Raw genomic sequence first — 56,300 nt, forward strand, 5'->3', positions numbered from 1 at the left:
TATGAGCGAATCCATGGCAGAAAACCGTATGGCTGCGGGCGGATTTGCACCGGTGAATACGCATCGCAACTACCTGTACTGCTGCATCATCGCCAGCATGGGCACCGGCTACCCGGTGGACTTCTTTGCTGGTCTGCCGCTGTGCGAGGCGGTTAAGCTGCGTGATGCTGTAAACTCTGATTTTTTCGAGTAAAAGGCGGGGCAAAAGGACTTCGGAAAGCGGCTATCCAGCTATCCATTGCCACGCATTCCAACATGACGGATCTGCTGCACCTGCCCCGGCGGGAGCTGGTGGATCTGTGTAACGAGGTGGCAGACGTATGGCGGGAAATGGAGCACTAGACCTCAGCATCCGCATCATGGGCAAGGTGGACCCGTCCCTTGTAACTGCAATAAAGCAGACGAAGGGGCTGACCGGTGATCTGGCAAACGCATTGACGGGAACCAAGTCACTGGGCAGCACGGTAGCAAACACTCTGGGCGTAATCGGGAAAACCGGACTGGGAATCATGGCGACGCTGACAACTGCGTCCGCTGTCATGATTAAAAAGACAACCTCCATGGCAGAGGAATACCAAGCCCAGGCGGCAGATGCAGTCAAGTATGTTGGCGGCATCATGAACGATGACGGCAGCATTGACCCGGAAAAGCGTGCCACCATGGAGGACGCGATCCTCAAGATGACCACGCAGGTCCCAATCAAACGGGACGAGATGGCGCAGATCGCCGCATCGCTGGGACAGTCCGGCAAGAGCTATGAGCAAATCTTTCTGGATAACCAGCAAACCGGAGAAAAAAGCTACCTGTACGATACGGCCCGGCTAGCTGCCGCGTGGGATATTGATGCAAAGTCTGCGGCCGATTATATGGCAAAGTGGGAAACCGCTTTTGGTAAGACCCACAACCAGATTATCGACATTGCAGATTCCATCAACTATCTGGGCGGCCACATGGCTACCACGGCGGCGGAAATCGCCAGCGTGGTGAATACGTCCGGCGGTGTCGGCCAGACAGCCGGCGTTGACCTGCACACGACCTCTGCGCTGGCAGCCACCATGCTGGCTATGGGCGTTAATGAGGGAAAGGCTGGAACAAGCCTGAACCGTGTGTTTACAAACATCACCCTTGGCAACAGTGCAACGGATGCGCAGGTGGGCGCATGGAACAAACTCGGTTTTGATCCTGTGCAGATTGCAAAGGATATGCAGTCCACCGGGCCGAACGGAGAAGATGGTGCAGCAAGCACTCTGTACAAAGTCTTTGAGGCGATCTCGAAACAGGACAAGTACCAGCAGACTGCGACCATCAAGACACTGTTTGGACAGTGGGCCATTGAGGGCGTTTCAAAAATTGTGGGCAACTTGCCTGCGTTCCAGAATGCCTTGCTTATGGCTGGTGATACCAGCGCATACAGCGGCAGCATGGAGAAAGAATTGCTTGTTCGTCTGGACACCAGCGAAGCGGTAAGCCAGATGGCAAGTAATGCGACAGACCGCCTGCTTATCAAGATGGGCAATCAGTTCCTTCCGGCAAAGAAAGAACTGACATCCATGTGGATCGACATAGCAAACGGTATCACCGAGAGCTTGCCAGATCTGTCCAACATCGTCAATGGCATTCTGCCGATGTTGCACTCCGCGCTGCTTGGAATTGGCAATGCGGCGCAGGCGGCATTGCCGTGGATCCAGAAGGGCATCGACTACACTGCAGAGCATGGGCCGGAAGTGGCAGGGGCCATTGCTGCCATAGTCGCGGCGTTCGGAGCTATGAGCTTTGCACCGACGGCTTATAGCACAGGATCCTCGCTGCTGAACACCATCGGGAACATTGCAATCGGCGGAAAACCGAGCGGTGCCCCAGGCGGAACATTCGGAGGCATCACTGTCCGAAATCTGATGGGCGCACTGACACCCACAAGCCTGATCCAACGGGCAGTTGGTGGCGCATCCTTTGTAAAATCGAATGCCGGAATGTTTGCTGAAAATGCAAAGTACGGCGTTCAGATGGCCGGTGCCGGAGCGCAGCAGCCCACAACGCGCCTTGGAAAAATTGGGCAGACGTTGGACGGCGCTGGTGTCGGCATCTGGGCAACACTGAAAAATTTCAAGGGCCTGCGAAGCGGAACCAAGAAAGGAAACACCGGTTTTGTAAATGATGTGCTGGAAGCTAGCACGAACGGTGGCCTGCTGGGCGTGCTGAAAAACTCCGGCTCCGGTAGGTATGTTTCCAATGTCGGGCAATCGCTGGGCGGCCTGAAAAATGCTCTGGTGGGGTTCGGAAGCGGCAATCCGGTTGGACGATTTATCGCCAAGACCGGCGGTGTTGCGGGACAGATTCTTTCCGGCATTGCAGGACCGAACGGTCTTGACCTTGGAGGTATGGCCGGTGGAGTGAAAAATTTCCTCGGTGCAGGAAAGACGGTCATTGGAAATGGGCTGTCCAATGCATGGCAGACCGTCAGCCAGTCCAAAGTGGGTTCTACCGTCCTCGGTGTCGGCAGCAAGGTGGCGGGTGCAGCATCCAAAATCGGCGGCGGCGCTTTGAGCACGGTGAAGGGAGCTTTGAATGTCGGCGGCGCAGGGCTGAACGTACTGGGTACGACGGTAGGCCCAGTGGCCGCAAAACTGGGCGGCGGTTTTATGTCGCTGCTTGGCACATTCGGCCCCGTTATTACCGGTATCGGTACGATCGTTGCGGCGGTTTCACTGCTGGGAGATCACTTCGAGGACATCCGCAACATCGTCGGAACAGTATTTGGCGAAGGCGGGCTTGCCATCTTTGACAAATTCACCGGAAAGATAGTGGGTATCGGCGACACCGTGAAGCAGGTGTTCGGGCAACTCACCACCCCGGAGGGCTTGCAGAGCATCCAGGAAAAGCTATCCGGCTTCAGTATCGGAGGGCTAAATCTGGGTGACGTGTTCGGAGCTATGACCCCTGCCATCCAGACGGTTATGCCGTTGATTGAATCGTTCGCCGGTGTGTTCTCTCAGATTGTAGATCTGGGAGTAAACCACATCAAGCCGGTGCTGACTGAGATCTTCGGCTTTATCGTGAATGAAGGCATTCCGGCGGTCATGCCGCTGCTGTCTACGGTGGTAAGCCTGGTAGGCACCACACTGGTCAACGCCATCAAGGTGGCGGTGGATTTGGTGGGTAAGGTGCTTCCTGTGGTAGAGCCTGTGATTCTGGGCATCATCGGCTTCCTGAAGCAGGTTGCAACCATCGGCGTGAAAGCGGTCAACTTCATCATTGGGGCGCTGAACAAAATTCAGCTCACAATACCGGAAACGCTGTTCGGCATTCCGGTTCCGGTGATCGGCGGTAAGTCGTTCGGATTCAACCTGTCACCCGTGTCTGTCCCGGCATTTGCCAACGGCGGCATGACGCAGGGACCGTCTATTGCTGGTGAGGCTGGCCCGGAAGCCGTTATCAGCTTCCGGCGCGGCGTTCGTGAAAAGAACATTGATACCTGGCTGACCGCTGGTAAGCTGCTGGGCGTTGGTCTGGGTGATCTGCTGGGGTTGCCCGGCAGAAAGCCGAAGATGTTCGCGGACGGTGGTTTTACAGAAGAAGATTCTAACCTGATCGACTTCAACAGAGCACGTCGCCAGCAGTATTACAACCAGGTGGCTCAAAGTTTTGACACTATGGTTCAGCCTGTTGCAGCGGCATTGGTACTGGGGTCCGACGCTGGTGTGGCGTTCAGCCGTATCACGGAGATCGCCAACTATGCAGTAGATGGGCTGGAAACTCTGGCGGCAATGCCGACACCTACCGTGTCGGATGACCAGGGCAAAGCCCAACAGCTGCTGAACACCGGAATCGGGAAAGTGATTGCTGGTGCCAAGTCTGTTCTTGCAAACGAAAATACTCAGAAGGCAATCCGGTTTATCCGGGGAGCAGATGCGGAAAAGGCAAAGCTGGAATACGCTGCAAACCCGGACAACTACGACCTGAGCAATGTAAACTTCTTCCCGACGGCTGGAAACAGCGAACTGACAAGGCAAAATCTGTCGATGCTGGCAGACCTTCAGAACTACCAGCAGGAAGTAGAGCTGAAGCCCATCGGCGGGAGCGAAGATGCTTCTGGTGGCAGCACCGGGAACCAGCGCGGTGGATCGAGCAACAGCTACCAGCGTACCTATACGAGTTCCAGCGGAAACACATATGTTTATGCACCAAACTTCACCATCTACGGCAGCATGAATGCCGAAGATCTACGTTCCATTATGGACGAAGGTTACGAGAAGTTCTGCGAGTATGTGGAACGGTACGAACGCGAAAAGAGGCGCACGCAGTATGGCACTTGATTACACCACAAAGTCCGGTGACACCTGGGATCTGATTGCCCTGAACGTGTACGGAAGCGAGCTGAAAGCCGATTGGCTGATGCAGAACAACCCCAGATATATCCATATCGTCCGGTTCGATTCCGGCACGGTGCTGTCAACACCAGCTCTGCCGGCTGAAAAGAGCGGAGACCTTCCGCCTTGGAAGGCAGGTGCATGATGGTACTGACAGCAGCGAGACCCAAAGGAAGGCAGGCTGCGGTTCTTCTGACCTACGAGAAAACCGATATTTCGGAAGAAATCGCACCTGATCTGGAAAGTTTCAAGTACACGGATGTGGCTGAATCCCAAAGCGACAGTGTGAGCATTACAGTCAATGCCAAAGCTGCCAAATGGAAAAATGACTGGATGCCGGAAAAGGGCGTGAAGCTCTACCCGGCTATTGTTGTAAAGGACTGGAATATCGGGGGCATTGAGAGCGGCTACAGAGATTACAGCGCCGAGTGCGGGGCATTCGTGCTGGATGATCTTAGTTTTGCCGGTGCACCTGATTCGCTGACGATGGGCGGCGTGGCAAAGCCGAACGACACCAGCTTCAGCGAGAGAAACCGGACCTTTACATGGAAGAACACCAGCGTAAAGAAAATCGCTGAAACCATTGCAGGCCGTTACAAATTGGAGCTGAAGTTTGAGGGAGACGACCACGGCATTGATGCAAAGGAACAGGACGGAACAGATAGTGCCTTTCTGCAAGATCTGTGCAGCACCTATGCACTGGTTATCAAAGTCTACACTTCAAAGCTCTGGGTGTACGACCGGGAAAAGTACAAGGCGAAAGATCCTGTATGGACGGTATATGAGAGCCGGCCCGTTGGAAATCCGACGGCCCTGTGCGTAGAGCCGGGAAGTTTCAAGTGGAACACAAAGCTGACGGGAACATACACGGGCGGCCTTTATACCTACACCAACAAACAGAAAAAAATCAATATCAACGTCAAGGTGGGCACGGACGAACGCCAGCTTAAACTTACTGGAAAGGTAAGCAGCGAGGCAGACGCAAAAGCCCGCCTGATAGCGGCCATCAAGAATGCCAATCACGGCGCGACTAAGATCAGTTTTACGATGCTGGGCTATCCGGCCGGCGCTTCGGCGCAGTGCTTCAACCTGGTTGGCTATGGCAAGATGGACGGGAAATATTTCGTCGATCAGATGGAGCACACCATATCTCCATCTAACGGGTACAAAACACAAGTCAAGGCCAGCAAAGTGGAAAAGGAGGATTTCGCATGAGCAGTGAAGTGAGATTCGGCAATGTGAGTTCTATCGACTATGAGGCTGGAAAGTGCGAAGTTACTTACCCAGACAGGGACGACACCGTTACGGAAATGGTGCCGTTTCTGTCCAATGGCGAGTACCAGACACCGGAAGTTGATGATCTTGTGCTTGTCCTGCATCCAGGAGAAAGCCCGGAGGATGCTGTTGTGGTGGGCACCGTCTGGAATGAAAAGAACAAACCGCCTGAAGGAAAAGAAAAAGTCTACCGAAAGGATTATGCCAACTCACGAGGAAAGGCATATCGGAAGTTTGATGCAAATGCCAAAGAACTGACCGACTATGTGGACGGAAAGAAAATCCTGAAGGCAAAAAGTCTTGAGATCCAGGTAGGCGGTGCAACCGTGACCATCAGCGAGGGCGGAGAAATCAAGGTGACATCCCCGGCGGGGATCACGCTTGCAGCATCCGGCGAATTGAAAATGACGGCATCGACCATCAATGCGACCGCTGGAACAGTGAACATCCAGGGCGGAGGTGGCGATGTTGTTGTGTCCGGCAAATCGCTGGTATCGCATACGCACACCGGAAACCTTGGCAAGAAAACATCCGCACCCCTGTAAGGAGGTTTTGGAATGTATGTTGGAATTTTCGGCGATGTGATTTTCTCCGTGGGACACCTGCGTGTGCTCACCCCGTCAAACTTCAAGGGAACGACCGGCGCAAACTGGGCGGAACATGAAGTTCTGGGAGGAAAAGCACGAGCAGAGTATTTATCACCGAAACTGAGAGAGTACACCTTTGATATTCTTCTGGATGCAGCACTCGGCGTGAATCCTCGCAAGATGCTGAACCGTCTGACAGAAATGTCAGAGAACGGAGAGATTCATTACCTGATTATCGGGTTTGCACCGGTATCGCAAAACAAGTTTCGGGTCACTGAAATAAGCGACAGCTGGGATTCGGTGATAAAACACGGGCTTTTGATGCAGTGCAAGGTGAGCCTGACCATAAAGGAGTACATATGATCGACTTCAGCAGCACGGTGGTTGAGCTGTCCGGTGACAGCGAAAAACAAAAAGAAGTGCAGGACATTGCAAAGTGCCTTCGCACACTGTATTCCACACCAATCGGGAGCCAAGAGGGCGACAGAGAACTCGGAATCAATCCAAACATATTTGTCGATAAGCCACTTCCGGTAGCAAAGGGATTATATGTGGCTGAGGTAACAGAGAAAACCGCATCGTTTGAGCCGCGGGCAAGAGTGGTGCGGGTGGACTGGCTGGACAGTGATGTGCTGCATGGCGTTGTAATTCCAAAGGTGGTGTACGAGCTTGTCTAAAATAAAAGAGTTTGAGAACATCCCGGACATCGACATTGAAGGCGAAGAAACGCTGGAAGAAGCTGTGGCCGATTGCAAGGCACTGTTTGGCAAGTACAACAAAGAACTTTTCAACGGTGAGGTATCGTTGGAACGGTGTTCTGAAGCACGGCTTGTCCTTTTGACACTGGCACATCGTTCGCATCACAACATGGAGTACAGCACGGCGTGTCTGAAAGCGGAACTGCTGCCTACGAGCACGGGGCCGAATTTGGACAACCTTGCTCCGCTTGTTGGAGTGGAACGCCTGGAAGCCGGAAAAGCCACGGCGGTTATTCGATTCACACTGTCTGCGCCGAGAACGAGTGCAACCGGAATCCCGGAAGGAACACAGGTGAGAACGGCAGACAAACGGTATTTCAAAACCGAAAAGTATGCGGAGATCTTACCCGGCGAACTGACCGTGGACGTAGTTGCCGTGGCGGATGAGGCAGGAAGCAACAGCGATGGGATTGCCGAAGGCGAAATCAATGTGCTGGTGGATCCTATCCCGTATGTGTCCGGGGCAAAAAGTGTTTCGGCAAGCACGGGCGGTACGGATACGGAAGGTGACGATTCATTTACCAGACGTATCAACTATGCACCTTCGATTTTCTCCGTGGCCGGTCCGGTGGATGCCTATGAATACTTTGCATCGAGCTGGCGGTCCGATGTGGCAGATACGAAGATCGTTTGCAAGGAAGGATACACGATACACGTTTACTTTCTGATGGCCGGAGGCAGAGTTCCGACAAGGGAAGAATGTACCGGAATGCAGGAATATTTCGACACGGTAAAGCGCCCGATGGGTGATCTGGTTCTTTGCCATGCGCCGGAAGAAATCCCGTATGACATCGAGCTTACTTACCATATTGCCTTGAGCAATGTCAAGAATGCATCGACGATTCAGGAAAATGTGGAAGCAGCTGTGAAGGAGTATGAAACCTGGCAGAGAAAAATCGGCCGGGACATCGAACCGGCGGAGCTGATTATGCGTGTACGGGAAGCTGGTGCGAAACGCCCACGTCTGTTGACACCGGTCGAAACAACTGTCTCCGAAATTCAGGTGGCAAAGCTCCGAAGCTGCAAGGTGACATACGGAGGAATCGAAGATGATTGAACTCCACGAAGTTGGCCTAGTCGAAGGGCTACCGCCTGATGTTGCCAAAGAGCCATGGGTACAGATCCTTGATGCAGTTTTCAGGGAGCGGCGCAAGAAGGAACTGGAAGCTGCCGAACGCTTGAAAATCTACACGGATATTGACCGTGCAGATGAGGCAGTTCTGGATATTCTTGCGGTTCAGTTCCGCGTTGACTGGTACGACACCAGCTATCCGATTGAAACAAAGCGCAGGATCATCAAAACTGCGCTGGAAGTCCGTCGGTACTGCGGAACGGAGTGGGCAGTCCAAAAGGCGCTGTCCTCGATTTATCCGAATGTGAAGATAAGTGAATGGTATGACTACGGAGGAAGGCCGGGCTACTGGCGAATGAACGTAGACATTACCGATGATGGTGTCATTTACTACACACCGGAAGAAATTGAAAAGCGCCTTGGTTATGCCCGGCGCTGTACCGCTCACCTTGAGCACATCATCTACATCGTCGAACCGCATGAACGGTCGCCCGCTTATATCGCCGCCGCACCCTGCGGCATGGCGACATCCTGCACCGTAAAGGTCCCCGGTAGGATCAAGCCGCGGGAAATCGGCGCAAAGGCGTATGTTGCCGGTGCGGTCGGAAGATCGAAAATGCAGGTTGCCGTGGCGCTGCCCGGTGCCGTTGAAGCAAAGGCAGTGAAAGCACGAGCCTTTACGGCGGGCACCGTTGAACGGTCGCACACGGCGATAAACATTGTTATTGGAGGACAGACAACGTGAGTTGGGAAAAATCTAGCTACACCGCCGCCGGTGCCGCCCTGCTGTCGGAATCTCTCTCCGGTGGTGCGCTGGTAATCACCCGCGCTGTGAGCGGCACCGGTACGGCTGACGCAGACCTTTCGGGGGAAACCGGGGTAAGCGGCGAAACACATGACCTGAAATTGCTGGACATCGAAACCGTTGAAAGCGGCGGTGAGACGGCTCGGCGGGTAAAAATCCAGATCACCGGTGCGGATGAAACGTACATCATGCATCAGGTGGGCGTTTACGGCAGGCTGAACGACGATGCCGAAACACTCCTGTTTATTATGCAGGATGCACGCGGAGTGGAAGTCCCGTCCACGAAAGTGAACGGCGATTTTGAGATTGAGCTGTCGGCGCTGCTTGCTGTGTCGAACAAGGCCAATATCAGCATTACCGTTGACCCTCAGGTGCAGGCGTTGATGAAGCTGGTCAAGGCCGAGATCGAGAAGCACAATGCCAATGCCGACGCCCATGCGGCGACTATCACGGCAGCGGTCAGTGCAGCCGTGAAGAACCTGTCTGAATCCGGGGAAATCCTGAACGAAGAACAGGTAAAGGCTCTTATCAAGGAGCAGGTGGACGGCGGAACAGGCGGCGGCTACTATGGCTCCTACAAACTCACCCTTGCAGCTGACGGGTGGAAGCCCGCCCGCAGCGAGGATGATTACGAAAACGCTGGCGGTATGGATTACTACCAGTGCATTTATGATGCAGAACTGTCGGACAGCACCAGCGAGCTTGTACCCGTTGGCGTTGTATCTCCCGGCAGCTTCTATACTACGACCAAAGCGGGCGTCCTGAACGGGTGCGAAACGCATGATGGTTTCATCAGATTTTTCGCTCAGCGCATCCCGGAAGCAGATATTCAGGCGACCGTAACCCTGTTCGGGAAAGGAGGTGGTTCGGGTGAAACCGGTAGCGTAAGCATCGGTCAGGGCTTGAAGCGTGACGCGAGCGGCGCTATTGCCGTCCGCATTGGCGAAGGTCTTGACTTCGACAGCGCAAACGCGCTGACCGTCCGCAAAGAAACCGTTATGACGAGTGAAGACCTGCTCGACGAGGAAGAAACGCAGCAGGAAATCGTTGATATGCTGAAATAATTTTTAGGAGGACACTATTATGTCTAAGCAGATTTCTACCAAGACCACCATCCGCAACCTGACCGCTGAGATCAAGAAGACTTTCGTCAAGAAGGACGCCTTTACCCCTGTGCAGGCCGCAGCCAACGCTGCTATCAAGTCTCTTGGCGTTGACGGCAACACCGTGAACTTCTACACCTCTACCGACAAGAGCGGCACTGCTGCTTTCTCCGTTGACTTCCCCTCTGAGCTGTTCCTCGACCAGACCAAGACCACCTTCGTGGCCAAGTTCAAGTTCGATGCTGCGACCTACCCCGGCGCTACCGACCCCAAGCTGGACGGCAAGCCCGTCATGGTGCTGGCCGTCAAGGGCGAGAATCCTGACTCCTGCACCTACTCTTTCCTGAGCATGGCTGCGCTGGTGGATACCTACAAGGCTAAGGCCGTCGGCAAGGATGCTTCCACCACCGTTACCATCGCTGGCTATGAGGTGGATGTCAAGGTCAATGTTTCCGCTGCTGCGGGCAACGCTCTGACCCTGAAGGACGACGGTCTGTATGTTCCCACCCCTGAGGAAGTGGACATTTCCGGCAAGGCCGATAAGGTCACTGGTGCTACCACCGGCAACCTCGCTGCGCTGGACGGCGAGGGCAATCTGACCGACAGCGGCAAGAAGCCTGCAGACTTCGTGGGCGCCGAGGCTGGCAAGCGCCTGATGAGCGATGCCGAGGGCGAAAAGCTGGCCGGTGTCTCTGAGGGCGCAACCAAGACTGCCGCCAGCTCCACCAACGGCAATGTGAACATCGACGGCAAGGAAGTCGTCGTGTACACCGAGCCGGAGAATGTTCTGCACGACGAGGATGTGGAGGACTTCTCCGCAGAGGAGATCGCCGCTCTGCTGGCTGACTAAGACATGAGGAGGTAAGCTCTATGGCAAAAGCGAAGATCAAAACGCTTTTGGGCACAGGGCTTGCCGCGCTTTGCAGCCACATCAAGCAGTGCAACACCGCACTCGGAGACCTTTCCGAAGCAACGGCAAACGGATTCGAGGAAACCGATGACATCCTGCACGAAAAGCAGGATGTCACGGCTGCGGTGTCTTTTACGATTCCGGTCGATGGCTGGGGCGAGGATGATTCCTCCCCCGGCTATTTTTATTGTGACATCCCCATTGCGGGCCTGTTGGCTACCGACATTGTGGATGTTACGGTACTGCCGGAATTTTACGATGTGGCGGGTGCGGTGGGCTTTATTGCGACCGAAAGCCTCGAAGGAAAGCTGCGGCTGAGGGCCGCCAAAGCTCCGACCGAGAAAATTTCTGCACAGTATCACATTACAAGCACCGTGAAATACACGGCTGCACAGGAAGGGGGAACCTAAATGGCATACGGTTCTTTTAACGCAGGCCCCGGCAAGGCGCCGGATGAAGATGTTGTCCGCACTAACCAGATCGGCGTACCGGGCGGCGTGGCAACGCTGGATGCGGATGGTAAGCTGTCTGAATCGCAGCGTCCGGCGGTGGACGCATACACCAAGGCTGAGACCGACCAGCGCATCAGCGCAGCCATGGACGCTCACAACGGTGCGGAGAATGCCCACAGCGACATCCGTGCCAGTGTGGCAGCTATGAACGCCAGCATCAAGGCCATTGAGCTGAAGTTCGGCACGAACGTCACGAAAAACCCGTTTTCTGCCACGTTCGGCAGCCTTGACGGTCTGGCCGTCGCCGGCGTGTGGAACGCAGAACAGGCGAGGGTGGAGTTCTGATGGCTGAAACATTCAAGGTCGGCGCGAATGCGCGGGAGCTGCTGCGGTACACCCAGAGGGCAACCCGCATTGTCACCGACGACATCAGCCGGAGCGATGCCCGGAAGATCATCCAGAAAGTCGCGGCGCTCGAAGATGTGCGCGACATCCAGAAGGTGTGCGGCACTGCCGTCCATGCACTCGACACACGGGACAGGGAGGGCTTTTCCAAAAGCACTTTCCGTCTGTACGGTGAGGGCATCCGGCTGACTGCCCGGCAAATCCTGCTGGATGCACACGCGGCGAACAACGTCAATTTCCAGACCGACTACGACAAGCGCGTTGAGAAGATCGGCGCAGTTGTGGACGGCTGCTCTCTGCTGCTGGAATACCTGACCATCTGCACGGAGGAAGGTATCATCAGTGCGAAGAAAGCCGGTATCTGGACAAAGAAGGTCACGGACGTAAAATACCCGGCGATGAAGTGGCTCACGTCGGAACGCGGACGTGCCGAAAAACTCCGGGCAGAAGCGGAACGGAAACGGCTGACCGAACAGGCTGCCGCCCTGAAAGCCGTCCTTTACCCGGAACCGTAAACGCACAGCGGGCAACCGCTTTGCATAAAGGGTGCGGTTTGTTTGTCTGACGCTGCCATTTGGTGGCTGCGCTCTCCGAACACCAACAATAACAACAACGTCTGGAACGTCAACACCGATGGCTCCAACAACAACAACTGGTACAACAACTCCTATGGTGTTCGCCCCGCTCTGATGGAACCGTGTGACGAGTAGGCATAAGCTGAAAGCAGTGCGCCCATCAAAGGAAACCGCATCCTGTCGCTTGCCGATGCAGGCAAGTGATAAATACATCCCGCTGAGGTGGGCCATCCCTGCCGGATGCAGCCCACTACCGTAACGCGAACCAGCGGAGGGTCATTTTGACATACGAAGAACTGTGCAGCTTTGAGGTACTTTACAAAGCCTACCTTGAAGCCCGGAAGGGAAAGCGAAGTAAAAGCAAAACAATCGAGTACGAGGCGCAGGCGCTGGCCTGCACGGAAAAGCTGTCCCGCAAGCTGGCTGTGCGTGATGTACGCCAGCCGGGCGGCGACATCCGGCAGCAGATACGCTATGTGCCAAGTAAGTTTGAGGTCTTTGCCGTCTACGAGCCGAAGCGCCGCATGGTACACGCCCCCGCATTTGTGGACAAGGTGGTGCTGCACGCTCTGGTCGATAACATCCTGTATGATGCCCTGACAAAGAGCTTTATCCGGGACAGCCACGCCAGCCAGACCGGAAAAGGCACAGACGACGGCCTGATGCGCCTGAAAACACACATGGTGGACTATTACCGCCGTGAGGGCCACGGCGCGGACGGCTGGGTGCTGAAAGGCGACGTGCGGCATTTCTTCGCCAGCATCGACCACCGGAAGCTAAAACGCAAGCTCAAAGCCGTGCTGGACAAGCGCGGCGTTGACCCGCGTGTCTATGAGCTGCTTTGCATCTACATCGACGTGATGGAGGACGGCTTGCCGCTGGGCTACCAGACGAGCCAGCTTTTCGCCCTCATGTTTTTGGACGAGTTCGACCACATCATCAAAGAAAAGTACCGCATCAAATACTATGGCCGATACATGGATGATTTCTATATCATCTGTTCGGACAAGAAGAAATTGCAGTGCATTCTCTGGGATGTTCGGGCGCTCATGGACAGTTACGGCCTTGAGCTGAACCAGAAAACCGCCATCTTCCCGCTGCGGAACGGTATTGATTTTCTGGGATTCCATAGCTACCTGACCGACACCGGCGCGGTCATCCAAAAGCTGCGCCGGGATAGCTCCAAGCGGATGAAGAACAAGATCAAGTATTGGGAGACGGCATACCCCGCAGGCGAAGCGACCAAGCAGGAAATCCTGTTGAGCTTTGATGCGTGGGATGCCCATGCCGCCCATGGTGATACTTACTCTTTACGCCGCAAGTACGCTGACCGGCTCGAAAAATTGCTTGAGTGCAAAATCCCTATCCATCGAAAAATCAACTCGAACAAACTTGCGCGTGACAGACGGCGGGCGAGGCAATGCCGCTGCATCTACAAGAAGCAGCACAAAGCCCTGTCCCTCTCTGTATCTCAGAACACGCGGCCTGCGGAGATCATGCCGTGGGCCTGAACGAAAACAAGGAGGTAACAATGGCAAACGTAAAACTGGGCACAAAAGCCGTTGGCAGCATTGTCAAAATCAAGGTCAACGGCGCGTCCAAAGATTTTATTGTCGTGCAGCAGGGCAATCCGAATACCAGCACCTATGATTCGAGTTGCGCCGGAACGTGGCTGCTGATGAAGGACATCTACACAACGTCCACGTTCGGCAACAATAACTCCTACAAGGATTCCAGCATCCACACATACCTGAACGGAACGTTCTACAACCTCATCGACAGTAACATCCGGGCAGCTATTAAGCAGGTGAAAATCCCGTACCAGAACGGCACTGGTTCCGGCGGCAGCCTTGCCACCGGCTCCAACGGCCTGAGCACCAAAGTGTTCCTGCTGTCTGGTTATGAGGTTGGTTGGACGACCAGCGACAACGGCTATTTCCCGAAGGACGGTGTGAGGCTGGCATACTTTGGCAACAGCTCCAGCGGTAACAGCAAGCGTATTGCATACAATGGCAGCTCCGCTGCCGTTTGGTGGCTGCGCTCTCCGGGCACCGGCAATGACTACTACGTCTGGTTCGTCAACACCGATGGCTCCTACGGCAACCTCTGGTACAACTACTCCTATGGTGTTCGCCCCGCTTTCATTCTTCCCTCTACACTCGTGGTCTCTGACGATGGCACGGTCAGTGTCAACACTGCACCTACCGTCAGCACGGACAGCGCAGCTCTGGGGCGGAAGAACGCGGCCTTTGCGTGGAAGTACACCGTCAGGGATACCGACGGCGACACCTTGACCGTCACCGAAAAGCTGGACGGCAAGACCACCAAGACCCGCACCGGCGTTGCCAGCGGCACGGCCCTGACCTTTGAGCAGACGGCCAGCGCTGCCGGATTCCAGAAAATCCTGAACGGCAACCACACCATCACCGTTGAGGTGAGCGACGGCAAGGAAACCGTCAGCACGTCCGCGACCTTTACCAAGGCCGTCCACGCCGCAAGCGTGACGCTGGCTGAACCGTTGGCCGTTGAGGGCGACATTACCGTTGCCGTGCTTCAGGTGACCGGCTCCATCCCCGATGATGCGAAGTTCAAAGCCGAAGTGACCAACAACGCACTCGACAGCTCCCCGGTCTGGCAGGATGCCACGACCGAGGTAAAAAAAGGCGTGAACATCGTCTTTGAGAATAAGACCGCCACCAACGGCGCGGCGTTTAACTTCCGCGTCAGCGTGGAGCGCGGCGAATCCGGCGAGGGCGGCTACATCGAAGCCGTCTCCGGCGCTTTCCAGTAAGGAGGACAGTCACCATGATTCAGTGGAAAAAGGACGATCTGCCCACCCGGCAGGAGAAGGAAGCCGCAGCCAAGAAGCAGCAGGAGCACGAACAGTTGCCCGACCGTGTGGCTGAAATGGAAGATGCCCTGTGCGAACAGGACGCGGCCAACGAGAAGCGCTTGACCGACATCGAAACCGCGCTGTGTGAGCTGGACGCAGCGCTGAACAAGGAGTAAGGAGGTATCACCATGAACATTATCTGGGCAAACCGCCTGATTGCAGGCACTAAGACTTGGGCAGAGATGCCCGCATCCCGCCGCGTTGGCGTGAAGAAAGTTCTGGCAGAGCGCGTAAACAAGGGCGAGATCACCGCCGAGGATTACAAGCGCATCACCGGTGACGACTATGACGTGGCCTGAGCTGTGTGAGAAGCTGTTGACCCGGCTTGAAGCGCAGGGCGAGAACATGAGCACCGAGCGTGCAGAGTTCGGGGTGCTCATGGTGGACTGTGCCATGCGCGGGTGCGGGGCTGATCCGGGCATGAAGGGAGATGGTAGCAATGGCGATTAAAGCCTATTCGTATGCGAAGGACGGGAACAGAAAGCTCTCCGCAAATTTTGCGGTGAAGGAGTTCCGCTGCAAGGATGGGAGTGACCCGATCTTTATTGACGATGAGCTTGTGACCCTGCTGCAGAAAATCCGGGATCATTTCGGGAAGTCTGTGACGATCACGAGTGCATACCGTACCGCCGCCCACAACAAGGCGGTGAAGGGGGCGACCTACAGCCAGCATTGTTACGGCAAGGCTGCGGACATCCGGGTGCAGGGCGTGGGTGTTGAAGCTGTGGCTGCCTATGCCGAGACCCTACTGCCGAATCGTGGCGGCATCGGGCGCTATCCTGTAAAGGCGGGACGCCCTGCTGGTTGGGTACATATCGACACCCGCGCGGCAAAGAGCCGGTGGGTAAGCTGAAAGTAGGAGGAAAACAGTATGGAGAACATTCTGAAAGTTTTTCTGATGGCATTCCCTGAATGGCTGGCCTGCATCTTCATGGTGGTCGGCCTTGTGGTCACGGCGCTGGCGGCGGTACGTCTGGGTTACGGCCTTGTGGTCGCAAAGACCGTGTACAAGTGGATCGTCAACGCGGAAGAAAAGTTCGGCGCGGGTGCAGGCGCAGAGAAGAAAGCGCACGTTATCGCGGTGCTGCGCGGCTACACCCCGGACTGGCTGGACTGGGCAATCAATGAGCGGACGCTGGATTGGATCGTACAGCTTGTGTTCGACTTTACCAAGAAGAAGCTCGAAGATTACATGGCAAAGAAATCCGTGGAAACCACCACTGTGGCCCGTTTCGGTAAGGCGGGGGAGGACAAGCGTAATGACTGACGAGGAACTGGAACATCGCCTGACAGCGGTCGAAAACCGTGCACAGAGCAACACCCACCGGCTGGACGAGCTGGGGAAGCTGACCGATGCAGTAAACGGCATGAACACCAATATCAAGTTGACCATCCAGCAACTCGAAAACACAAACAAGAGCCTTGAAATTGTAACGGCTCAAAACAAAAAGCAGGAGGACCGCCTCACCGCGCTGGAAAAAGCCCCCGGAACATTTGGGAACAAACTTTGGTGGGCTGTGATTGCGGCGTTGGTTTCCGGCCTTGTGGCCTATGAACTGACGATGCTTCTGCACTGAAATGAAAATCCCCCGCTGGCATCCTGATGGATTGCTGGCGGGGGATTTTTTGTTTGTCTGGAAGTTTTGCACAAAGGAAATGTGCAAAGTGTGGAAAAATTGCGAATTGACAACGGTATACCGTATAATTTACGCTTAAAACGAAAATAAACGCCATAGTCGAAAGGAGGAAAACGGCGTGCGAGTGTTCAAACAGCTTACGCTTACAGACCGAATCCGTATTGAAAAGTGGCTGAAAGATGGGCTGAGAGTAAAGGAAATCGCAGACAGGTTGCGGGTTGACCCGTCCACGGTGTACCGGGAACTGAAACGCGGTAGCTACGACAAGTTGGACGGTAAAACGTGGAAGCTGATTCCTACATATAGCCCGGATATTGCAGAACAAAGGTATCAGGCACATCTTCGGGAGAAGGGACCAAACCTTAAGATTGGCAAGGATCATGAGCTTGCAAGCTATATCGAGCAGACCATTATAGATAAGGATTGTTCACCGGCTGCTGTGTACGGTTATGCCCTGGAAGAAGGACGGACATTCAAAACGCATATATCGGTGCCTACCATATACAGCTACATCAAAAAGGGCGTGTTCCTGAACTTGACGCAAAAGGCCCTGCCCAGACATGGAGTGCATAAGGGCGACTATAAAAAGGTGAAAACAAAGGATCCTGCTCGTGCGCCTGCCGGTGAGAGCATCGAAAAACGCCCGGCGGAAGTAAAAGACCGTGAAGAATTTGGACACTGGGAAATGGACACGGTGTATTCTGGCAAGAAGAAAAGCACGGTTGCGCTGCTGGTGCTGACTGAGCGCAAGACCCGGAACGAAAATATTATAGTGGTGCCAGATCGCCGCGCAGAGACGACCGTGCGGGCAATCAATGCACTGGAACGGAAGTTAGGTGCAGAGAAGTTTGGCATTATCTATAAGAGCATCACAGTGGACAACGGCAGTGAGTTTGCATTGGCCGACCAGCTGGAACAGTCCTGCATCACCGGAGATAAGCGGACGAAGGTGTACTATTGTCATCCGTATTCTTCTTGGGAACGCGGGAGCAATGAGAATGTGAACGGCATGATTCGCCGCAGGCACCCGAAAGGCACAGACTTCTCAAAGGTCACGGCAGAGGAAATCGCGGCTACGGAGAACTGGATCAACAGCTATCCCAGAAAAATTTTCGGCTATAAGAGCGCCGGCACAATGTTCCGCGAATGCCTACGGGAGCTTGGTCTGACAGCATAAGCAACACGAAAGCAGAAAACCGTTGGTAAAATCGAACAATAGAGGGCGGCTGCAAGCGAAGAAAACTTGACGGCCTGTTTGCTTTACGCTAAAATCCACAAAAATAAGGCCGAAAATTTGTTGCATTTAATGCTTTACTTTTCAAATTTTGAAAAATTTGAAATTTCTTGTTGACAAAGTCGGACTCCTATGCTAAAATAATCGAGTCGGGAGCGAAACCCCCGATGCAAAATGGACGTATGGCCCGTTGGTCAAGCGGTTAAGACAGAGGCCTCTCACGCCTTTAACATCGGTTCGATTCCGGTACGGGTCACCATTTTATAGTAGTAAAACGGCTGTACGCCGTTTTATATAGATGCCTCTTTAGCTCAGTCGGTTAGAGCACCTGACTGTTAATCAGGGTGTCGCCTGTTCGAGTCAGGCAAGAGGCGCCAGCAAAGCGATGGAAATTTTTCCATCGCTTTTTCTTTTGTTTGGCCTCAGTTTGGTTGACAGCGAAATGGACAGGGGATATACTTATATCAAAAGATCTCTTGTTAAGGAGAATATGGAGAATACTATGAAACAGATCATTTTGACGGGCGACCGCCCGACCGGCCGCCTGCATGTGGGCCACTATGTCGGCTCCCTGAAAGAGCGTGTCCGTCTGCAAAATTCCGGCAAGTTCGACGAGATCTATATTATGATCGCGGACGCACAGGCCCTGACCGATAACGCCGATAACCCGGAGAAAGTGCGCCAGAACATCCTGCAGGTGGCACTGGATTATCTGGCTGTGGGCATCGACCCTGCCAAGGCGCACATCTTTATCCAGTCCATGGTGCCGGAACTCACCGAGCTGAGCTTCTACTACATGAACCTGGTCACGGTGTCCCGCCTGCAGCGCAACCCCACCGTCAAGGCGGAGATCCAGCAGAAGAATTTTGAAACCAGCATCCCCGTTGGTTTCTTTACCTATCCCATCAGCCAGGCCGCTGATATCACGGCATTCCGCGCGACGACAGTCCCCGCCGGGGAAGATCAGATGCCGATGCTGGAGCAGTGCCGCGAGATCGTGCACAAGTTCAACGCCGTCTACGGCGAGACCCTGACCATGCCCGAGATCCTGCTGCCCCAGAACGCTGCCTGCCTCCGCCTGCCCGGCATTGACGGCAAGGCCAAGATGAGCAAGAGCCTGGGCAACTGCATCTACCTCTCCGATGAGCCCGAGGACATCAAGAAGAAGATCATGTCCATGTATACCGACCCCGGCCACCTGCGGGTGCAGGACCCCGGCAAGGTGGAGGGCAACCCGGTGTTCACCTATCTGGACGCGTTCAGCCGCCCGGAGCACTTTGCAGAGTTCCTGCCGGAGTACCAGAACCTGGACGAGCTCAAGGCTCACTACCAGCGCGGCGGCCTGGGCGACGTCAAGATCAAGAAGTTCCTCAACAGCGTCATGCAGGCCGAGCTGGAGCCCATCCGCAACCGTCGCAAAGAGTGGGAGCAGCGCCTGCCCGAGGTGGTCGAGATCCTGAAAGCCGGCAGCGCCGTGGCCGAAAAGACCGCCGCCGCCACCCTCGCCGATGTGCGCAAATCCATGAAGATCGATTACTTCGAGGATGATAACCTGCTGAAGTGATTTTTTAAGCGGAAACACAAAAAACTCCTCTCTGCCACGGGCAGAGAGGAGTTTTTGTATTTCCAGGAAATCTTTTAGAGATTACAGGCTGCGGTTCTTGATCTCAGCGGTGACTTTTGCGATGAACTCGTCGACGCCCATCGTGGTGGTCTCACCCTTGCGGTCACGGACGGAGAGGTTGCCGGCCTCGGCTTCCTTGGCGCCCAGAACCAGCATATAGGGCACGCGGTCCACCTGCTGGGCAGCGCGGATCTTGTAGCCGATCTTCTGGTTGTCGTCGTCCAGAGCCACACGGACACCGGCCTCCACCAGCTTCTCGGTGATGGCCTCGGAGTACTCCAAGGTCTTCTCGGAAACAGGCAGGACCTTGACCTGCACGGGTGCCAGCCAGGTGGGGAACTTGCCCTTGGTCTCCTCGATCAGGTAAGCCATAAAGCGGTCCAGAGAGCCCAGGATAGCGCGGTGCAGCACCACGGGGGTCTTCTCGGTGCCGTCCTTGTCCACATAGGTCAGGTGGAACTTTGCGGGCAGGCAGAAGTCCAGCTGGCAGGTGGACAGGGTGTACTCAGCACCCACGGCGGGCTTGACGTTGACGTCCAGCTTCGGGCCATAGAAAGCAGCCTCGCCGATCTCCTCGGTGAACTGGATGCCCAGCTCGGTCAGAACCTCGCGCAGCGCGCTCTCGGCATGGTTCCACATGGCGTCGTCGTCATGGTACTTCTTCTTGTCGGCAGGGTCACGCAGGCTCAGCACGCAGCGGTAATCGGTGATGTTGAAGTCCTTGTAGACCTCGAAGATCAGGTTGCAGACATCCGCCACCTCGCTCTTGATCTGCTCCGGGGTGCAGAACAGGTGAGCGTCGTTCTGGCAGAAGTGACGGCCACGCTCGATGCCTTTCAGGGTGCCGGAGGACTCATAGCGGAAATCGTGTGCGATCTCGCCGATCCGCATGGGCAGGTCACGGTAGGAGTGCGGGCGGTTTGCGTAGATCATCATGTGGTGGGGGCAGTTCATCGGGCGCAGAACATAGCTCTCACCCTCCATCTCCATGGCAGGGAACATGTTCTCACGGTAGTGGTCCCAGTGGCCGGAGGTCTTGTAGAGGTTCACGGTGCCGATGCAGGGAGTCATGACGTGCAGGTAGCCGCGTGCACGCTCTTTCTCCTTGATATAGTTCTCCAGCTCCTGCCAGACGGTGTAGCCTGCGGGCAGGAACATGGGCAGGCCGCGGCCCACCAGGTCATCGGTCATGAACAGGCCCATCTCCTTGCCGATCTTGCGGTGATCGCGCTCACGGGCCTCCTGCTGCTCTTTCTCCCAGGCGTCCAGCTCTTCCTGGTTGTGGAATGCCACGCCGTTGATGCGGGTCAGCATCTTGTTCTCTTTGTCGTTCTTCCAGTACGCGCCGGACTGCTGGGTGATCTTAAAGGCTTTCAGGGCCTTGGTGTAGGTCAGGTGGGGTCCGATGCACATGTCCACGTATTCGCCCTGCTGGAAGAAGCTGAACTCGGTCTCATCGGCCAGGTCTGCCATGTGCTCGATCTTGTAGTGCTCCTGACGCTCCTCCATCAGCTTGACCGCCTCGGCGCGGGGCAGGATAAAGGGCTTGATGGGCAGGTTCTCTTTGGTGATCTTGTGCATCTCTTTCTCGATGCTGGCCAGATCCTCGTCGGTGAGCTTGGTGTCGCCCAGGTCCACGTCGTAGTAGAAGCCGTTTTCGGTGGCAGGGCCAAAGGCGAAATCAGCCTCCGGGTACAGGCGTTTGATGGCCTGCGCCATCACATGAGCAGCGGTATGGCGGATGACATGCAGCTCCTGGTCCTGCGGGCACTCGTCCACATGGCCGTCCTTATAAATGATCTTCATGATAATACTCCTTTTTCAACCTGAAACTTGAAAAGTGTGGAAAACAAAAAGCGCTTCACCCCGTCTGTCATTACGGGATGAAGCGCCTGAACATACAAATTCAACAGCGTTCCACGGTTCCACCCGAATTGTGCAGCCTTAAAAAGCCGCGCCACTCGCTATGCTGTAACGGGCATACCCGGCAGAGGTTCGCCTCTGCACTCTGCGGTGGTAGGGTCTCCGGGCACGGTAAGCCGCTTGCAGCACCCGGGGCTCCGGGGCGGCTCTCTCTGCATCGTGTGGGGGAAGATCCGGTTTGTCCGCATCGACGATTTACACAGGATGAAACTATTGTGATTGTAGCACGCCCGGTGGGAAAAATCAAGGGCAAAACGATGGAAAAATCAATGGTGCAGCCTTGCTTCCCATCGGGCCGTGTACTCCGAGTGGAATTTATCGCTGAGGAATGTCTGGCTGCTGTACAGGCCATGATAGCCCGAGAGCATATAACTCAGCCCGCAGCCCAGCGCGATCAGCTCCAGCCCGGCCCCGCCAAACAGCTCATAGGCCAGCAGCAGGGAGGGGACGAGGGTGTTGGCGGCACCGCAGAAGACAGCCACCATGGCCACAGCAGCCGAAAACCCGGCGGGCAGGCCCAGCAGAGGGCCGAACACGCAGCCAAAGGTGGCACCGATATAAAAGCTGGGGACGACTTCGCCGCCTTTAAAGCCGGAAGCCAGGGTGATCGCCGTCAGGAGGATTTTGCAGATAAAATCCCAGGGCAGGGCCTGGCCCTGCTCCACGGCGGCGGTGATGACCCCCATGCCCGCGCCGTTGTAGCGGCCCACCCCCATCAGGTAGGAGAGGGCGACCACCACCACGCCGCCAAGGACTACCCGCACCCAGGGGTTTGGCAGGCGCTTGGGGAGCTGGTGTTCTGCTACATGGAGCAGCAGACAGAACAGCCGGGTGACGGCCGCACAGGCCATGCCCAGCAGAGCGACCTGCAAAACGGGCAGGATGCCCAGCGCCGGGACGGCGGAAAGGGCAAAGCGGGTGGGGGCAATGCCGCAGGCCAGCGAGATGCCGTAGGCCAGCAGGGCCGCACAGAACCCGGGCACGAACGCCACCGAGAAGCTCAGGCCCACATCCTCCACCATCATGGCGAAGAGGGTAGCCGCCAGCGGGGTGCCGAACAGGGCGGAGAAGAACGCGGCCATGCCGCAGACCGTGGCCGTGCGGCGGTCATGGTCCGGGAAATGGAACAGCTTTGCAATATTGTAGCCGATGCTGCCGCCCATCTGCAGGGCCGCGCCCTCCCGGCCGGCGGAGCCGCCGCACAGGTGGGTGAGCACCGTGCCAAAGAAGATGGCGGGCACCAGCAGCGGGCTGACGGCCTCGCCGCTCTGCACGGCCCGGATGACATTGTTGGTGCCAACGCCCTCGCACTTGGTTCCTTTATAAAGGGCTACGATGGCAAGGCCCGCCGCGGGCAGCAGCCAGAGCAGCCAGCCGTGGGCACCCCGCAGCTCGGTGACGGCCTCTACCGCCAGATGGAACGCGGTGCCGATGCCGCCGCACAGCAGGCCGATGGGCAGGGCCAGCACCAGCCAGCGCAGCAGCATCCGGGCCATCTCCCTGGCGGAGCGGGCAGCGCGGGAGAACGATTCGCTCATAAAATACACATCCTCACTGGTAAGATCTTTACCGTTCCACTGTAGCATACCCCAAACCCGATGTCAAGAAACGACAAGGCCCCCGCTCCCTTTGTGCGGAAAGGAGCGGGGGCTGCCATTGTGGATTCAGAAAAAGGAAAAAGGAGAAAAAAGGAGAACATTTATGTCACGCCCAAAGGGCGGGACAGCGGTTGAATGGGGACAGGGCGGTCATTCCACGTCCTGCAGGGCGGCAAAGTCCTCTTCGCCCGTGCGGATCTTCACGACCCGCGTCACGTTGTAGACAAAGATCTTGCCATCGCCGATGTGGCCGGTGTAAAGGGCTTTCTTGGCGGCCTCCACCACGGAGTCCACCGAGATCTTGGAGACGATGACCTCCACCTTGATCTTGGGCAGCAGGGTGCTGTCCACAGGCACGCCGCGGTATTTCTCGCTGGTGCCTTTCTGGATGCCGCAGCCCATCACCTGGGTCACGGTCATGCCGGTGACGCCCAGATCGTTCAGAGCGGTCTTGAGCGGATCGAACTTGCTCAGCTTTGCGATGATGGACACCTTGTGCATTCCGGTGTCGTACACGCCGTCATGGATGACCGGAGCAGCCTCCCGCACCACGGGGACGGCGGCGTCCACCATCCGGGCCGAAGCCTTGTTGACGTCGTCCTCACCCAGGTCGGTGTTCTCATTGGGAACCATGGCCGCCGCGTTGGCGTCGGAGATGGAGAAGCCAGCGTAAGCGGAAGCCAGGCCGTGCTCGTGGATGTCCAGGCCGTCGATCTCCACCTCTGCGGGGACGCGCAGGCCGATGGTCTTGTCGATGACCTTGAAGACGAGGAACATCACGATGAGGACATAAGCATCCACCGTGATGAGGCCCAGCAGCTGGATGCCCAGCTGGGAGAGACCGCCGCCGTAGAACAGGCCCTTGCCCACGCCGTCGCCGCCGTTGGAGAACAGGCCGACTGCAATGGTGCCCCAGACACCATTTACAAAGTGGACGGAGACAGCGCCAACGGGGTCATCAATCTTGGCGATGTGATCAAAGAACTCCACGCTCAGCACCACCAGGATGCCGGCAACAAAGCCGATGATGAACGCGCCGAACGGAGAAACGGCATCGCAGCCTGCCGTGATGGCGACCAGACCGGCCAGAGAGCCGTTCAGGGTCATGGAGACATCGGGCTTGCCGTATCGCTTCCAGGTAAAGATCATGGTCACGCAGGTGGCCACGGCAGCGGCCAGGTTGGTGTTGAAGCAGACAAGGCCCGTCAGGGTCATGGTCTCGTCGGTGGACAGGCTCAGGGAAGAGCCGCCGTTGAAACCGAACCAGCAGAACCAGAGGATGAACACGCCCAGGGCACCGGCCGTCAGGTTGTGGCCGGGGATGGCGTGAGGCTTGCCGTCTTTGTCGTACTTGCCAATCCGGGGGCCAAGCAGGGCCGCGCCCAGCATGGCGATGATGCCGCCCACATTGTGGACGGCTGCCGAGCCTGCAAAATCATGGAAGCCCATGCTCTGCAGCCAGCCGCCGCCCCACATCCAATGGCCGCAGATGGGGTAGACCACCAGCGAGATCATAGCGGAGTAAACGCAGTAAGCTTTGAAGTTGGTGCGCTCGGCCATGGAGCCGGAGACGATGGTGGCGGCCGTTGCGCAGAAAACGGTCTGGAACACGATGTAGACCCACAGCGGGAGATCGAGCCCCAGGTGCGAGTAATCTCCCTGAATGAACGGGTCGAACCCGCCAATCAGAGCGCCCGTGCCGCCGAACATGATGCCGAAGCCGATGAGCCAGTAGCACGGGGTGCCAATGCAGAAATCCATCATATTCTTCATCAGAATATTGCCAGTGTTCTTGGCACGGGTAAAGCCTGCTTCACACAGCGCGAAACCAGCCTGCATGAAGTAGACCAGGAACGCTGCAACCAGCGTCCAACAGGTGTTGACAGAGTTGAACATGATAGTACCCTCCCACAGTTTTTCCCGCCGGAGTGCCAGCCCCGGCGGAGGCGTACACTTGCGCCGCGCGTCCCTCTATCAAACGTGACAGCGCGCAAAACACGGTTCTGAGGGCCCTCTATCTCCCCCAGAGCGCACGGGGCCCGCGGCCCCGCGAAACACAAAAGGCGCTTGTGGAATTTTGCTTCCACAAGCGCCTTTGCTTTCGATGGCACGAGTATAGAACGCCCTGGTCAAACTGTCAATACCCGGAGCTTGATTTTGTCATTTTTCACAACACATCCGAAGGATGGAATGAAAAAGTTTGGCACGGTTATTTTGGAAATTACAGCAGGGTCTTGACGTATGCAGCCAGCTCCGCGTCCTTGCAGGAGGCAAAGAACAGCTCGCTGAACTTCTCGCCGGCCACAGCGCCCTTGAGCAGGTCCGGATCGATGCTCTTCAGGCAATCGATGAGGGGCTTGAAGGTGACAGCGCGGACGCCGTCCAGGATCTTCTTGTTCCGCTGCTCGGGCTCCACGCGCTCCTTGGGGTAGCCCTGGCCGTGGCCGAAGCCGAACAGCTTCTCAAAGCAGTACTCCAGGTTGAGCTCGCCGCCCCAGCCAAAGCCCTTGGCAAACGGCATGGCCACGGCGTTGCCGTCGTTGACATGGGCAAAGGTGTAGGCGTCCACGGGGTCTTCCACATGGCCGCAGATGACACCGGGGAAGCTGTTCAAAGCCAGCATGGCACCCTCGCCGGTGCCGCAGCCGGTGATGACATAATCGGCCGCGCCGCTGTTGAGCAGGATGGCGGCCAGAATGCCGCACTGGACATAGGTCAACTGGGCCTTGTCATCGGCTGCGTACATGCCGTAGTTGACGACCTCGTGGCCCATGGGCTCCACCACTTTTTTCAGGGCGGCTTCAATGATGCCGTTCTTGGCAGCCTGGCTGTTCTCGTTGATGAGTGCGATCTTCATTCCAATATCCCTCCGTCTGGTCTGTTTGCGCAATCAAATGCGGTTCTCCTGTGCTTTATGGTAACATGGTTTCCCGGCGGTGTCAATGTTCCTGTGTGGGGGTGCTGCCGCCCAGTTTCTTTTTCTGCTGTCGGGCCATAATGGGCATGAGCAGCGGCGTGGGCACAAAGTGCTGGGCGGTGGTGGCAGCCCGCATCAGGGCCGAGGGCACGATGATGGTCTTGCCCCGCAGCATCCCGCGCATGGCTTCCTCCACACAGAGGGCGGGGGAAATGCCCTTGAGGGCGAACACCACACCCGCCCGGTCGTTGAACTCGGTGTCCACCGGGCCGGGGCAGAGGGCGCAGACGTAGACAGGGCTGTGCTGCTCCCGGAGCTCTTCGGCAATGCCCCGGGTCAGGCTGACCACATAGGCCTTGGTGGCGTAGTAGCCCGCCATATAGGGACCACCCGGCAGCAGGCCTGCCGAGGAGGCCACGTTCAGCACCGTGCCAAAGCCCTGGGCCTGCATTTTCTGCACCGCAAACTTGCACAGCTGGTGCATGGCCAGCACGTTGACTTTGGCCATGGAGAGCTCGGCCTCGGTGCTGGTCTCCAGAAAACTGCCGCAGACGCCAAAGCCCGCGTTGTTGATAAAAATGTCGATCCGCTCCTCGGCCAGCTCTTCACACAGGCGGGTACACTCGCTCTCCCGGGCAAGGTCGGCGGGGAGGACGCGGCAGAACGTGTTGTACTTTGCCAGCAGCTCGGCGGCCAGCTGATCCAGCCGCTCCCGGCGGCGGGCGGTGAGGATGAGGCGGAAGCCGAGCTTGGCATACCGGCAGGCAAACTCCCGGCCGATGCCGGAAGAGGCTCCGGTGATCCAGACGGTCTTGTGAGACATGGGGATACTCCCTTTCTGCGTTTTTTCTTATTGTACCACAGGGCCGGGCAAAACAAAAGCGATGCCGAGGCATCGCTTTTGCAGGGGGGTCATGCTTTTACGGTTTTGGCGGCCAAGGCTTTCGCAGGCTTCATCAGAAGGATGCAGACCCCGTTAAAGACGAGGGAGCCGACGATGTACACGAAGAAGAACCGGGGCAGGTTGGCCGCAAAGGTCTCCGCGTCGATGCAGGCCACCGTGAGGTAGGCAAAGCCGACGTTGTTGAGCACCTTGGGGGCATAGGGGTGCAGGATGATGAGGATGAACAGCACCACCGCCAGCGGCAGCAGCAGGCCCGGCAGGCCGCCCAGCACCGGGGTCAGGGCTGCAATGGCCAGCATGGCCAGCACGGTGAGCACCATGCCTACAAGGCCGCCCAGCTCCACGGAAAGGAAGCGGTCCTTGATGTCGCCCTCCATGGTGAACAGCATGATGTTGCTCAAAAACACCAGCCAGCTGTAATCAAATTCAATGACGTGGAAGAACGCGTTGGCGATCAGGATCCACACCAGCATCATCAGGCGGAAATAGAGCAGAAAACGCTTGGTAACGGCTTCGTTCATAAAAGGGAACCTCCATTTTTGGTTTTGGAAAGGAAAAAGTGTGCGGCTCCAGTATACCGTGTTTTACACAGATTGGCAAGCTTTAATTTACAAAATAAGCAATTAAATCTTGCTTTAAAGCCTACCTTGTTGTCCAGGGGCTTTTCGAGTATAATGGAGCTATAAAAAATCAAGCTTTGGCACAAACAGGAGGCTTTTATTATGAATAAACCCGTTTTGGTGGTCATGGCGGCTGGCATGGGCAGCCGTTACGGCGGCATGAAGCAGATCGACCCGGTGGGCCGCAATGGGCAGGTCATTGTGGATTACTCTCTCTACGATGCCCGCCGCGCAGGCTTTGAGACGGTCATTTTTGTCATCAAGCACGAGATCGAGGATGCCTTTAAGGCGGCCATCGGCGACCGTGTCTCCAAGGTGATGGACGTGAAATACGCGTTCCAGCAGCTGGACGAGCTGCCGGAGGGCTTCTCCATCCCGGAGGGCCGTGTCAAGCCCTGGGGCACCTGCCATGCGGTTCTGGCCGCAAGGCCGTTCATCAACGGCCCCTTTGCCGTCATCAATGCGGACGATTACTACGGCCCGCAGGCATTCAAAGTGATATACGATTACCTTTCCACCCACGAGGATGGCGAGGTGTACGATTACTGCATGGTGAGCTATCTGCTCAAGAACACCGTCTCGGAAAACGGCAAGGTCTCCCGCGGTGTCTGCCAGGCAAACCCGGACGGCACCCTCCACAGCGTCATCGAGCGCACCCGCATTGAGACCTACGAGGGCGGCATCCACTACACCGAGGATGAGGGCGCTACCTGGGTGGACCTGCCCGGCGAAACGCAGGTCAGCATGAATCTCTGGGGCTTCGGTAAGAGCTTTTTGGAAGAGGCGGACCGCCGCTTTGCGGGCTGGCTGACCGAGCATCTGGCCAAGGACCCGCTCAAGTGTGAGTATTTCCTGCCGCTGGTGGTCACCGAGCTGCTGGAGGAGGGCAAGGCCACGGTCAAGGTGCTGAACAGCACCGATCAGTGGTACGGTGTCACCTACCGGGAGGACAAACCCGTGGTGGTGGCCGGCATCGCTCAGAAGACCGCCGAGGGTCTCTACCCGGAAAACCTCTGGGGCGAACTCTAATTTAAAAAAAAATGGGCCGTCCCTACGGGGACGGCCCATTTTTGGATCTTCTTATGCAGAGTGCTTGTGCTCGTATTTGAGGCGCTCCCGCAGTTCGTCCAGCGTGAGCTGTTTGGTACCATGGCGCAGTCTGGGGTAGGCGCGGAGCATACGGCCCTTGCCAAAGTGGGCCGTGCGGCGGGTGCGCGCCCGCAGTTCCTCGCTCCGGGCAGCCAGCTCCTCGGCCAGCTGTTCCAGCTGCAGCAGCTCGGCGGTCCGCTCGGCTGTGCCCTTGGCCGCCAGCTTGACGGCCTTGGCGGCTTCGGCCGCATTGAGGCGGGAGATCTCGGAAGCCCGGCGGGCGGCCTCCCGGGCCTCGTCGGCCTTGCGGCGCATGGCCTCAGCCGCGTCCTTGGGCGAAAGCTGGGCAGCGGCGTCCCGGGCCTCGGCAGCGGCCAGTTTGAACTGCAGACGGTTCTCGTCCAGCTTCTGGTCGGCCTCCATGGCGGTGGTGCCCAGGATCTCGGTCATGGCGTCGCTGACGGCGTGGATGCTGTCGGCCACATTTTCCAGGGCGTCCAGCTCCCGGGCCAGGTCAGAGGCGGCCACGGCGGTGACAACAACGTCTGCCGCGTAGACAGCGTAGAGGAAGCACATCAGGAGGAACCCGATGAAAGGCGGCACCAGCGCCACCAACCCGGCGATCGTGGGGTGGATGGCTTTCATCATCACCAGCGTGCCCACGCCCCACAGCAGGGAGAACTCCAGACAGATGTAGCCGCCGATGTTGAACGGCTTATCGCTGTAGTCCCACCAGCGGGTGTGGTAGAGCTTGTAAAGCGCCCAGCCGCCCACCAGCTCCAGCGCACTGGGCAGGATGACGCCGCCGATGTAGAGCGCCAGCGTGCTGTGCTCAAACGGCGTCAGGACAAACAGGACGATGACCATGCCAAAGCCGTAGATGGGGCAGACCGGGCCGTTGAGGAAGCCCCGGTTGACGATCTGGCCTGTCGTGGCGGCGGCATACACCACCTCCAGGCACCAGCCCAGGCAGGAGTAGACGAGGAAATACGCCAGGATCTGATACAGCGTAAAGCCGCAGACCGTGGTGTTGAGGAAAAACGACAAGGAAGGCACCTCCCGTTAGTTCTGCGTTTCGGCTTCAGCCTCTGCGGCGGCCTCGGCAGCGGCCATCTTCTTGAGCACCTTGGGCTCGATCCAGGTCACGCTCTCGTCGCCGGGCAGCTTGCGGGCGATCAGGGCCTTGATCTTGATGCCCATTTCGGTGAACATGCCCTCGTGCTCGGTGCGGATGTTCCACTCCGGCTCGTTCTCGTGCAGGTCAAAGGTCTTCCAGGTGATCTCATAGCCGGAAGCGGGGAAGTACTCCAGACTGTCGCGGAACAGGTCGTCGTCATCGGTCTTGAAGTAAATTTCGCCGCCGTCCTCAAGGAATGCCCGGTACTGGATGAGCTGGCGGGGGTAGGTGAGGCGGTGCTTGTGGGAGGAACCGTTCTTGCTCCACGGGTTGCAGAAGTTGATGTAGACGCGGCGGACGGTGTCCTCCGGGAAGATGACGTTGTGGATCCGCTCAATGTCGGCGCTCATGATCTTCACGTTGTCAATGGGGCGGTCAGCCGCCTGATAGGCGGCCTCCACTTTCCGCTTGGCCAGGATCAGCACCTTGTCGGTGATGTCGATGCCCAGGTAATTGTTCTCCGGGTGGGCGCAGGCCAGCTGGGAGAGGAAACCGCCCTTGCCGCAGCCCAGCTCCAGCACGAAAGGCTGCTCCGGGCGGGCATACTGGGCGTGCCATTTTCCGCCCAGCACAAAGGGGTCGTGGACGTGGAAGTCGCTGGCCAGCAGCTCAGCGCGGGCATAGGGCTTGAAACGCATTCTCATAGTAATTCAGACTCCTTGTAGTTTGTGTTGATTATTCCCGATTTTTCAAAAATTCCGCTGCCTCTTCGGGTGTGGCGGCGCAGCTGCCCTGGCAGATGCCGGGCTTGCCGCCGCCCCGGCCATTGAGGGCGGTGTTCAGGGCTTTGGTCAGGGCGCGGACATCGCCGTCTGCCTGAGCCAGGCAGTAGCCGGTGCCCTTGTCTGTGGGGGTCAGGGCGGCGCACAGGCCGCTGGTGGCCTCGCTCAGGCGAACCGCCAGCCGGTGCAGGCCGTCCGGGTCCAGTCCGTTCACGATGCGGATGGCGTCCTCCCCGGGGGTCACCAGCTGGGCCATGGTGTCAAACAGCTGGCTGCACAGCCCGAAGTGGGCAAATTTCAGGGCGGTGTACTCCTCGTACACCCGGTGGACGGCGTTGGCCGTCTCGGTGGATTTGGCGCTCAGCAAAGCGCCAATGTCCGCCTGCCGGGCCCGCATGGCCTGGGCTTCCGCAAGGGCCCGCTGGCCGCAGACCACGCTGAGCCGGACGCCGCCCTTGTAGTTTTCGGACGCCAGGATCTTGATCTGGCCCACCTGCCCGGTGGTGGCGGTGTGGGTGCCGCAGCAGGCGCAGACGTCTGCCCCCGGGATGGTCACGATCCGCACCTGGCCCGCGATCTCCTTTTTGCTGCGGTAGGTCAGGGCCGCCAGCTCCTCCGGCGTGGGGTAGGTGATGAGGACAGGCACATCCTGCCAGACGATTCGGTTGGCGGCAAGCTCGGCCTCCCGCAGGCCCTCGGCGGAGATGGGCACGCTGGTGTCCATCCGGACGGCCTCGGAGCCGATGTGGAACCCCACGTTCTCAGCCCCGAACATGGCGTGCAGGATGCCGGAGAGGATATGCTCGCCGGTGTGCTGCTGCATCTTATCGAACCGCCATTCCCAGTCGATGGATTCGGCAGCCTCGGCCCCGGGCACGGCCCCGGCGGGCAGGGCATCCACCGTGTGCCAGATGACGCCCTCGCTCTCATGGACATCCGTAACGTGGAGCACGGTGCCGTCGGCCAGGGTCAGGGTGCCGCGGTCGGCCGGCTGGCCGCCGCCCTCCGGGTAAAAGACGGTGCCGTCCAGTGCCAGCTTTCCGCCCGTTTTGCCCGGTTCCACAGCAAGGATATGGCCGGTGGCTTCCCTGCGGAACGCATCGGCCTCGTAATATTTTTCAGTGCGCTGCATTGATTTTCCTCCTGAAAACCTCTCGGTCATCGTCGCTTCGCTTGATGACACCTCTCCTGTCAGGAGAGGCTTTGGCAGTCCGTTTTGTTTCCAAGCAGACTCCATTGGGTTCATCGAAAACGAAATCTCTCTGCCAAGGGCTCCCCTGATCGGAAAGCCTCCCCCGGCGGGGGAGGTGGCACGGAAGTGCCGAAAGGGGAACGGCTGGCGCAAAGCGCCTGAGAGGTTTCATAAGTATACCACGATTTTTGCCTGTGGAAAATAGTCTGCGGTTATGTTATGATAGGAACTAGCATAAAAACGGACAAAACCAAACGAGGAAGGGAACACATCATGCGTGAAAGTGGAATTCTGATGCCGGTGTCCAGCCTGCCCGGCCCCTATGGGATCGGCTGCTTTGGCAAAGCGGCGCTGGAGTTTGTGGATTTTCTGGCCGAGGCAGGCCAGACCATCTGGCAGATCCTGCCCCTGAGCCCCACCGGCTACGGCGACAGCCCCTACCAGAGCTGCTCCGCCTTTGCGGGCAACCCCTATTTCATCGACCTCGACGCCCTCAAGGCCGAGGGCCTGCTCACCGCGGCCCAGCTCAAGGCAGAAGAGTGGGGCGAAAACCCGCTGGAAGTGGACTACGGCACCCTCTACACCAGCCGCTACAAAGTGCTCCGCACTGCTTATCAGGCTTGGCGGGAGCAGTGCGCGGGCCAGCACGGCTGCGCGTTTTATTATCCGGATGATTATTATGCCTTTACGCTGGCCAACGAGGCCTGGCTGGAGGATTACGCCCTGTACATGGCCCTTAAGACCGAACACCAGATGAAGAGCTGGACCGACTGGCCCCGGGAGTACCGGACGCGGGATGCCGGAGCGCTGGCCCGGTTCCGCGCCGCCCATGAGGAAGAGATCGGCTTCTGGAAGTTCTTGCAGTACAAGTTCGACACCCAGTGGAAAGCCGTCAAGGACTACGCCAATGCAAAGGGCGTGAAGATCCTGGGCGATATCCCCATTTACGTCTCTGCGGACTCGGTGGACGCCTGGGTGGGCGGCCCCCTGTTTGAGCTGGACGGCGAGGGCCGCTTTGCCCGGGTGGCCGGCTGCCCGCCGGATTATTTCTCGGCGGATGGCCAGCTGTGGGGCAACCCGCTCTATAACTGGCCGTACCATAAACAGACGGGATACGCCTGGTGGGTGCAGCGGGTCCGCCATGCTTTGGGCATTTACGACCTGCTCCGCATCGACCACTTCCGCGGCTTTGATACCTACTGGGCCATCCCGGCGGGCAGCTCCACGGCCTGCAACGGCAAGTGGGAGATCGGCCCCCGGATGGACCTGTTCAACGCGCTGGAAGCGGCCCTCGGCAAGCTGCCGATCATTGCAGAAGATCTGGGCGAATTAGTGCCCAGCGTGCGGGAGCTGCTGGCGGACAGCACGTTCCCGGGCATGAAAGTGCTGCAGTTTGCCTTTGGCGGCGGCGACAACGAGTATCTGCCCCACAATCACGTCAAGAACTGCGTGGTCTACCCGGGTACCCACGATAACACCACCCTGACCGACTGGTGGGTAAATTCTGCCACTGAGAAAGAAAAAGCCACGGCGGCGGCCTACCTCCACCTGACCCCCTGCAAGCCCACCGCCAAGGAGGTGGCCGCGGTGAAGCCGGACGACGCCCGTATTGCCCTGATCCGGGCAGCGCTGGGCTCGGTGGCGGACCGGGTCATCATCCCCATGTATGATTGGCTGGGCCTGGGCGCGCAGGCCCACCTGAATACTCCCGGCAAGCTGGGCGGCAACTGGATCTGGCGTGCAGCGGACGGGTTTGCAAAAACCACGCTGGCCAAACGCGTTCTGGAAGAGTGCGAGGTGTATTGCCGTGCCGAACTCCGGTCTGGTTCTGAAACACTTTTAGCAACTTGACGAAAATACAAAAAGTTTGAGAAATTTTATGCGTTTTGCTGGTAAGTGTTGCCACTGAGTGCTATAATCACTATAATTACTTTGAACTGGGGCAGGCAACTTCGCGGCCCCGGAGGCAAAGCGTGCCGCAAGGGAGAAAGCGGCGCGCGGATGATGGGGAAAAACGCATGAAGAAAGAATGTACGGAGCAGGACCTGCAGCGGTTTGTGCAGGACGCGAAGCTCGCTTTTGAGGACGTGACCCTGACGGAGCTGGATGAAGACAGCAGCCGTTATTGGCAGGACGACGGCCTCATGGTGGACTACGAGCTGCGCAACGGGCAGGTAGGCTGCGTGCTGCGGCGCCAGATCTTTGCCGAGGGCAAAGTCTGGGAGCTGCAGATGACAGCGCCTCTGGCAGGCAGCGGCCTGCCGGAAGACCGGATGACCCCGCGGGAGCGCGAGCTCTGCCGCGAGGATATGAACCACGATTTTCTGACGGGTGTGTTCAACCGCCGCTATTTTGAGACGGAGTTCTGCACCCGCCTGGATGAGTGGGCCGACCAGCACCGCTGCGCCTCGCTGGCGCTGGTGGCGCTGGACAACGCCGACGCCCTGCGGGCCGGGTATGGCCCGGTGGTGATGAGCCAGCTGGTCTGCTTTGTGGCAAACCAGTGGAAGAAGCACTTTGACCGCCCGGCGGAACGGGTGGTCTGCCGCCTGGCCGACAGCCTGTTTGTGATCGGCTGTGCGGACAAGAACTGCAAGGAGCTGGAGGAAGAGCTGCACACCCTTTATGGCCAGATGCCGCACGAGTGTGTGGCGTCTGTGGGCCTGATGAAGATGGTGCCCATCCCGCAGTCCATTGCCGTGGCCTGCACCAGTGAGGTGCGGGGCCGCAACTGGGAGGCCGTGTTCCAGCTCTGTCGGCAGCGGCTCGAGGCCGTGCAGCAGGCGGGCGGCGATCAGGTCAGCCAGTCCTGAACCACAACGGATAAAAGAGCCCCCTTTTGGAGACGCTAAGGCCAAAAGGGGGCTCTTTTTGTATGGAAAATCAGAAAAACGACAATCTCAACCTGCTGGAAGCCGTGGTGCAGAATACCGAGATGGGCAAAAACACGCTGGAGCAGATCGTGCCCATGACGGAGGAACCCCGCTTCAAGGCCGAGCTGCTGCGGCAGCGGAATATCTACCGGGAACTGAACCAGGAGGCGCGCACGGCCATCACGGCCTGCGGCGGCACGGCCCAGGGCCAGAGCACCATGGCAAAGCTCAACACCAAAATGGGCATCAGCATGAAGACCCTGACCGATAGATCCACCCGGAATCTGGCCGAAATGCTCTCCGAGGGGAGCAGCCAGGGCGTCATGGACTGCATCAAATCCCAGAAAGACTACCCGGACGCCGCGCCCGGCTCCAAGCGGCTGATGCAGAAACTGCAGGATTTTGAGGAGGACAACCGGATCAAATTGGAACAGTTCCTATAACAAAAAACAGGCTGGCAGCGCCAGCCTGTTTTTGTATCCGCGGGGTTACAGGGATTCGACCATAGCTGCCACGATCTTGGTGGCGGTGGCAACGTACTCCGAAATGCTGAATTTTTTGACCACCAGCACCTCGTGGCCATCCTCGTCGGCGTTGTCGCTCATGGCGCGGAGGATGACGCAGGGAACGCCGTTCTTGGCGGCGATCTGGCTCACAGCCGCGCCCTCCATCTCCACGCAGTCGGGGGCGCACTTGGCCTCAATGGCGGCCTTGGTGGCGCTGTCGCCCACAAACAGGTCGCCGGTGGCGATCTTGCCCGTCAGCGACTGGACGCCGCAGGCGGCGCAGGCAGCCTCGGCGGCGGCGATGAGGGCCGGGTCGCCGGAGTATTCTTTCAGGTAGGGCGGGTTCTGGCAGATCATGTCCAGCTGGGCGTCGTGGTAGAGCACCGTTTTGCCAATGACCACATCCCCAATGCCGATCTTGCTGGTCATGTTGCCCGCAATGCCGGAGAAGATGATCTTCTCAGCCCCGAACCTGGTGATGAGCACCTGGGTGGTGGCGGCGGCATTGGCCTTGCCCATGCCGGCACAGCAGACCACCACCTGCTTGCCTGCCAGCGTGCCCTTGTGGTACTCCACGCCGCCGTAGGGCTCCACGGTGACGTTTTCCAGCTTTGCGCAGAGCTGATCGACTTCATCGGGCATTGCGCCCATAATACCGATAATCATAATTTTGATCCTTTTCCTGATAAGCTCCCCTGACAGGGGAGCGGTCGAACGAAGTGAGACGGAGAGGTTTAGACGTTGAACAGGAACTCGATGACATCGCCGTCTTTCACAACGTACTCCTTGCCCTCGGTGCGCTGCAGGCCCTTGGCCTTGACGGCGGCGTAATCAAAATTGTTGGCCTCCAGGTCGCTGTAGCCGATGACGCTGGCGCGGATGAAGCCGCGCTCGAAATCACTGTGGATCTTGCCGGCAGCCTGCGGGGCCTTGGTGCCTTTGCGGATGGTCCAGGCGCGGCACTCTTTCTTGCCGTCGGTCAGGAACGAGATCAGGCCCAGCAGGTCGTAGCTGGCGGTGATGAGGTTGTCCAGGCCGCTGGCCTCAATGCCCATCTCGGCCAGGAACTCTTTTTTCTCCTCAGGGGAGTAATCGGCGATGTCCTCCTCGGTCTTGGCGCAGATGGGGATGTAGCGGGCACCCTCCTCTTTCGCGCGGGCGGCCACCAGCGGGACATACTTGTTGTTCTCGATGCCCTCCATCAGGTCATCCTCGCCCACGTTGCAGGCATAGAGGACGGGCTTTGCGCTCAGCAGGCCCATCTCGTGGAGTACGGTCTGCTGTTCGGCGTCGCTCTCATCAAAATCAAAGCTGCGAGCGGGCTTGCCAGCGCTCAGGTGGTCAGCCAGCTGCTGCAGCCAGGCTGCTTCGGCAGCGGCGCCCTTGTTGTTGCCGCTCTTGGCGGCTTTGGCCATCCGGCCCGCGCGGTTCTGCACCACTTCCAGGTCGGAGAGGATCAGCTCATAGTCGATGGCGTCGATGTCGGAGATGGGATCCACGGCCTCGGCCTTGGTCACATCCTCCACCACATGGATGATGTTGTCATCGTCAAAGCAGCGCACCACATGCACGATGGCGTCACACTCGCGGATGTGGCCCAGGAACTTGTTGCCTAGGCCGGCACCCTGGCTTGCACCCTTGACCAGGCCTGCAATGTCCACGAACTCCACGATGGCAGGGGTCTTCTTGTTGGTCTGCCACACCTCGGCCAGCTTGTCCAGCCGCTTGTCAGGCACGGCCACGATGCCGCTGTTGGGCTCAATGGTGCAGAACGGGTAGTTGGCAGCCTCCGCGTTCTTGGTGGAGGTGATGGCGTTGAACAGAGTGGATTTGCCCACGTTTGGCAATCCGACGATACCCAGTTTCATATAAAATACGCTCCTTACACGTTGGGTGAACATAATAATACATCTATCATTATACGCAAAGGGGGAGGGGAGCGCAAGAGGCAGCACGGTGAGAAAATGTTTTTCACCCACAAGATGAATTTTGCGTGTGCAGCCAACTGAAATTGTTGGTTTTGACGATTAAAAAGAAATTAAACCAGTGGGTATTTGTAAAAATGCTCATAATTTGTCGTACTATTTGTCATTAACGATGATTTTGTAAAATATAAGTTAAAAATTATTGACATTTCTGCCACAAAAGAATACGATGGGGTCAGCAGGGAAGCAGGAGCCTTCCCATCAAAATGCAAAGGAGGAAGCAGTATGGTATAAAGTGCCCGGCCATTTCCGGAAAGGATGGATCATGGGCTGAAAAGCTCTTCTGCTCCGGAATGCCGGGAGAATATGAAGAAGAAAAGGAATCGCTCTGCACAAAGCGGAGCCGAAAGAAAAGGAAGATGAAACGAATATGGAAAAGAACATGTTCATTCGGATCCTGAACAGCGAGATGGAGCTTGCTACCGGATGTACGGAGCCCGGTGCCGTGGCACTGACCGCCGCCGAGGCGGGGAGCGCACTGCGTCGGGCGGGAGCCAACACGGTGGAAGAGGTGCTGGTGAGCGCCAGCGTCAACATCATCAAAAACGCGATGTCGGCGGGCATCCCGGGCACTTCCTACGAGGGCATGGATTACGCGGCCGCCATCGGCGCGGTGGGCGGTGAACCGGTCCACCTGCTGGAGGTCATGAACTATGTGGCCCCGGAGCAGGTAGAGCAGGCGGCAGCTCTCGTCAAAGCAGGCAAGGTCAAAGTGGAAGTGGCACAGGTGCCCCAGAAGCTCTATGTGGACGTGACGGTCAAGGGCGAGGGACACACCGGCCGTGCCGTGGTCCGGGACCTGCACACCAATGTGGTGCTGGTCCAGCAGGACGGCGAGACCACGCTGGACAAGACGAACGCCGCGGCCCAGTCTCCGGACGGACGCGACCTGGTGCCGCCGGAAGAGATCGCTGCTTTCCTGACCGTGAAGTCCATCTGGGATTACTGCACGGAGGAGCTTGACCCGCTGCATGACCCCATCGACATCATCCGCAGCGCCGTCAAAGTGAACACCGCCATCAGCGAGGAGGGCCTCTCCAAGGAGTACGGCCTGGCCATTGGCCGCAACCTGGAGCTGAACTGCCGCAAGGGCCTGATGACCCGCGACCTGACCACCAATGCCATGATCATCGCCTCGGCGGGCGCGGACGCCCGGATGGCGGGTGCCCCGGTCTCGGTGGTGGCAAACTCCGGCAGCGGCAACCAGGGCATTACGGCCACCATGCCGGTTGTGGCAGCGGCCCGCTGGCTGGACATCGACGAAGAAAAGATGCTGCGGGCCGTCACCCTCTCCAATCTCATCGCCATCCGGATCAAATCGAAGTTTGGCCGCCTGAGCAACCTCTGCGGCGCGACCGTGGCCGGCACCGGTGCTGCCTGCGGCATCACCTACCTGCTGGGCGGCGGCTACCATGAGATCTGCTGTGCCATCCAGAACATGGTGGGCAACGTGACCGGTATGGTCTGCGACGGTGCCAAGGCGGACTGCGCCCTCAAGATCTCCACCTGTGTCAACGCGGCCTGCCAGGCAGCGGCCATGGGCACGCGCGGCATCCGGGTGCAGAGCACCGACGGTATCATCGAAGACAACGTGGAATACACGCTGGACAATTTTGCGACCCTGAGCACCCACGGCACCAGCGACAAGGTCATCCTGGACCTGATGCTGAACAAACATCTCCCCGAAGCGGAGTAACCTCTCTGGCGGCATACGGCTGCCGGAAAAATCATGTGCAAAAACCCTGCATCCCATGCAGGGAGGAAAAGGGGTACTATTTATGAAAAAGCTACTGAACAATCTGCCGTTCCGGCTGCTGCTGGGCATCGTGATCGGCATTATTCTGGGTCAGGTCTTCCCGCTGAGTTTCATGCGGGTGGTCGTTACCCTGCAGTACATCATGGGCCAGCTCATCACGTTCTGTGTCCCGCTCATCATCATCGGCTTTATCGCACCGTCCATCACCAAGCTGGGCAAGAACGCGTCCCGCCTGCTGGGCGTGGCGGTTGTCATCGCTTACGTTTCGTCCATCTGCGCAGCCTTTATGAGCACCGGTGCCGGCTACGCGCTGATCCCTCACCTGTCCATCGACACCGAAGTCGCTGGCCTGCGGGAGCTGCCGGGCGTTGTGTTTGAGCTGAATATCCCTCAGATCATGAGTGTCATGAGCGCGCTGGTCCTCAGCGTGCTGGTTGGCCTGGCCGCTACCTGGACCAACAGCAAGCTCACCTGTGATTTCCTGGCCGAGTTCCAGAACATCGTGCTGGACATCGTCAGCAAGATCATCATTCCCATCCTGCCGTTCTACATTGCCACCACGTTCTGCAACCTGAGCTATGAGGGCATGATCACCCATCAGCTGCCCGCGTTCCTGCAGATCATCATTATCGTCATGATCGGCCATTACATCTGGCTGACGGTCCTGTATCTGCTGGCAGGCGCTTACTCCGGCAAGAACCCCTGGGAAGTGCTCCGCCACTATGGTCCCGCTTACCTGACCGCTGTCGGCACCATGTCCAGCGCCGCTACCCTGGCCGTTGCTCTGGACTGCGCCCGCAAGAGCAAGGTCCTGCGCAAGGATATGGTCAGCTTTGGCATCCCCCTGTTTGCCAACATCCATCTGTGCGGCTCGGTCCTGACGGAAGTGTTCTTCTGCATGACCATCTCCAAGATCCTCTACGGCAAGCTGCCCAGCATCGGCACCATGATCTTGTTCTGCCTGCTGCTCGGCATCTTCGCCATCGGCGCTCCCGGCGTCCCCGGCGGTACGGTCATGGCCTCTCTGGGCCTGATCACTGGCGTGCTGATGTTTGATGACGCCGGCACCGCCCTGATGCTGGCCATCTTTGCCCTGCAGGACAGCTTCGGCACTGCCTGCAACGTCACCGGTGACGGCGCTCTGACCCTGATGCTGACCGGCTACGCCGAAAAGCATGGGATCCAGGAGAACCAGAACATCGAGAGCCCCGTCCTGTAACCAAAACATTCTTCCACCAAGAACCTCACACCAAGAACCTCAATGGAAACACTGGCCCCAGCGGCAAGATCAGCCAGCCGCTGCAGCGGCAGAGGAGAGCGGCCCGGAAACGGGCCGCTCTTTTCGTGCTGTGGGTCAAAGCACTCCATTGGAACAAAAAATGTACAAAAGCTTCTTTATTTTGTCATAACTGTTCCGTATAATAAAAGATAGGGACTCATTGGAAATTTGCGGCCACCCGCTCCCGGCGGGCCTGCTTTACAACAAATACAGAGGAGGAACACTCTCATGGCAAACGAAAAGATCCTTGTCGTGGACGACGATACCAATATCTGCGAGCTGCTGCGGCTCTACCTGACCAAGGAGGGCTACCAGGTCACCACCGCCAACGATGGGGAAGAGGGCCTGGAAAAATTCAGCCAGGTCAAGCCGGACATGGTGCTGCTGGACGTGATGATGCCCCGGCTGGACGGCCTGGAGGTCTGCCGCCGCATCCGCAAGATGGGCAACACCCCGGTGATGATGCTGACGGCCAAGGGCGAGACCTTTGACAAGGTGCTGGGCCTGGAGCTGGGTGCCGACGATTATATGGTCAAGCCCTTTGACGCCAAGGAAGTGGTGGCCCGCATCAAGGCGGTGCTCCGCCGCTGCCAGAATTCCTCCGCCGCGGCGGAAAGCACCGAGGGCGTCATTGAGTTTGACAACCTGCGGCTGGATATGAACAGCTATGAGCTGCGGGTCAAGGGCAAGGTGGTGGAGGCTCCTCCCAAGGAGCTGGAGCTGCTCAACTGCCTGGCCTCCCACCCCAACCGCGTTTACACCCGCGACCAGCTGCTGGACGAGGTGTGGGGATTTGAGTATTACGGCGATTCCCGCACCATTGACGTGCATGTCAAGCGCTTGCGCGAGAAGCTGGCAGGGGCCTCTGATAAATGGGAGCTCAAGACCGTGTGGGGCGTGGGTTATAAATTCGAGGTGCGTCAGTAATGCGCAAGAGTATTTCCGTGGCGTTCTTCTCCACGGTGTCCACCCTGATGGTGCTGGGCATCGTGTTGATGGGCTTTTCGGAGTGGGTGCTGTTCAAGGGCTATTTTGCCAAAGACCGGTATGAAACGCTGGACCAGGTGGTGGGCGTAGCGGAACGCACAGCCCAGTATCTGGTGCAGGAGGCGGCCCTGCCAGAGGGCGATGAGCTGGAAGCGCTGAGCACCAAGCTGGAGATCATCGGCGAGAGCGCCGAGGCGTATCTGTTTTTTACGGACAACGACGGCAACGTGATGCTGGCCTCCAACCCGGACATGCTGAACGATGCGGTCGTGGACATTGATTTCCGCACCAGCGCCAATGCGGCACCGGACCCGGACGGCGGCGAGCGCTACCATCTGTTCAGTGACCTGGACGGCACCCTGACCGAGAAGAGCTACATTGCAGTGATGCGGCTGGTGGACAGCCAGAGCTATCCCAGCGGCTGGCTGTTCCTATGCTCTTCCGGCGAGCAGCTTGCCGAGTTCAAGCAGCAGTTCTGGTCCAACTTCCTGCTGTCGTCCTGCGTGATGCTGCTCTGCGCCAGCGTGCTGACCAAAGTGCTGATGCACAAGCTTACCGACCCGCTCCAGAAAGTGACGGATGCCGCCCAGCGGTTTGGCGGCGGCGACCTCTCGGTCCGTGTGGAGGGCGTCGAGGGCGAGGGCGAAGTGGCCGACCTGGCCCGCACCTTTAACACCATGGCCGAAAACATCCAGATGAACGACAACTCCCGGGGCCAGTTCATGGGCAACATCGCCCACGAGCTGCGCACCCCCATGACCACCATCAAGGGCTTCATCGACGGCATTCTGGACGGGACCATCCCGCCGGAGATGCAGAACCACTATTTGCAGCTGGTCAGTGAGGAGACCGGGCGGCTGGCCCGGCTGATCCAGAACATGCTGGACCTCTCCAAGCTGGAAAGCGGCGAGTATCAGGTCAACGCCCGGATGTTCAACATCTGGGAGACCCTGACCGGCGTGGCCCTCTCGGCGGAGCAGCGGATCAACGACGGGATGATCGACATTGACGGCCTGACCATGGACGAAAAAGTCCTCGTCTACGCCGACCCGGACCTCATCCATCAGGTGGCCTACAACCTGCTGGACAACGCCATCAAATTCACCCCGGCAGGCGGCACCATCCGCTTCTCGGTGGAAAAGCTGGGCCCTGAAGTGGAAATCTCGATTTGGAACTCCGGCCAGGGCATCAGCCCGGAGGCACTGCCCTATGTGTTCCAGCGGTTCTATAAAGAAGACCGCTCCCGCGGGCTCCATGCCCGGGGTGCCGGCTTGGGCCTGAACATCTGCAAGGTGCTGGTGAACCTCTCCGGCGGTCAGATCCGGGTGGAGAGCCAGCAGGGCGAGTGGTGCAAGTTCGTCTTCACCCTGCCCACCCAGCCGCCCAACCCCGGCGAGATGAAGCGCCTGCCCGACGAGAGCGGACGCCCCGGCGCGGTGGAAGACCCCGCCAGCATGAAACCTGTCAACTGAATCACGGCAGTCAGACTACCCCGGGCGCTCGGGATGGTCTGGCTGCTTTTACATTTGCTGCGGCGGATTGCGTTCTTTCCGTGAAAAACACGGCCGCGGGTTTGATTTTTTGCCCGTTTTCATGTAAACTAAAGAGTAACCATGTCAGGGCTGTTTCCCACCGCAAAAACGACGGTTTTGACATGACTTGCAGAATAAAATTCTCTAAAAATAACGGAGAGTAAATTAAAATGACGATCGTAAGTCCTTCGATTCTTTCAGCCAATTTTTCCTGCCTGGGTGCGGACTGCCGCATGGTGCTGGATGCCGGCGCGCAGATGCTGCACTATGACGTGATGGACGGCCACTTTGTGCCCAACATCAGCTTTGGCGTGCCTGTGCTCAAGAGCCTCCACAAGGCCATGCCGGACGCGTTCTATGATGTCCACCTGATGATCAGCCACCCGCTGCAGTATGCGGAGCCGTTCATCAAGGCGGGTGCCACGCTGTACAATTTCCACCTCGAGTGCGAGGATGACATCCAGCAGACCATCGACGCGGTGAAAGCGCTGGGCTGCAAGGTGGGCCTGACCATCAAGCCCGGCACCGCCCCGGAGGCGCTGGAGCCTTATCTGGACCAGCTGGATCTGGTGCTGGTGATGAGCGTGGAGCCCGGCTTCGGCGGGCAGAAGTTCATGCCCTCGGCGCTGGACAAACTCCGCTGGCTCCGGGCCGAGCGGGAGAAGCGGGCTGCCCACTACCTGCTGGAAGTGGACGGCGGCGTGGACGCCAAGACGGCTCCTCTTTGCGCGGAGGCCGGGGCGGACATCCTCGTGGCAGGCAGCGCCGTGTTTGGCGCAGCCGACCCGGCGGACGCGGTGCGTCAGCTGGCCGCGCTGTAAGGAGCTGCCCATGGAAGAAGCATTGATCCAATGGCAGGAGCAGGAGCTGACCCAAACGGGCCACTATTACAAGCACATCTGCTGGATGGTGGTGCCGCTGCTCTGGATGTCCTGCTATTTCTACGGCCCGCGCCCGCTGCTGCTCTGCGGTGTGGCATTGCTGGTGGGCAACCTGTGCGACCGCCTCATCTCCCTGCTGCGGCGCCGGGTGTACCAGCCCAAAGATTATTCCAATGAGAGTTTTGCCCTCATCATCGCCCTGCTGATGCCCGCCACGGTGGACTGGTATGTTCTGGTGGCGGCGGTGCTGGCGGGCGTCCTCATCGGCAAAGAAGTGTTCGGCGGCTACGGCAGCTATCCGTTCCACCCGGCCGCTGTGGGTTATGTAGTGGCCGCGGTCTCCTGGCCGGAGCAGGTGTTCCGGTATCCGCAGCCTTACGCGAGCATCCCGCTCTGGGATGCCTCCGGCGTGGCCGTGTCCAGCACCATCTCGGACACCCTGCGCAGCGGCGGCACCCTCAACATCAGCACCCTTTCCCTGGGGCTGGGCGAGTACGCGGCCCCCATGGGCACGGGTGCCGCCCTGGTGCTGGTGGCCTGCGGGCTGTTCCTCTGGGTGCAGAAAGACATCCGTCTCAGCGCGACGCTGAGTTTCCTCATCACCAGCGCGGTCATCGTGTTCCTGTTTCCCCGGCAGGTGGGTCTGGACAACGGCCCGCTGCTGATGAATCTGGCGTTCCGCCTGCGCTGTGTGCGGGACGAGCTGCTCACGGGTGCCATGCTGTTCAGCGCCGTGTTCCTCCTCAACGAGCCGTACACCTGCGCCCACCACCGGCGGGGCCGCATCCTGTACGGTGTGCTGATGGGCGTTGTGACCGTGAGCTTCCGCTATTTCGGCGTCTATGAGACCGGTGTCTGCTTTGCGCTGCTGGTGGTCAACAGCATTTCCGGCTGGATGGACCGCACCGAGACCCATCTCTATGCACTGCTGCACTCCCGGAAAAACGCGGGAGACAACGCCGGAAAGGAGGGGGCCGAATGAGACGTTCTGTTGCTGAAATGATCGTCCGGGACCCGGAAAAATACGCACACCATGATCGTGTGTTCCTCAATAACCCGGTGGTCATGCAGGGCATGGGCCTGGCCCCGCTGGTGGTGCTTGCCACCACGGGCAAAAACGCCCTGATGCTGGCGGTTTCCGTGGCTTTGCTGCTGACGCCCTCCCGGATGCTGGCCTGCCTGCTGAGCCGGGCGTTCCCCCTGCGGGACGAGCAGCCCGCCCAAGAAGAACTGGAGAAAAAACTGCTGCCCCGCGGCCTCATCTACAGCGGCAGCGCGGCAGTGGTGTATCTGGCCGTGTATCCCATCCTGAACGCGCTGTTCGGGGTGGACCTGCTGGCTTTGGGCATCTACCTGCCCATGCTGGTGGTGGAGCCCCTGCTCATCTACCGTTTTGGCCGTGTGCAGGAGACCATGCAGAAAGCAGTCTCCAAGGGCCTGCGTATCACGCTGGGCTATGTGCTGCTGCTGCTCCTGCTGGGCTGTGTGCGGGAGTGGATGGCACTGGGCACGGTGTTCGGCCTGCCGCTGCTCAGCCGCCCGGTGCTGCCCATGGCCGGAATGCCGGCAGGCGGCTTCATCGTGCTGGGCATCCTGTGCGCCATCTGGCGCGCCCTGGCCCAGCACCGGAAAAATTACCTGAAGACAGAGGCCCGCAATACCGTGGCCGTGCATCACCAGAAGGAGGCGAACCGCGAGCATGAGTGAAGTCCTGCGTGCCGTTGGCATCTTCTGCAGCTATGCGGTGCTGGCTGTCTTTGCGCAGAGCGCCGTGTTCACCCGCGGCCTGGGCGTGTCCCGCCTGGTGCAGCTGGTGGGCGACGACCGCACCAACAGCTGGTGGTTTGCGCTGTTGCTCTGTGTCACCCAGCTGCTGGTGGCCCCGCTGGCGTTCTACGCCGGCCAGCTCATTGCCCCGCTGGCAAACCGCGCCCAGCTCCGCCCGTTGGTCTATGTGGCCTGCGTGGCGGTGGTCTGCATTTTTGAACATCTGGTGCTCCGGGCAGTCAAAGGCCCCCGCAGCGGCCAGCTCCTCCGCATCCTGCCGGTGGCAGCCATCAACAGCTGCGTGCTGGGCACGGTGCTGGTGGAGCGCACCCAGAGCTTTACGCTGGGCCAGTCCCTGGGGTTTGGCCTGGGCAGCGGCCTGGGCTACCTGCTGGCTGTCCTGCTGGTCACGGAGGCGCGGCACCGCCTGCGCAGCCGGGCCATCCCGTCGGCGTTCCGCGGCCTGCCCGTCACGCTCGTCTACATCGGCGTGCTGGCGCTGGCCATCTATGGCTTTACCGGACATTCTGTGATCCTCTGATCTCTGCAAGGAGGGGAGTAACGAACTATGGCACACTATAAAAAACGCCCCAAAGTCAAGCGCTACCGGCGCAGTTTTTACAGCCGGGAAATGAAGCTGAAAAAGGGCATTGGCATTGCGGTGCTGGTGCTGGCGGTGCTGGGCATCGGCTGGCTGGCCGCGCCCCATGTGCTGGACTGGGCCACCCACACCTGGTACACGGTGGTGCGCAACCGCGACCTGAGCGCTTCCTCTCCGGCCGTCTCGGAGGCAGCCAGCAGCACGGCCGCGTCGGAAGCGGCGGCTTCTTCCGTGGCGGAGCCGGAGCCTGCGCCGGAACCGGAACCCACCCCCGGCACCGCCATTGTGGCGGGCAGCTGGACGGAAGTGGATGTGACCACCCTGACCGATGAAGCTGCCATCACCGCCGCTGCCCAGCAGCTGGCGGCACAGGGTGCCGTGTATGCGGTGGTTCCGCTCAAGGATACGGCGGGCAGCCTGTATTATGCCTCCCAGGTGCCTGCAGCCGCAGGCAGTGTGGCGGCAAACCCGGTGGATGCGGCAGCCATTGCCCGCGTCTTCAAGGCAAACGGCATCACGCCGGTGGCGCAGCTGGCCGCGTTCCGTGACCCGGCCGGTGCCCGCGCGGACCACGCCATGGCCATCCGCTATAAAGGCCAGGAATACCTCTGGTTGGACAACAAGGCCTCGGCGGGCGGAAACCCGTGGCTCAACCCCTATGCGGCGGAGGCAGTACAGTATATCGGCGACCTGATCGAGGAAGTGCACGGCATGGGCTTTGATCAGGTGCTGCTGAAGAACGTGCAGTTCCCGTCTTCCACCAGCTCCAAGCAGGACTACGGCAGCACCAACGGTGTGGACCGTGCCGGGCAGCTGGCGGCGGACATTGCCGCCTGGCAGAGCCGTTTTGGCACCGAAGTCACCCTCTGGTACGGCTACAGCCTGAGCCAGGTGACGGATGCCACCAGCGCGCTGGGCGTGCCGGCTGCCCAGCTGGGCATGAAAAACCTGCTGGTGGAGGTGCCCGGCTCTTCCACACTGGATGAAGCTGGCCGCACCACCCTGACCCGGATGCTGGAGGACGCCGGTGTGGAGCACACCGTCATCCGGGACGACGCGGCGGGCCGGTTCGAGTGATCGTAAGTATTGCGTTGGCTGCATTTTTGGAAAGATGAAAGCGAGGAATCCACTATGAATCAGACATCGTGCTTTTCCCCGGCACACATTCTGCTGCCTGCGGAGCAGATCCCGCTGGAGCAGTGGGGCTGTGTGGCCTGTGATCAGTTTACCAGCGACCGTTCTTACTGGGAGCGGGCCGCGGAGGCGGCAGCAGGCAGCCCCAGCGCCTTGAACCTGATCCTGCCGGAGGTCTATCTGGAAGAAAGCGATGTGCCCGCCCGGGTGGCCAAGATCCACGAGACCATGGAGGACTATGCCCACAACGTGCTGACCCGCGCGGTAGATGGCTTCATTTATGTGGAGCGCACCGAGCGGAGCGGCCGGGTGCGGCAGGGCCTCGTGGGCAAGATCGACCTGGAAGCCTACAGCTATGCCCAGGGTGCCCGCCAGGCCATCCGCCCCAGTGAGCGGACGGTGGAGGAGCGCATCCCGCCCCGCATGGCGGTGCGCCGGGGTGCCTGCCTCGAAACGCCCCATGTGATGATGTTGGCCGATGACCCGGCCTGCACCCTCATTGAGCCCATCGGCGCCCGCAAGAACGAGCTGCGTAAGGTGTACGAGGGCGAGCTGATGCTGGGCGGCGGCCACATTGCGGGCTGGGCTGTGGAAGACCCCGCCCTGCTGGCCCGGATCGACGCGGCCCTGCAGGGCCTGGGCAGCCAGGAGGCCTTTGACGCCAAGTACCCGGAGGCCAGGGGGGCCAAACCCCTGACGCTGGCTGTGGGCGACGGCAACCACTCGCTGGCCTCCGCCAAGGCTTACTGGGAAGAGCTGAAGCCCACCCTGACGCCCGAGCAGCGGGAGACCCACCCCGCCCGCTGGTGCCTGGCCGAGGTGTGCAATGTCCATTCGCCTGCCATTGAGATCGAGCCTATCCACCGGGTGCTCTTCAACGTGGACTGCGGGGCCGTGCTGCTGGCCCTCATTACCTGGAGCGACGGCAATATGGCGGGCATCTGCTTTGGCAGCTCCAAAAAGCAGTCCTTTACCCTGGCAGGCCCCCACATCGCCAATGTGCTGAGCTTTGAAGACCCGGTGGCCCCCCTGACCGTGGGCACCATTGATGAATTTATTGAGTACTTTATGGCCCGCCATAAGGAGGCCCGGGTGGATTATGTCCACGATGAGCCTGCGGTCCGTGCCCTGACCAAACAGGGCGGGGTGGGCTTCCTGCTGCCGCCCTTTGAAAAGAGCGACCTGTTCAAAGGCATCGTGATGGGCGGCGTGCTGCCCCGCAAGACGTTCAGTATGGGCCATGCGGAGGAAAAACGCTATTACATCGAGTGCCGGAAAATTATCGAATAACCCAATAGGAGAACCATGACTTTTAACGAACTGAATCTGTCCGCCCCCCTGCTGCGTGCCATTGCGGAGGCGGGCTACGAAACGCCCTCGCCCATCCAGGCCAAAGCCATTCCGCCGGTGCTGGAAGGACGGGATTTAATGGGCTGCGCCCAGACGGGCACCGGCAAGACCGCTGCTTTCGCGCTGCCCATGCTGGACCGCCTCAATGCCGCCAAGCCCCGCAAGCCGGGTGCCATCCGGGCGCTGATCCTCACCCCCACCCGGGAGCTGGCGCTCCAGATCGGGGAGAGCTTTGCCGCCTACGGCAAGTACCAGAAGCTGCGCGCCACCGTCATCTTTGGCGGTGTGGGCCAGGCTCCGCAGGTGGAGGCCATCAAAAAGGGCGTTGAGATCCTCATCGCCTGCCCGGGCCGGTTGAACGACCTGGTGGGGCAGGGGCTGGTGGACCTCTCGAACATTGAAATTTTTGTGCTGGACGAAGCCGACCGGATGCTGGACATGGGCTTTGTCCACGACGTGAAGAAAGTGATCGCCAAGCTGCCCAAGCAGCGCCAGAACCTCATGTTCAGCGCCACCATGCCCAAAGAGATCGAGCAGCTGGCCGCCGGCATCCTGCAAGACCCGGCGTTCGTCAAGGTGGACCCGGTCTCCAGCACCGTGGACCGCATCGACCAGAGCCTGTATTTTGTGGAGAAAGGCAACAAGAAGTTCCTGCTGCCCTGGCTCATCAAGAACCTGAACCCGCCGGTGGTCAACGCACTGGTGTTCAGCCGCACCAAGCACGGCGCGGATAAGATCGCCAAAGACCTCAACAAGCAGGGCATCCCTGCCGCCGCCATCCACGGCAACAAGAGCCAGTCCGCCCGCGTGGCGGCGCTGGAGGGCTTCAAGGCCGGCAAAACAAAAGTGCTGGTGGCCACCGATATCGCGGCCCGCGGCATTGACATCAGCGAGCTGTCCCATGTCTTCAACTACGACCTGCCCGAGGTGCCCGAGACCTATGTCCACCGCATCGGGCGCACGGCCCGCGCCGGCGCCGACGGCACGGCGGTGAGCTTCTGCGCACCCGAGGAAAAAGAGTATCTGGCCGGCATCGAAAAGCTGAACCGCCGTCAGATCCCGGTCATCTCCGGCCACCCCTGGGACGGCGTGCCCGCCCCGGTAAAAGCAGCGCCCCCGGTGCGGGGCAGAAAACCCAAGATGGAGGCCGTAGCCGAGGCCCCGGTTGAAAAGCCTGTAAAAGCCGCCAAGGCGGAAAAAGCACCCAAAGCAGAAAAAACCGCGAAAGCGGCAAAGGCCGTCAAGGCCGAACCCAAAGCCCAAAAGGCAAACGCGACCCCCAAAATCGAAGCAAAAGAGGAACATCTCATGGACGAAAACCAGAAGCGCACTCCCGGCGGACGCAATGAAAACCGCCGTTCCAATAATAACCGCCGCCGTGAGGGCGGCGCCGCGCAGGCCCCGAGCCGCGGCAGCAACGCACAGCCCAAGTTTGACCCCCACTTTGTCAGCGCCCCGGAGACGACTCCGCTCCGCCCGGCCAAGAAGAATCTGAATCAGAATGCTGCCCCGGCCGCCAAGCCCGCCGCCCCGGTGCAGAGCAATAACGGCCCCAAGAGCGAGAACAACAGCCGCCGTGACCGCAATGCCCGCGGCAGCCGCAATGACCGGAATGACCGCGGTGCCCGCCCGGCCCAGAACCAGAGCGGTAGCCAGAACGAGCCCCGGAATGCACAGCCCGGCAGCCAGCCGCAGGCAAACCGCCGTGGCAGCGCGTTCAGCGCGGGGCAGGGGGCAGGCCGCCCGGCCCGTGCCCCCAAGGCCGAGCCCAGCCGCCGGGGCCGTGTGGCCGCCGCCAAGGACGAAGACCCGGGCCTTGTCCTCATCAGCCGCCGCCCGCCGCAGCAGAAGTTTACCAACTTTGAAGAGTATATGAGCGCCCACGGCGGCGCAACGGCCCCCATTGAGGACCACAGCGAGGAAGTGTAATGGGCACCGCTGCGTTTGCACCCTGGTGCTGCCCGCTGTGCGGGGCACCGCTTGCCGGGGATGTGACCCTGAAATGCCCCTCCGGCCACTGTTTTGACCGCGCCAAAGAGGGCTATTGGCACTTACTGCCCGTCCAGAATACCCGGACGAAAGCCCCCGGCGACAGCAAGGAGATGGTGGCCGCCCGCCGCGCGTTCCTGAGTGCCGGGTATTACGGCATCTTCGGGCAGGCGCTGGGGGAGCTGTGCCTGGAATACGGCATCCCCGCCGCACAGGAAACTCCCCTCCGCCTGCTGGATGCAGGCTGCGGCGAGGGCTGGTATGACCGCTGCATCGCGCGGCAGTTTGCCGCTGCCGCCCGTCCGCTGGAGCTGGCCGGGTTTGATATTGCCAAGCCCGCCGTGCGGCTGGCCGCCAAGGCTCTGCCCACGGCCCGGTATGCGGTGGCGTCCAGCTTCCACCAGCCGGTCAAAACCGGCTGGGCCGACCTGCTGCTCAACTGTTTCTCGCCTTTTGCGCGGGAAGAGTTCCTGCGGGTGCTCCGCCCCGGCGGACGGATGATCTACGTCGTGCCCGGAGCGGAACATCTCTACCAGATGAAAGCCGTTTTGTACGCGGAGCCCTATAAAAACCCGGTGCAGGAGGTGGCCTACGAGGGCTTCCGCCCCATCGGGGAGCGGGAAGCGCGCGGCACCATCACCGTGCCTGCCTCCCAGCTGGAGGCCCTGTTTGCCATGACGCCTTACTACTGGAAAACGCCCCGGGACGGCGCTGCCCGTCTGGCCGCTCTGCCGGAGCTGACCACGGAGATTGCATTCCGGTTCCTGGTGTTTGAAAAACGGTGACAAAATAACGGAAAAGCGCCCAGTCATTAACTGGGCGCTTTTCCGTTGTGTGAGCACGGCGGGGGGAGCCGTGAAAGAAGAATTTACTTGGTTTCGCCCTTGGTCAGGAGCTTTGCACGCTCCAGAGCGGGACGCAGAGCCAGGTACAGGATGACGACGCAGACAGTGGAGGCCACACTGTTGACGAGCGTGACGCCGCCGGCGATCTTGGACAGGGCCTGTGCCACGGTGTATTCCTGGCCGAAGATGAACACGTTGCGGAAGTAGCCGAGGAACGGGTCCGTCAGGACATTGAGGAACAGGCCGGAACCGGCGGCCACGATGACCTTGACCAGATAGCCTTTCTCATGGGCGTTCCGGTCGCGGAGCTTGAAGACCTTGTGGGCCACGGCACCGCAGGTGATGCCGATGATGAATTTCAGCACAAAGGTGGTGATGGCGTAGCCCGGGTCACCGGCCAGGATATCGGCCAGAGCCAGACCAATGGCACCGGCCAGACCGCCGGAGACGCCATCCAGCAGCAGAGCCGTCAGGGCCGTAAAGGTGTTGCCCAGATGGAACGAGGAGCCGCCGTAGAACGGGATGCGGAAGAACAGGTAAGCCACAAGGCTCAGAGCGGCCATCACGCCGGTCAGGGCCAGCTCGTGGACGGTAAAGGTGCGCTTGTACAGCACACTGGCAAAGACGATCAGGATCACAACGACTGCCAGCAGCAGCCACATTACAGTGGTAGACATCAGATGATTCCCTCCAATTTTAAGGTCTTACGAACTTGTCGGGGCGGGGCCCCTCCATCTTGCCTTGCAAGACCGTTCGTTTCGCTTCAAAGCCCCACTGGGGCTTTGATTGCTTCGCAACCGCTTACCCACCGGAATAGTTGACATTTCTGCTCCGATCGGGTATGCTCCTATTATACGCAGAACTGACACCATGGAAATACCCAGAATAAAGATTTTTTATGGGGTCAGTTCGGGCCTTTGCCCAAAAAGAGGAGGGGTTTTGTGTTCCATTTGACCACAGCACTGGACGCGGCTTCCGCTGTGCCGCTGTATGAGCAGCTGTATCAGAGCCTTGCCGCCGAGATGCGCGCCGGGGCGATCCCGGCAGGCACCCGGATGCCCGGCAAACGGCGGCTGGCGGCGGAGCTTTCTGTCTCCGTCAACACGGTGGATGCCGCGTATCAGATCTTAGCGGCGGAGGGCTATCTGGAGCCAAAGGAGCGCAGCGGCTTTTATGTACAGGAATATCTGGCTCTACCTCCCCGGCCAGAACGTGCTCCGGGCACTCCGGCAAAGCCCATGGAGCCGGAAGCGCCTGCCGGGGAGGCCGCACCGCCCTCTCCGCCGGTCCGGTATGATCTTTCCACCCGGGGCGTGGACCCGGCGCTCTTCCCGTTCCGTACCTGGGCGCGGCTCCAAAAGGAGCTGCTCTACTCCTCGCCGGAGCTGCTGACCCACGGCGATGCTCAGGGCGACTGGGAGCTGCGGCAGGCGCTGGCGGATTATCTGGAAGAATACCGGGGCGTGCAGTGCTCGCCCCAGCAGATCGTGGTGGGAGCCGGCCTGGAATACCTGCTGGGCCTGCTGGCCCCGCTGCTGCCCGGCAAAGCCGCCGTGGAGACCCCCGGGTACCCCCGCGCCAAACAGGTGCTGGAGAACAATGGCGTGGAGTGCTGCTGTCTGCCCGTGGACGAAGACGGCCTTTCCATCGAAGAACTTTCCCGGTCCGGGGCGTCGGTCTGCTACGTTACCCCCAGCCACCAGTTCCCTACAGGCGTCACCATGCCGGCGGGCCGCCGGGCCGAGCTGCTCCACTGGGCGGCCAAGCGCCCCGGGGAGCGGTATATTATTGAGGATGACTACGATTCTGAGTTCCGTTTTGACACCCGCCCCCTGCCCAGCCTGCAGGGGATGGCGGGGGCCGACGGCCCGGTGGTCTACCTTTCCACCTGCTCCCGGAGCCTGGCCCCCAGCATCCGGATCGCCTATATGGTGCTGCCGGAGCACCTGCTGCCCGCCTGGTGGAAGACCTACCGCCTCTATGCCAGCACGGTGGGCCGGTTTGAGCAGCAGACGCTGGCCCGGTTTATCACCGAGGGGTATTTTACCCGGCATCTGGCCCGGGAGCGGGTGGCTTACAAGGCCCGGCGGGATGCCCTGACGGCAGCCCTGAACGCTGCCTTTGCCCCCGGGCAGCTGCGGCTGGCGGGGCTCCATACCGGCCTGCACCTGCTGGCCTCCCTGAAAAATGCCCCGCCGGATGAAGCCCTCCGCCGGGCTGCCGAGGCCGAGGGAGTGCGGCTGAACCTGTTGAGCGATTACGACCTGACCGGAGCCCGGCACCAGACCGGAACGCTGGTGCTGGGTTACGGCTCGCTGGACGATGCCGCCTGCGCCTCGGTGGGCCAGACGTTGAAGAGGGTCTGCACGGAGGCCCGGGAAGCATCCGTCAACCCGTAAAAGCGGCGGGTGGGGTTCCACGCGCCGGGCAGCGCGTCGGCGGAAACGGCGGCATTGCCGTTGGCCAGAAACTCCAGCGTGCTTTCAAGTGTCAAGAAGTCCTGCGCCGTCAGGTCGGTCAGCAGCTCCGAGCTGTGGGCCCGGAGGGCCGCAGGGAGGGTCGTGGGGAGCAGTTCAAGATCTTGCCGGAAAAACGCGTCCCACACCGCCGCCCGGGCGGCAGCCCGGTGGCTGGGCGGGAGGGTGCCGTCTTTGTCCCACCCGGAAAAGAGGCTCTGCGCCTCCCGGGCCGAGAGAGCCTGCACCCCGCCGGAAAGGCCGCACTGGGCCAGCTCGTCGGCGGTGAGCGCGCCGGAAAAGCCCACCCGCAGCATCCCGTACCGGTCCGCGATGGCGGCCAGGACACTGGGGGAGAGAGCGAGATAGCGGGTGGTCTCGGGCAGAGCCAGAGGCTCCAATAAGGCTTCCCGGCAGCGGGCTGGGCCGGCCGCGGCATAGCACTGGGCCAGCGTGGCCTCCCCCTGCCCAAAGGGGATGGCAGTCTCCGCAGGCAGCGCCGCCAACCGGATGCAGTTCTGGCTGGCGTTGAGGTAGAGCAGCACGAAGCCCGGCTGCTCGCCTGCGGTGCAGACCAGCAGGGTGAGCTGGTTTTCGGTCTTTGGCATCCGGACAGCCACCCCGCTCTGGGGTTTGGCGGCCAGCTTGGTGCGGAGGGACTGCCGGGTGAGCAGGATGGTGCCGCCCACCAGCGGCAGCAGTACCAGAAGCGCTGCCCCCAGTGCGGCCCAGAACGGCTGCCAGCCGCGGGTTTTATCGTGATGAGAATGCAAAACAGCCCATCCCCCTTTCAGCAGGAGGATGGGCTGTTTGTCTGGCGGTTATACAGGATGCAAACTCTGAAAAATCGAAAAAAGTCATACCATATTAAAATTCATCTCCGGGCATGATGGATGAAATTGCAGCATAAAATGGGAGAAAAACCTTGCGCGCGCCGGGAAAATATGATAAAGTTTTCTTATTGCAAACAATTGTTCTCGTGAGAAGAACAGGACGCGCGGGGCACTGGGGGAAAGAGTGCAGCGCGGGTTCCAGAGGGTTTTTGTGTATAGAGAGGGAAACGTATGGTAGAGTGGATCACGAAGATCAACGGGATGGTCAACGGCATCGTCTGGGGGCCCATCGGGCTGGCGCTGCTGTTCTGCACTGGCCTGTGGATGACATTGCGCACCGGCGGCTTCCAGTTCCGCCGGGTGGGCCACTGGATGCGGCACACCATCGGCGCGGTGTTCACCAACAAGGAGGTCACCGCCCACACCAGCAAAGAGGACATGGCCATCAGCCAGTTCCAGAGCATGTGCACGGCGCTGGCGGGCACCATTGGCACCGGCAACATCGTGGGTGTGGCCACGGCCATCGTCTCGGGCGGGCCGGGCGCCATCTTCTGGATGTGGGTCATGGCCATTCTGGGCATGATGACCAGCTTTTCGGAAAACGTGCTGGGCGTGTACTACCGCCGCAAAAATGAAAAAGGCGAGTGGTCCGGCGGTGCCATGTATTACCTGACCGACGGCTTGGGCGCAAAGAAAGGCTGCAAAACGCTGGGCAAGGTGCTGGCGGTGCTGTTTGCCTGTTTCTGCATTCTGGCATCGTTCGGCATCGGCAACATGAGCCAGATCAATTCCATCGCGGGCAACATGAACGCCGCGTTCCACACGCCCTCCCTCGTCACGGGCGTGGCGCTGATGGTGGTCACGGCCCTCATCGTGCTGGGCGGCCTCAAGCGGGTGGCCGCTGTCACCGAAAAACTGGTGCCCATTATGGCACTGTTCTACATCGTGGGCGCTGTGGTCATCGTGGTGCTCCACGCGGGCAACATCCCGGCGGCATTCCGGGCCATCTTCCGGGGCGCGTTCAACCTGCAGGCCGCAGGCGGCGGCACGCTGGGCTACGGTATCAGCCAGAGCCTGACCTGGGGCTTCAAGCGGGGCGCGTTCTCCAACGAGGCCGGCCTTGGCTCGGCCGTCATGGTCAATTCCTCCGCCAATGTGAAAGAACCCGTCCAGCAGGGCATGTGGGGCGTGTTTGAGATCTTTGCAGACACCATTGTGGTCTGCACCCTCACGGCACTGGTCATCCTGACCACCGGCGTGGTGGACATTGAGAGCGGCAGCGTGCTGGCAGGCGTGCAGGACAATGCGCTGGTGGGCCAGGCGTTCACAGCGGCCTTTGGCAGTTTTGGCCCCAAGTTCATTGCCATTTCGCTCCTCTTCTTCGCCTATTCCACGGTGCTGGGCTGGAGCCACTACGGCACCAAGGCTGTGGAGTATCTCTTCGGCCAGAAAGGCACCCGTGTTTACAAAGTGATCTTCGTGGGCATGGTGGTGGTGGGTGCCACCATGAAGCTGGGCCTTGCGTGGGATCTCTCCGACACGTTCAACGGCCTTATGATGATCCCCAACCTCCTCGCGGTGCTGGCACTCTCCGGCACGGTGGTGCAGATCACGAAAAACTATCTCGACCGCAAGGTGAACGGGAAAGACATCCCGCCCATGTGGTCGGCTTTTGCCGAGTACCAGA

56 protein-coding genes and 2 tRNA genes (2 of these 58 only partly in view) are annotated in these 56,300 nt (G+C 59.3%); 45 read left to right on the forward strand and 13 right to left on the reverse strand.

Annotated features, from left to right (window positions below):
- The 27 genes from C4N22_RS09560 to trpS form a co-directional block, all read left to right on the forward strand.
- Nucleotides 1-193: the 3' portion of a phage tail assembly protein gene (locus C4N22_RS09560; protein WP_112148807.1), read on the forward strand. It extends 431 nt beyond the left edge of the window; 193 of the gene's 624 nt are visible here — the last part of the coding sequence; its start codon lies off the left edge, out of view; its stop codon occupies nucleotides 191-193.
- A gap of 127 nt (nucleotides 194-320) precedes the next feature.
- Complete coding sequence (locus tag C4N22_RS09565; RefSeq protein ID WP_112148808.1) at nucleotides 321-4,313, forward strand: phage tail tape measure protein; 3,993 nt, start codon at nucleotides 321-323, stop codon at nucleotides 4,311-4,313.
- Nucleotides 4,303-4,512 (forward strand): tail protein X, encoded by a 210-nt coding sequence (locus tag C4N22_RS09570; protein ID WP_112148809.1) that lies wholly within the window; start codon nucleotides 4,303-4,305, stop codon nucleotides 4,510-4,512. Before C4N22_RS09565 ends, C4N22_RS09570 begins: the two co-directional genes overlap by 11 nt.
- Nucleotides 4,509-5,582 carry a phage late control D family protein gene (locus C4N22_RS09575; RefSeq protein WP_242981008.1) on the forward strand — a complete coding sequence of 358 codons (1,074 nt, stop codon included), beginning with the start codon at nucleotides 4,509-4,511 and terminating at the stop codon, nucleotides 5,580-5,582. Before C4N22_RS09570 ends, C4N22_RS09575 begins: the two co-directional genes overlap by 4 nt.
- Complete coding sequence (locus C4N22_RS09580) at nucleotides 5,579-6,187, forward strand: phage baseplate protein (protein WP_112148810.1); 609 nt, start codon at nucleotides 5,579-5,581, stop codon at nucleotides 6,185-6,187. Before C4N22_RS09575 ends, C4N22_RS09580 begins: the two co-directional genes overlap by 4 nt.
- A 12-nt stretch (nucleotides 6,188-6,199) precedes the next feature.
- Nucleotides 6,200-6,592, forward strand: coding sequence for a phage tail protein (locus C4N22_RS09585; protein ID WP_112148811.1), 393 nt, complete (start codon nucleotides 6,200-6,202; stop codon nucleotides 6,590-6,592).
- Nucleotides 6,589-6,906 carry a hypothetical protein gene (locus C4N22_RS09590; protein ID WP_112148812.1) on the forward strand — a complete coding sequence of 106 codons (318 nt, stop codon included), beginning with the start codon at nucleotides 6,589-6,591 and terminating at the stop codon, nucleotides 6,904-6,906. Before C4N22_RS09585 ends, C4N22_RS09590 begins: the two co-directional genes overlap by 4 nt.
- Nucleotides 6,899-8,044: a baseplate J/gp47 family protein gene (locus C4N22_RS09595; protein ID WP_112148813.1), complete on the forward strand. Its 1,146-nt coding sequence runs from the start codon at nucleotides 6,899-6,901 to the stop codon at nucleotides 8,042-8,044. Before C4N22_RS09590 ends, C4N22_RS09595 begins: the two co-directional genes overlap by 8 nt.
- On the forward strand, nucleotides 8,037-8,804 hold the full coding sequence (locus C4N22_RS09600; RefSeq protein WP_112148814.1) for a phage tail protein I: 768 nt from the start codon (nucleotides 8,037-8,039) through the stop codon (nucleotides 8,802-8,804). Before C4N22_RS09595 ends, C4N22_RS09600 begins: the two co-directional genes overlap by 8 nt.
- Nucleotides 8,801-9,928, forward strand: coding sequence for a hypothetical protein (locus C4N22_RS09605; protein WP_112148815.1), 1,128 nt, complete (start codon nucleotides 8,801-8,803; stop codon nucleotides 9,926-9,928). Before C4N22_RS09600 ends, C4N22_RS09605 begins: the two co-directional genes overlap by 4 nt.
- Nucleotides 9,929-9,947: 19 nt before the next feature.
- Entirely contained in the window at nucleotides 9,948-10,817 is an 870-nt protein-coding gene (locus C4N22_RS09610) for a hypothetical protein (RefSeq protein WP_112148816.1), read from the forward strand.
- A 20-nt stretch (nucleotides 10,818-10,837) separates the two neighbouring features.
- The gene (locus C4N22_RS09615) at nucleotides 10,838-11,287 is read left to right on the forward strand and encodes a hypothetical protein (RefSeq protein WP_112148817.1); all 450 of its coding nucleotides are present in this window, start codon (nucleotides 10,838-10,840) and stop codon (nucleotides 11,285-11,287) included.
- A complete protein-coding gene (locus C4N22_RS09620) occupies nucleotides 11,288-11,674 on the forward strand; it encodes a hypothetical protein (RefSeq protein ID WP_112148818.1) in 387 nt (128 codons plus the stop codon).
- Complete coding sequence (locus tag C4N22_RS09625; protein WP_005940872.1) at nucleotides 11,674-12,249, forward strand: hypothetical protein; 576 nt, start codon at nucleotides 11,674-11,676, stop codon at nucleotides 12,247-12,249. The genes C4N22_RS09620 and C4N22_RS09625 overlap by 1 nt, the downstream gene beginning before the upstream one ends.
- Before the next feature lie 42 nt (nucleotides 12,250-12,291).
- Nucleotides 12,292-12,444: a DUF6273 domain-containing protein gene (locus tag C4N22_RS12925; RefSeq protein WP_005940875.1), complete on the forward strand. Its 153-nt coding sequence runs from the start codon at nucleotides 12,292-12,294 to the stop codon at nucleotides 12,442-12,444.
- A 146-nt stretch (nucleotides 12,445-12,590) separates the two neighbouring features.
- Nucleotides 12,591-13,820 (forward strand): reverse transcriptase/maturase family protein, encoded by a 1,230-nt coding sequence (locus C4N22_RS09630; RefSeq protein WP_112148819.1) that lies wholly within the window; start codon nucleotides 12,591-12,593, stop codon nucleotides 13,818-13,820.
- Between the two features lie 20 nt (nucleotides 13,821-13,840).
- Complete coding sequence (locus C4N22_RS09635; RefSeq protein ID WP_112148931.1) at nucleotides 13,841-15,100, forward strand: DUF6273 domain-containing protein; 1,260 nt, start codon at nucleotides 13,841-13,843, stop codon at nucleotides 15,098-15,100.
- Between the two features lie 14 nt (nucleotides 15,101-15,114).
- On the forward strand, nucleotides 15,115-15,318 hold the full coding sequence (locus C4N22_RS09640; protein WP_112148820.1) for a hypothetical protein: 204 nt from the start codon (nucleotides 15,115-15,117) through the stop codon (nucleotides 15,316-15,318).
- A gap of 12 nt (nucleotides 15,319-15,330) precedes the next feature.
- Entirely contained in the window at nucleotides 15,331-15,501 is a 171-nt protein-coding gene (locus C4N22_RS09645) for an XkdX family protein (RefSeq protein ID WP_097782167.1), read from the forward strand.
- Nucleotides 15,488-15,652, forward strand: coding sequence for a hypothetical protein (locus C4N22_RS12930; protein WP_165852605.1), 165 nt, complete (start codon nucleotides 15,488-15,490; stop codon nucleotides 15,650-15,652). Before C4N22_RS09645 ends, C4N22_RS12930 begins: the two co-directional genes overlap by 14 nt.
- A complete protein-coding gene (locus tag C4N22_RS09650) occupies nucleotides 15,642-16,055 on the forward strand; it encodes a YcbK family protein (RefSeq protein WP_112148821.1) in 414 nt (137 codons plus the stop codon). The genes C4N22_RS12930 and C4N22_RS09650 overlap by 11 nt, the downstream gene beginning before the upstream one ends.
- 18 nt (nucleotides 16,056-16,073) lie before the next feature.
- Entirely contained in the window at nucleotides 16,074-16,469 is a 396-nt protein-coding gene (locus C4N22_RS09655; protein ID WP_112148822.1) for a hypothetical protein, read from the forward strand.
- Entirely contained in the window at nucleotides 16,462-16,779 is a 318-nt protein-coding gene (locus C4N22_RS09660; protein WP_112148823.1) for a hypothetical protein, read from the forward strand. The genes C4N22_RS09655 and C4N22_RS09660 overlap by 8 nt, the downstream gene beginning before the upstream one ends.
- Before the next feature lie 178 nt (nucleotides 16,780-16,957).
- A complete protein-coding gene (locus C4N22_RS09665) occupies nucleotides 16,958-18,016 on the forward strand; it encodes an IS30 family transposase (protein ID WP_112148824.1) in 1,059 nt (352 codons plus the stop codon).
- Nucleotides 18,017-18,257: 241 nt separating this feature from the next.
- A tRNA-Glu gene (locus C4N22_RS09670) sits at nucleotides 18,258-18,332 on the forward strand.
- Nucleotides 18,333-18,373: 41 nt separating this feature from the next.
- A tRNA-Asn gene (locus C4N22_RS09675) sits at nucleotides 18,374-18,450 on the forward strand.
- A 125-nt stretch (nucleotides 18,451-18,575) separates the two neighbouring features.
- Nucleotides 18,576-19,637 carry a tryptophan--tRNA ligase gene (gene trpS / locus C4N22_RS09680; protein WP_022256135.1) on the forward strand — a complete coding sequence of 354 codons (1,062 nt, stop codon included), beginning with the start codon at nucleotides 18,576-18,578 and terminating at the stop codon, nucleotides 19,635-19,637.
- 81 nt (nucleotides 19,638-19,718) lie between these two features.
- On the opposite strand, the gene thrS is transcribed toward trpS, so the two are convergent.
- The 6 genes from thrS to C4N22_RS09710 form a co-directional block, all read right to left on the reverse strand.
- Nucleotides 19,719-21,503 (reverse strand): threonine--tRNA ligase, encoded by a 1,785-nt coding sequence (thrS, locus tag C4N22_RS09685; RefSeq protein WP_112148825.1) that lies wholly within the window; start codon nucleotides 21,501-21,503, stop codon nucleotides 19,719-19,721.
- 383 nt (nucleotides 21,504-21,886) lie between these two features.
- Nucleotides 21,887-23,158, reverse strand: coding sequence for a chloride channel protein (locus C4N22_RS09690; protein ID WP_112148826.1), 1,272 nt, complete (start codon nucleotides 23,156-23,158; stop codon nucleotides 21,887-21,889).
- Between the two features lie 210 nt (nucleotides 23,159-23,368).
- Entirely contained in the window at nucleotides 23,369-25,114 is a 1,746-nt protein-coding gene (locus tag C4N22_RS09695) for an ammonium transporter (RefSeq protein ID WP_112148827.1), read from the reverse strand.
- Between the two features lie 325 nt (nucleotides 25,115-25,439).
- Complete coding sequence (locus C4N22_RS09700; RefSeq protein ID WP_112148828.1) at nucleotides 25,440-26,075, reverse strand: RpiB/LacA/LacB family sugar-phosphate isomerase; 636 nt, start codon at nucleotides 26,073-26,075, stop codon at nucleotides 25,440-25,442.
- Nucleotides 26,076-26,157: 82 nt separating this feature from the next.
- Nucleotides 26,158-26,958 carry an SDR family NAD(P)-dependent oxidoreductase gene (locus C4N22_RS09705; RefSeq protein ID WP_022256881.1) on the reverse strand — a complete coding sequence of 267 codons (801 nt, stop codon included), beginning with the start codon at nucleotides 26,956-26,958 and terminating at the stop codon, nucleotides 26,158-26,160.
- A gap of 89 nt (nucleotides 26,959-27,047) precedes the next feature.
- A complete protein-coding gene (locus C4N22_RS09710) occupies nucleotides 27,048-27,560 on the reverse strand; it encodes a hypothetical protein (protein ID WP_112148829.1) in 513 nt (170 codons plus the stop codon).
- 201 nt (nucleotides 27,561-27,761) lie between these two features.
- Between C4N22_RS09710 and C4N22_RS09715 the strand changes: the two genes are divergently transcribed.
- Nucleotides 27,762-28,688 (forward strand): sugar phosphate nucleotidyltransferase, encoded by a 927-nt coding sequence (locus tag C4N22_RS09715; protein WP_112148830.1) that lies wholly within the window; start codon nucleotides 27,762-27,764, stop codon nucleotides 28,686-28,688.
- A gap of 51 nt (nucleotides 28,689-28,739) precedes the next feature.
- Here the strand turns inward: C4N22_RS09715 and C4N22_RS09720 are convergent, their stop codons facing one another.
- Genes C4N22_RS09720 through C4N22_RS09730 form a run of 3 tightly spaced genes read right to left on the reverse strand, consistent with a single transcriptional unit; the run spans nucleotide 28,740 to nucleotide 31,779 of the window.
- Nucleotides 28,740-29,795, reverse strand: a complete 1,056-nt coding sequence (locus tag C4N22_RS09720) for a putative ABC transporter permease (RefSeq protein ID WP_112148831.1) — start codon at nucleotides 29,793-29,795, stop codon at nucleotides 28,740-28,742.
- A gap of 15 nt (nucleotides 29,796-29,810) precedes the next feature.
- A complete protein-coding gene (trmB, locus tag C4N22_RS09725; RefSeq protein WP_112148832.1) occupies nucleotides 29,811-30,569 on the reverse strand; it encodes a tRNA (guanosine(46)-N7)-methyltransferase TrmB in 759 nt (252 codons plus the stop codon).
- 31 nt (nucleotides 30,570-30,600) lie between these two features.
- The gene (locus C4N22_RS09730; protein ID WP_112148833.1) at nucleotides 30,601-31,779 is read right to left on the reverse strand and encodes an alanyl-tRNA editing protein; all 1,179 of its coding nucleotides are present in this window, start codon (nucleotides 31,777-31,779) and stop codon (nucleotides 30,601-30,603) included.
- Nucleotides 31,780-32,112: 333 nt separating this feature from the next.
- Here C4N22_RS09730 and malQ point away from each other — a divergent pair, with 333 nt between their 5' ends.
- The 3 genes from malQ (at nucleotide 32,113) to C4N22_RS09745 (ending at nucleotide 35,155) form a co-directional block, all read left to right on the forward strand.
- A complete protein-coding gene (gene malQ, locus C4N22_RS09735) occupies nucleotides 32,113-33,690 on the forward strand; it encodes a 4-alpha-glucanotransferase (protein WP_112148834.1) in 1,578 nt (525 codons plus the stop codon).
- A 167-nt stretch (nucleotides 33,691-33,857) separates the two neighbouring features.
- A complete protein-coding gene (locus C4N22_RS09740; RefSeq protein ID WP_112115656.1) occupies nucleotides 33,858-34,652 on the forward strand; it encodes a GGDEF domain-containing protein in 795 nt (264 codons plus the stop codon).
- 62 nt (nucleotides 34,653-34,714) lie between these two features.
- Nucleotides 34,715-35,155 (forward strand): hypothetical protein, encoded by a 441-nt coding sequence (locus C4N22_RS09745; protein WP_022256873.1) that lies wholly within the window; start codon nucleotides 34,715-34,717, stop codon nucleotides 35,153-35,155.
- A gap of 45 nt (nucleotides 35,156-35,200) precedes the next feature.
- On the opposite strand, the gene C4N22_RS09750 is transcribed toward C4N22_RS09745, so the two are convergent.
- Together C4N22_RS09750 and ychF are read right to left on the reverse strand one after the other, a co-directional pair.
- Nucleotides 35,201-35,884 carry a 5'-methylthioadenosine/adenosylhomocysteine nucleosidase gene (locus C4N22_RS09750; RefSeq protein WP_112115658.1) on the reverse strand — a complete coding sequence of 228 codons (684 nt, stop codon included), beginning with the start codon at nucleotides 35,882-35,884 and terminating at the stop codon, nucleotides 35,201-35,203.
- A gap of 68 nt (nucleotides 35,885-35,952) precedes the next feature.
- Nucleotides 35,953-37,086 (reverse strand): redox-regulated ATPase YchF, encoded by a 1,134-nt coding sequence (gene ychF, locus C4N22_RS09755; RefSeq protein WP_022256871.1) that lies wholly within the window; start codon nucleotides 37,084-37,086, stop codon nucleotides 35,953-35,955.
- Between the two features lie 487 nt (nucleotides 37,087-37,573).
- Between ychF and C4N22_RS09760 the strand changes: the two genes are divergently transcribed.
- The 12 genes from C4N22_RS09760 (at nucleotide 37,574) to C4N22_RS09815 (ending at nucleotide 51,264) form a co-directional block, all read left to right on the forward strand.
- Nucleotides 37,574-38,899, forward strand: a complete 1,326-nt coding sequence (locus C4N22_RS09760) for a serine dehydratase subunit alpha family protein (RefSeq protein WP_112148835.1) — start codon at nucleotides 37,574-37,576, stop codon at nucleotides 38,897-38,899.
- A gap of 82 nt (nucleotides 38,900-38,981) precedes the next feature.
- Nucleotides 38,982-40,178, forward strand: coding sequence for a dicarboxylate/amino acid:cation symporter (locus tag C4N22_RS09765; RefSeq protein ID WP_112148836.1), 1,197 nt, complete (start codon nucleotides 38,982-38,984; stop codon nucleotides 40,176-40,178).
- Between the two features lie 288 nt (nucleotides 40,179-40,466).
- Entirely contained in the window at nucleotides 40,467-41,165 is a 699-nt protein-coding gene (locus C4N22_RS09770; protein ID WP_022256868.1) for a response regulator transcription factor, read from the forward strand.
- Nucleotides 41,165-42,697, forward strand: coding sequence for a sensor histidine kinase (locus tag C4N22_RS09775; protein WP_112148837.1), 1,533 nt, complete (start codon nucleotides 41,165-41,167; stop codon nucleotides 42,695-42,697). Before C4N22_RS09770 ends, C4N22_RS09775 begins: the two co-directional genes overlap by 1 nt.
- A gap of 230 nt (nucleotides 42,698-42,927) precedes the next feature.
- The gene (rpe, locus tag C4N22_RS09780; RefSeq protein WP_022256866.1) at nucleotides 42,928-43,578 is read left to right on the forward strand and encodes a ribulose-phosphate 3-epimerase; all 651 of its coding nucleotides are present in this window, start codon (nucleotides 42,928-42,930) and stop codon (nucleotides 43,576-43,578) included.
- A gap of 10 nt (nucleotides 43,579-43,588) precedes the next feature.
- Entirely contained in the window at nucleotides 43,589-44,620 is a 1,032-nt protein-coding gene (locus tag C4N22_RS09785; protein ID WP_112148838.1) for an RnfABCDGE type electron transport complex subunit D, read from the forward strand.
- Nucleotides 44,617-45,345, forward strand: coding sequence for an Rnf-Nqr domain containing protein (locus C4N22_RS09790; RefSeq protein WP_112148839.1), 729 nt, complete (start codon nucleotides 44,617-44,619; stop codon nucleotides 45,343-45,345). The genes C4N22_RS09785 and C4N22_RS09790 overlap by 4 nt, the downstream gene beginning before the upstream one ends.
- Complete coding sequence (locus C4N22_RS09795) at nucleotides 45,338-45,946, forward strand: Rnf-Nqr domain containing protein (protein WP_112148840.1); 609 nt, start codon at nucleotides 45,338-45,340, stop codon at nucleotides 45,944-45,946. Before C4N22_RS09790 ends, C4N22_RS09795 begins: the two co-directional genes overlap by 8 nt.
- Nucleotides 45,947-45,973: 27 nt before the next feature.
- Entirely contained in the window at nucleotides 45,974-47,083 is a 1,110-nt protein-coding gene (locus tag C4N22_RS09800; RefSeq protein ID WP_112148841.1) for a putative glycoside hydrolase, read from the forward strand.
- Between the two features lie 54 nt (nucleotides 47,084-47,137).
- Nucleotides 47,138-48,430: a DUF1015 domain-containing protein gene (locus C4N22_RS09805; RefSeq protein ID WP_112148842.1), complete on the forward strand. Its 1,293-nt coding sequence runs from the start codon at nucleotides 47,138-47,140 to the stop codon at nucleotides 48,428-48,430.
- Nucleotides 48,431-48,445: 15 nt separating this feature from the next.
- Nucleotides 48,446-50,419: a DEAD/DEAH box helicase gene (locus C4N22_RS09810; protein WP_112148843.1), complete on the forward strand. Its 1,974-nt coding sequence runs from the start codon at nucleotides 48,446-48,448 to the stop codon at nucleotides 50,417-50,419.
- Nucleotides 50,419-51,264 carry a putative RNA methyltransferase gene (locus C4N22_RS09815; protein WP_112148844.1) on the forward strand — a complete coding sequence of 282 codons (846 nt, stop codon included), beginning with the start codon at nucleotides 50,419-50,421 and terminating at the stop codon, nucleotides 51,262-51,264. Before C4N22_RS09810 ends, C4N22_RS09815 begins: the two co-directional genes overlap by 1 nt.
- Before the next feature lie 83 nt (nucleotides 51,265-51,347).
- Here the strand turns inward: C4N22_RS09815 and C4N22_RS09820 are convergent, their stop codons facing one another.
- On the reverse strand, nucleotides 51,348-52,001 hold the full coding sequence (locus tag C4N22_RS09820) for an ECF transporter S component (protein WP_112148845.1): 654 nt from the start codon (nucleotides 51,999-52,001) through the stop codon (nucleotides 51,348-51,350).
- 264 nt (nucleotides 52,002-52,265) lie between these two features.
- On the opposite strand from C4N22_RS09820, the gene C4N22_RS09825 reads away from it, so the two are divergent.
- Entirely contained in the window at nucleotides 52,266-53,723 is a 1,458-nt protein-coding gene (locus C4N22_RS09825) for a PLP-dependent aminotransferase family protein (protein ID WP_112148846.1), read from the forward strand.
- Here the strand turns inward: C4N22_RS09825 and C4N22_RS12765 are convergent.
- On the reverse strand, nucleotides 53,630-54,553 hold the full coding sequence (locus C4N22_RS12765; protein WP_146746524.1) for a hypothetical protein: 924 nt from the start codon (nucleotides 54,551-54,553) through the stop codon (nucleotides 53,630-53,632). The genes C4N22_RS09825 and C4N22_RS12765 overlap by 94 nt on opposite strands.
- 291 nt (nucleotides 54,554-54,844) lie before the next feature.
- Here C4N22_RS12765 and C4N22_RS09835 point away from each other — a divergent pair, with 291 nt between their 5' ends.
- Nucleotides 54,845-56,300, forward strand: partial view of an alanine/glycine:cation symporter family protein gene (locus C4N22_RS09835; protein ID WP_112148848.1) — the 5' portion only. 101 nt of this gene lie beyond the right edge of the window; 1,456 of the gene's 1,557 nt are visible here — the first part of the coding sequence; its start codon is at nucleotides 54,845-54,847; its stop codon lies beyond the right edge, outside the window.

Source organism: Faecalibacterium prausnitzii, from assembly GCF_003287495.1.
Classification (GTDB): Bacteria; Bacillota; Clostridia; order Oscillospirales; family Ruminococcaceae; genus Faecalibacterium; species Faecalibacterium prausnitzii_I.

Coding starts and splice junctions, on each gene's coding strand:
- C4N22_RS09815 (WP_112148844.1), top strand. CDS start 50,419: ATGGGCACCGCTGCGTTTGCACCCTGGTGCTGCCCGCTGTGCGGGGCA.
- rpe (WP_022256866.1), top strand. CDS start 42,928: ATGACGATCGTAAGTCCTTCGATTCTTTCAGCCAATTTTTCCTGCCTG.
- C4N22_RS09580 (WP_112148810.1), top strand. CDS start 5,579: ATGAGCAGTGAAGTGAGATTCGGCAATGTGAGTTCTATCGACTATGAG.
- trmB (WP_112148832.1), bottom strand. CDS start 30,569: ATGAGAATGCGTTTCAAGCCCTATGCCCGCGCTGAGCTGCTGGCCAGC.
- C4N22_RS12930 (WP_165852605.1), top strand. CDS start 15,488: ATGACGTGGCCTGAGCTGTGTGAGAAGCTGTTGACCCGGCTTGAAGCG.
- C4N22_RS09800 (WP_112148841.1), top strand. CDS start 45,974: ATGGCACACTATAAAAAACGCCCCAAAGTCAAGCGCTACCGGCGCAGT.
- ychF (WP_022256871.1), bottom strand. CDS start 37,086: ATGAAACTGGGTATCGTCGGATTGCCAAACGTGGGCAAATCCACTCTG.
- C4N22_RS09740 (WP_112115656.1), top strand. CDS start 33,858: ATGAAGAAAGAATGTACGGAGCAGGACCTGCAGCGGTTTGTGCAGGAC.
- C4N22_RS09625 (WP_005940872.1), top strand. CDS start 11,674: ATGGCTGAAACATTCAAGGTCGGCGCGAATGCGCGGGAGCTGCTGCGG.
- C4N22_RS09795 (WP_112148840.1), top strand. CDS start 45,338: ATGAGTGAAGTCCTGCGTGCCGTTGGCATCTTCTGCAGCTATGCGGTG.
- thrS (WP_112148825.1), bottom strand. CDS start 21,503: ATGAAGATCATTTATAAGGACGGCCATGTGGACGAGTGCCCGCAGGAC.
- C4N22_RS09645 (WP_097782167.1), top strand. CDS start 15,331: ATGAACATTATCTGGGCAAACCGCCTGATTGCAGGCACTAAGACTTGG.
- malQ (WP_112148834.1), top strand. CDS start 32,113: ATGCGTGAAAGTGGAATTCTGATGCCGGTGTCCAGCCTGCCCGGCCCC.
- C4N22_RS09565 (WP_112148808.1), top strand. CDS start 321: ATGGCGGGAAATGGAGCACTAGACCTCAGCATCCGCATCATGGGCAAG.
- C4N22_RS09640 (WP_112148820.1), top strand. CDS start 15,115: ATGATTCAGTGGAAAAAGGACGATCTGCCCACCCGGCAGGAGAAGGAA.
- C4N22_RS09690 (WP_112148826.1), bottom strand. CDS start 23,158: ATGAGCGAATCGTTCTCCCGCGCTGCCCGCTCCGCCAGGGAGATGGCC.
- C4N22_RS09750 (WP_112115658.1), bottom strand. CDS start 35,884: ATGATTATCGGTATTATGGGCGCAATGCCCGATGAAGTCGATCAGCTC.
- C4N22_RS09660 (WP_112148823.1), top strand. CDS start 16,462: ATGACTGACGAGGAACTGGAACATCGCCTGACAGCGGTCGAAAACCGT.
- trpS (WP_022256135.1), top strand. CDS start 18,576: ATGAAACAGATCATTTTGACGGGCGACCGCCCGACCGGCCGCCTGCAT.
- C4N22_RS09610 (WP_112148816.1), top strand. CDS start 9,948: ATGTCTAAGCAGATTTCTACCAAGACCACCATCCGCAACCTGACCGCT.
- C4N22_RS09635 (WP_112148931.1), top strand. CDS start 13,841: ATGGCAAACGTAAAACTGGGCACAAAAGCCGTTGGCAGCATTGTCAAA.
- C4N22_RS09600 (WP_112148814.1), top strand. CDS start 8,037: ATGATTGAACTCCACGAAGTTGGCCTAGTCGAAGGGCTACCGCCTGAT.
- C4N22_RS09695 (WP_112148827.1), bottom strand. CDS start 25,114: ATGTTCAACTCTGTCAACACCTGTTGGACGCTGGTTGCAGCGTTCCTG.
- C4N22_RS09715 (WP_112148830.1), top strand. CDS start 27,762: ATGAATAAACCCGTTTTGGTGGTCATGGCGGCTGGCATGGGCAGCCGT.
- C4N22_RS09760 (WP_112148835.1), top strand. CDS start 37,574: ATGGAAAAGAACATGTTCATTCGGATCCTGAACAGCGAGATGGAGCTT.
- C4N22_RS09785 (WP_112148838.1), top strand. CDS start 43,589: ATGGAAGAAGCATTGATCCAATGGCAGGAGCAGGAGCTGACCCAAACG.
- C4N22_RS09650 (WP_112148821.1), top strand. CDS start 15,642: ATGGCGATTAAAGCCTATTCGTATGCGAAGGACGGGAACAGAAAGCTC.
- C4N22_RS09710 (WP_112148829.1), bottom strand. CDS start 27,560: ATGAACGAAGCCGTTACCAAGCGTTTTCTGCTCTATTTCCGCCTGATG.
- C4N22_RS09765 (WP_112148836.1), top strand. CDS start 38,982: ATGAAAAAGCTACTGAACAATCTGCCGTTCCGGCTGCTGCTGGGCATC.
- C4N22_RS09820 (WP_112148845.1), bottom strand. CDS start 52,001: ATGTCTACCACTGTAATGTGGCTGCTGCTGGCAGTCGTTGTGATCCTG.
- C4N22_RS09805 (WP_112148842.1), top strand. CDS start 47,138: ATGAATCAGACATCGTGCTTTTCCCCGGCACACATTCTGCTGCCTGCG.
- C4N22_RS09590 (WP_112148812.1), top strand. CDS start 6,589: ATGATCGACTTCAGCAGCACGGTGGTTGAGCTGTCCGGTGACAGCGAA.
- C4N22_RS09575 (WP_242981008.1), top strand. CDS start 4,509: ATGATGGTACTGACAGCAGCGAGACCCAAAGGAAGGCAGGCTGCGGTT.
- C4N22_RS09770 (WP_022256868.1), top strand. CDS start 40,467: ATGGCAAACGAAAAGATCCTTGTCGTGGACGACGATACCAATATCTGC.
- C4N22_RS09790 (WP_112148839.1), top strand. CDS start 44,617: ATGAGACGTTCTGTTGCTGAAATGATCGTCCGGGACCCGGAAAAATAC.
- C4N22_RS09775 (WP_112148837.1), top strand. CDS start 41,165: ATGCGCAAGAGTATTTCCGTGGCGTTCTTCTCCACGGTGTCCACCCTG.
- C4N22_RS09570 (WP_112148809.1), top strand. CDS start 4,303: ATGGCACTTGATTACACCACAAAGTCCGGTGACACCTGGGATCTGATT.
- C4N22_RS09730 (WP_112148833.1), bottom strand. CDS start 31,779: ATGCAGCGCACTGAAAAATATTACGAGGCCGATGCGTTCCGCAGGGAA.
- C4N22_RS09615 (WP_112148817.1), top strand. CDS start 10,838: ATGGCAAAAGCGAAGATCAAAACGCTTTTGGGCACAGGGCTTGCCGCG.
- C4N22_RS09585 (WP_112148811.1), top strand. CDS start 6,200: ATGTATGTTGGAATTTTCGGCGATGTGATTTTCTCCGTGGGACACCTG.
- C4N22_RS09810 (WP_112148843.1), top strand. CDS start 48,446: ATGACTTTTAACGAACTGAATCTGTCCGCCCCCCTGCTGCGTGCCATT.
- C4N22_RS09705 (WP_022256881.1), bottom strand. CDS start 26,958: ATGTCTCACAAGACCGTCTGGATCACCGGAGCCTCTTCCGGCATCGGC.
- C4N22_RS09745 (WP_022256873.1), top strand. CDS start 34,715: ATGGAAAATCAGAAAAACGACAATCTCAACCTGCTGGAAGCCGTGGTG.
- C4N22_RS09620 (WP_112148818.1), top strand. CDS start 11,288: ATGGCATACGGTTCTTTTAACGCAGGCCCCGGCAAGGCGCCGGATGAA.
- C4N22_RS09700 (WP_112148828.1), bottom strand. CDS start 26,075: ATGAAGATCGCACTCATCAACGAGAACAGCCAGGCTGCCAAGAACGGC.
- C4N22_RS09655 (WP_112148822.1), top strand. CDS start 16,074: ATGGAGAACATTCTGAAAGTTTTTCTGATGGCATTCCCTGAATGGCTG.